Source organism: Sphingopyxis sp. Geo25, from assembly GCF_949769135.1.
Lineage (GTDB): Bacteria > Pseudomonadota > Alphaproteobacteria > Sphingomonadales > Sphingomonadaceae > Sphingopyxis.
Genome location: NZ_CATKOZ010000001.1, coordinates 1 through 57,157 on the forward strand (window position 1 = coordinate 1; position 57,157 = coordinate 57,157).

Consider the following 57,157-nt stretch of genomic DNA (forward strand, 5'->3'; position numbering starts at 1 on the left):
GCTCTCTTTGTTTGGTCCCCAAAAGCGGACGGTCTCCAACCCGGCCAAGCCCCGCCATTTTTAGCATGCGCCCTAGGACTACAGTTGGTCTAGATCGGCCAGACGAATGGCGCCACGACGGCCAGCAAGATCGACGCAATCACGTGACTTGCCGTCTTCGTGCGAACTGGGTCGGATAACCAGTTGCTCGCTTTGCTCCCAGCAATGACAATCGACAGGGGAATGAGCGCAAATCAAGGTCGTGATACGCAATGACAGCGACCGGCCGGGGTGGTTAGCTTGCGCAGGCCGATCCCTCCAACGCCACCGAAAGCACGCGAGCGGATTCGGGACGAAAGTTTTGCATGGCTGTCTCCCGAAAGTGGGCGACTGCCAGCATTGGGCCAGCCGATGTGTCGCCATTCCTCGCGACTGGATGCCGCTGCCAATTAATGAGCGAACATATGGGTCGACGCCCTACATTTGCTATGAAACCGGATGATCGTGAGACATGGTACTGACGCATCGACAAAAGCGGACGCCAGCGCGACGAACGGGCCAGGGGGCGAGCCGCTAGAATTTGTTCCCGAACGCGGGCTGGAGGAAGGTCGCGGATGTGCATGAATAATCTGCCCGGGGTTAGGCAGCTACTCCAGCGACTGCATCGAAATGCGTGAATCTACAATGCGCGTCGGGGTATGGAGTAGCACTTGGTCAAGCGCCGCCTCGGCCCATTCGATCTCGCGGATGAGCGCGGCGTTCGCCGCAGCCGACTTCGGCCTGAATCGCTTCTTTGGGTATTTCCGTCGACAGGAGGCGCGCGATTTGGTCAAACGCATCGCGCATTGCCCGCAGCCGTCGCGCGCGCTCGACGAACTAGCATTCACTGTGGAAAAATACCGCCTTCCCTTAGCCGGGGCAGCGGGATTTCGTGCCGTCCCCTTTCTCCGAGGCTCTTACTGCGCAACAGAAATTACGGGCTCGTAGGCGATCGGGAAATTGACCGAGCGTGCAATGAAACAGACGCTGTGAATGCGGCCGTGAAGTTCGGCGGCCATGTTGAGATCGCAATCAGCGCGCACGATAATATTAGGACGCAGTACAGCAGATATGAACCGACCTGCGCCACCGGGCATAACTTCGCCGATTCCGAGCGGCTCGTCTTCATAAGCCAGCACCATGATCCCGGCATCGGAGGCATAATGAAGATACCAAAGCATATGGCATGCTGAGAGCGATGAGAGCAAAAGATCTTCGGGATTCATCTTTCCCGCGTCTCCGCCCAAAAGCGGGTCATTCGAGCAATGGATTACGCGCTTTCCGGGCACCGAGATATCCCACGTACGGGCATAGCTTTCGTAGTCAGCGGTTCCCGCGCCGGTGTTCCCTGTCCACACGATATGGGAAGAGTAGGAAGATTGCATATGGTCTCCAAAATGCGGCGGTTAATCTGATGGCGTGATCGATCGCCGGATTGATTGACGATATTCTCTTCCGGGTGGATCATTTCCGCAAAGGTTGGATCGATGTGGTGGGAGAGGTCAAACCGGCCGAGCCCAAGTGGCGATCACGACCTCGCGCTCGAACTCGCCGTCATTCTCGAGTCGAAGTGTCCAACGTCCTTCCGCGATGGGACGATCGACCAGAAGCGAGCGGAATATTTGCGCTGCCTCGGGCGTTCGCGCTTCATTCTTGGCAGACACGACACCGGATTCGTCGATCAACATCGCCGAAATGTCGGGTGCAGCGGTGAAGGTCACCCCGAGATTGCGGGCCCGTTTGACCGGGATCGAAATCTCCATTGCGCTTTGGGGAGCAATCCTTACGATCTTAGTGAAGCTCTCCTCGGCAACGGCGGAATCGTCGAAAGTCAGTAACATCATCCTTGCGGGTGGCGCTGGGGGTCCGGCTGGTAAAGAGCTGCCGGAACCTGGATTCTTGCCAGGGCCGGTGGCAATGCGCGGCTTGACAAAATCCGAGAAGACCTTGGCGCTAATCATGTCGGTGTGAAGTACCGATGCCTGCTCATTGTCTTCGATCGTCCAGATCGCCGAAGGAACCGCAACTACGCCGTCGTTGGCGCTCAGCATATAGCACACCGGATACATTGGGTTGCCCGCGAGGACGGAGAATTCTACCCCCTTTCGTTCAGTGTTCACCGAATTGAATTTCTCGACGACGCTCGGTCGCAGTTCGCGGAGCGCTTCCATCGATCGGCCAGCCAGCTCAAGCGGTGCGCTAATGAGGTCCGCACAGCGGCTGCCCATATTGGGCGTGCCAAGCATCACGAGCCGGGACACCTGCGGCTTGCCGTCGGCGTAGCTCGGCATCAGCGCGTGAACATAGCGCCGGCTGATGAGGCCGCCCATCGAATGGGCGACGATGTCGACATGCCAGGCGTTGCGATCCTTTTGGGCATATTCGATGTAGCGCCCGAGTTCGTCGGCATTTTGCGCTATCGTGTTGGTTGGACCGGTGTTGCCGATCTCTTCGCCGGTCTTCATCCGCCCGTATTCAGGCTTCTCGCCGACGGGAAAGGCCTTCCAGTCGAAGCTATGGCTTGTGGTGAGGTAATTCTGCCAGCTCTGCCAGGCCGTCCAGTTCGACCAAAGACCGTGCGCAAGTATCATGGGCTTCGGCGCGATCTTCAGATTGCGCGTGAGATCGTCGACCTTCTTCCCATCATTCTCGACCTCCGCCTTGATCCGCTGAAGGAACCGCGGGCGGCCATCGTCAAACCAGGAAAAGCCGGAACTGTCCCATTGCAAAAGAACTTCCCGCTCCTCGCCGGGCGGGACGGTCACTGATACCTCGCCCAAGAGACCGTCGGGTCGCGATCCGTTCCACTTGTCGCCCTTATAAGTGTCGCGGAACTTGACGGTCGTAGCCTTCTCGTCCGGGCCATCGTTGGCGACGATCGCTTTGAGGCGCACGATGTTGCCGTCGATCGTGCCGACCTGTTCGGCAATTTCGTGCCAATCTTCCCATGTCGGAAATCGCATATGCTCGAACTTGAGGTCGGCAAGGCGCAAATCGCCCCCACAGCGCCGCAGGGTCCAGCTTAGTGCTTCGGTGACCCCGAAAGATGACACGCTATGGCTACCGGACAGCCGATTGGGATCGCCCGCCGGGACGCGGTCGTTGCCACTGCTGGAAAAGCGCACGCCGTCGATCGTCGACGGCATGTCCGGGGTCTTTAGACTCCTTCCTTCCTTGGGTTTGCATTGCCCGCTGTAGCTCGACGATTCAGACCCCGACATCATGCCTTGCACCTCCGGGAGCCCGACGCTGACCCGGTAGGTTCCATCCATGTCTAGGCCGATATGGACGTCGGCCTCGAGATTACTGCCACTGCCCCTTGTCTGCGTCTTCGAGACAAAGTGGCCCGACATTTGCCGCACCGTCCGCTCGTGCGGGCAAACCATTAGATCATTTGCACTTTTCGTCTCGGTCGAAACCGAGCTCATTTCGATATTCGCGCGCCCGAGACTGAAGTCGCTGCTAGGCGCTGGACGGACCGAGACCTGCGCCGCATAGTTATAGGCCATCGACCAGTCGGTCGTTTCGTGCCCCTTTCCGGAGATGCGCTGCTGCGTCTTAGTGTTGGCATTGGATTGCGTGCGCGTATAGCGAATGGTCCCCGCCCACCCGCGATCGCACTGATCGGCCGCGATCGCCGGACCCGCCGCGCTCGCTAGCATCGCGCCTATCATGAGCGCGGGTGTCGACCGTTTGATTGTCATTCCGTATCTCCGTGGGGACGAACCGCAGCTTGACGCGCGCACGCCCGATCTCGTTGGCTGAGTTATGCGAGCGGTCAGGCGAGAGATTTTGGCGCTGCTAAAGAATGCAAGTCTTCATCTGCCGGCGGCGATCCGCCGCCGGCAGATGAATGTCACGCTTCCGGCTTCGCTTCGGCCTTCGTGCGTGCTTCCGGCTTTGCCTCGGCTTTGGCGCGAGTCTCGGGCTTCGCTTCCGCTTTCGCGCGCGCCTCGGGCTTGGCTTCAGCCTTGGCGCGCGCCTCGGGCTTTGCCTCGGCCTTTGCGAAGCCCGGCGAGGGGAGGCCGAGTGCGATTACGGCGGCCAGAAAGGGCAGTTTGCTCATATACTCTCCATCATCTAAATCGCAGCGCCTGCGAGATGTCTCTGTCATCTCCCGTCATCGCCGCGTCCGGATTTTGAGAACATTTTTGACCGCTTGCCGCAATTTCGCTGCCGGGGCGGACTGCGGTGCGACCTAACCCGCTATTGTCGACAAAATGCGACGGCTGGTCGACAAAATATATCGCCGCGACGGTCAAAAAAGGGGGGCAGCCGATCGGTCAGGGCGGCCTTCTCCTGGAGCGCGGCCTTGCGAGGATGGGAAGCTTGCCACCCAGCCTGCCGCTCAGTTCGAACCCGATCATCAAAGCCAGATGGCCGCAGTCTCCGCTTTGCCGGTTTGAAAACGCTTCTCGTCGTGCCGGATCGTTCCCGACGACACAGAGTCGATGTTGGTCGCATCCTGCTGGAGTTCTCGATGGCGCCCGGGGAGGTTAGCCGGGGCAACCACAATAGGCGCTCGCATTTGAGTCGGGCCTGGGTGGCGCCAAGCCCCGTGCTGCGGTTGTGCGGCAGCGATTTAGAGCCGCGGTGGCAGCGGCATGCAGGACGTGAATTATGAGAAAGCGGTTCTTCCTGGGCCTTACGCTGGGTGTAAGCGCAGTTGCTGGCTCGGCCTTTGCACAGCAGGGGCAAAAGCCCCAGGATGAAGCTATTTATTGGATGTCGGCCGAAACCGTCTCCGGCATGGCGACGGGCCGCCCGTCCGGCGTAGAGAAGGCCCTTCTACTCCAGCTCGGCTCGACGCGGCGCGATCCCGCGCCAAGTGCGAGCCATCTGCCGCCCGAAGGTCTCCTTGCCGGTAAAAGGCTGCCGCTTGTCACGCCCGGAACCGGAGTGCCGACCGGCGAGGGTCGCCCCGAATACCCGACCAGGGCCAAAGAAAAGCCCAAGGGACGCATCGCGCTCTATTGGGGCTGCGGTGAGACGGTCGCATCCGGTCAGCCGGTCATTGTCGACCTCGCGGCGACAAGCGGCGCGGCGGCGGCTCAACTCGCATCGCCTGCGAATGTGAGAGCAATGTCACCCCCATCCGCGGCTACTCACGCCACCTATGGGGAATGGGCTGGCGACAGTGGTGGACGGCGATTGCCGCGCGCAGGATCGCTAGTCGGCGATCACAAGATAGAGGGTAGCTATACCCCGGACATCAGGTTTACGGTCGCGGCCGCGAGCGACTTTTTGCCCGCCCTTTCTCCACGAATCAAGGCGCAGCCGTCTGGTTCCTCGAAGGTCAGCTGGTCGCCGATTGTCGGCGCGCGCGGGTACATCCTGTCGGTCACCAGCGCCCGCGACGATGGAACACTCATCATGTGGACCTCAAGCGCCGTGCGGATGCCAGCTTTGGCCCTACCCGATTACATGGCTCAACCCGATATCGCGCAGCTTGTTCAGCAAGGGATTCTTCTCTCCCCATCGGCAGCCGATTGTTCAATCCCTGCCGCCGTTAGCAAGTCGTCCGGATCTGCGATGCTGATGATGACTGCCTACGGTTCCGAGAGCGATTATCGCGCTCCCCCGTCGGTGACCGCCGGATGGGCCGTGAAGCTGCGGACAAAGGCGACTCACATAAGTGTTCTCGGCATAGATATGCCGTCGATGGCGCCCGGTGGTGAACAAGATGCACCCGACATAACCAATGGCGAGGAGGGGAAGCCACGGAAGAGGCGCGGACTCCTTCGCGGTGTCGTCGGAGGAGCGCTGGGGCTTCCCGGCTGAGCTTGCTCCTTCTCGGCGAAGTCGGCGGGACGGCTGAAACGGCATTTATGGCCTACCCTATGGAACCAGGAGATTTCTATGAGGCATCTGCTTTTCGTTTCGCTCCTTGCGGTGACAGGCGTGGCGCTCAACCAGCCCGCCCAAGCCCAAGGGCTTTTCAAACGCCTTGCAGAGCGCGCGATACAGAAAGCCGAGCAGAAGGCCGATGAGGCTGTCGATGCGGTGCTGCAAGGCTCGCAAGGCGCGGAGCCGGAAACCGGGCAAGCGGAAATCGAGCAGGCGCCGCTTGCGCCAATGATCCCGCCTCGCGCCGGAAAGAGCGCCGAACCGCAGCGTAGCAAAGCCGCGCGCTTTGTCGACGACATTCCGGTTCCCGCGGATATCGAGAAGAGCAAGGCCGAGTATGACCGGTTTGGCCAAGCCGATTGCCATGACTGCGAAGGCGGGGTGCAGCTCGATGGCCGGCCGACCTTTTCTCACGATCAGTTTAGCGGACAGTATAACGAGCGGGCGGCGCGGGCGGGCAATTGGCCGGTGGGGTATGTTCATCGCTGGCAGGGCCAGGCGGCGAATGGCGCGCTCACAGTTAAGTCGGAGGAAAGAATGGAAGCTTTCCGCTGCCGGCGCCTCGAATATCGGCTGACGAAGGGCAGCACCTCAGTCAGCCGACCGGGACTTATCTGTTTTGGATTGGCAAACAGCTCGTCCGAAGTCGAGAAGTGGCATGAGGTTTATTGACAGCGGCCAACGGCCCCGGCTCGACAAACCTTATTTTGATCCGCGGCCTTATCGACGCCTTTCCGCCTCGAGTTCGTATATCCAGCGCTCAAGTGCCTCCAGATTTGTCATATCTCCGTCAAAGATATGTTCGGGCCGATAGGGGCCGAGGTCGCCGAGACCGATCGTAACTTTCTGTAGGGTCGAAAAGGTTCGTAGCCCTGAAGGCAGAATGATCTGGCGGACCTCCATGTAGCGGCTCGACATATCGGTCACTTCGCCGACATGAATGGCCGCAAATCGAAGAAAAAGATCGGCCGCGAGGAGACAGGAACTGAAGCAGCTGCGGTCGGCCAGCAGATAGATTTGCGGATTGCTCGAAGGGGCCGGCAGCGGGGATGCGGGCGAAGCGCTTTGCGCGCATGCGGGCAAGGCGGGCGCGAAGGTGCGGCCCTCTTCAAGGGCCAATCTCGCATCGCGGGCAGGGGCGGCGAGCTCGGCCTTCTTCGGCGGCGCTCCAAGGTTTGCGGCGGACTTCTCGATCTACGCGAGGTTTCCCGGCGAAGCGCGCGAATATGATCCTGAACATCGGCCAGAAGGGCGCCTTGTTCTGGCTAGGTTGCCAGCCCCCACCAAGGCGCGAGCGATCCGCTCGGTAAAGGCGGAGTCGCCCCCCCTCGTTTCCCCTAAGGTCGATGACCAGGAACGCTGACCGGCGCATTGCTTCGCGTGCTGCTTCTATTTTCTCTACCAAGGGCTCGATATCACTTCCCAGGCTGCCAAGCGCGATCCAGTATTCCTGCCCGACCTTTCTTATTTCTAACCCAGCCTTGGCTACCGAGTTTGCCCCCTCAAGGCGTGGTTGAAGATCATGATAATCTGCTTGGCGCCATTGCAGGATGACAGAGATATGGGGCGAGGCAAGCGCTGCGAAGTCGCAGCTTCGCAAGGAAAGGATTGCCTTCGTCGAGCAATAACCAAGACGCCCCGGCCGACAATTGCGCTTCGGTCCGATTATCCCCACGAAATAGGGTGATCCGGCTGGTCGCCCAAGCTTGAGCCTCTTCGCCGTCACCACTAAGCAGTTCGAGGCCGCGAAGGTCGGGCTCATCGCGGCTGCGATCATGCTCGGCGACAACCCAGCGGCCGCCGCGACGAACAAGAATGATGCCCGCCGAGCGGAGCCGCCTTGGCTCCGCTAAGGCTTTGGTCCAGATATGGCCGTCGCGAAGGTCAGCCGCAATTCCCTCGACCAGCGCATTATAAGCCTTGGAATGTATCGACCTTCTCCGCTCGCGCGTCCGCGCGTTCGCGCGCGATGGTGAGGCGTGCCAGGAAATCGGTGTCGCCAAGTTCTGCCGCCGCTCCGGGATGATTGTCGGCGATCGGCGATGAGAGTAAGCGCGGCGTCGGCATCGCGCTTGGCCAGCTCGCGCCATGGATGCGCGTCGCCGGGTTGCGCCGAGAGCGTGTCTGTCGCCGCAACGATGGCAAGTATCGCACAAATGAGCTCCCGCCCTCTGGTTTTCGGCATCTTTATCGACCTGGGCGACATCGATCGGTCATCTCGGCGTATTGGCCGTGGAAATGGGAGGCGAGATATGCAGACGAAGCGCAGGATGATCGATCAATATCCGCCGATCGGCGAAGAAATCGATTCCGAGGATGATCGCAGGCTCGCCCTTCTTGTAGCCGAGGACATCGAACACCGAGAGGTCGGCGATCCGCACTTCGCGGCCGGGCAGAATTTCGTCTCCGATAGCAATATCGCGTAGCTTCACCTTGTAGCTGGCCGTCCCATGGCTCGAAGCCCCTTTCACATCGCTACCTTTCAGAAGACCTGGATCTTCGGGGGTGATCCCGATCGAACGGGCGGCGGCCCAGTTCAGTATCGTGCCGCGCGCACCGGTATCGAGCACGGCTGGAACCTCAATGCCGTTGACCTTGATTGTCAGTCGCGGCGCGCGCTGTGCATCAAGGGTGAAGGGCAACTGCGCAGCATAGCCAGCAAGCATCGACGGGTCGGCCTGCTTTGCCATTCGCCATTTGCGCGCAGGAAGATTCATCTCGATCGCATAGTCCGCGATGAGATCCGCACCCAAAATGCCGTCCACTCCGAGATTGTCGACTGGTCCAGGCGGAAGAAGGAGCAGCTCCTTATTTTCGAAGAGCAAACCCGCGGTCTCGATCCGTCTGACCGGCGCCAACTCGACATCGACCGCGCCAGAGGCCCCATTGAGCGGCGTCGCCGCCTTTTTCGCGGCAAGATTGGGCATTTCGGCACGGAGGCGCGGTGCGATCGTTGTCATGCTGGCAGCCGTATCGATTACAAATCGCTTAGGGGCCAAACCATCGAGCCGAATTTCGGCAACGGGGTGCCCAGACGGCAGGATTTCGAGGGGCGCGTAAGCGGCGGATGCCGATTCAGACCCATCAGGGTTCGACGTGTGGCCGCGCGCGTCGGCGATCGCAAGAGCTGCCAGAACGCCGAATATTACCAGCCCATGCCGATACCGAGGGCGCGAAAATCGTATGCTGCTCATTCTCTAAACTCCCGATGAAACGTAACGAATGATCCGGATCTAGGGAGGGCAATGCTTTTGACGCTAATTGTTTTCGATGAGGCCGGACAGTCATCCGTTCTGCCGGATCTTTCGCGACGAGACCGGACCTCGCGTCGACAAAAAGGGCCGACGCGATGCGCTGCTTAGAGCGAGTACGTCTAACCCAAGCCTTCACTATAACGACCAACATCGACCAGGCTGCGACGAAGATGGACGCGTCCGCGAGGCTTTTTCGCTATGGAGCTCTCTAAGAGGTGAAAGATGACGGCACAGGGAATTTCTCAGATCCGGCCTGCAATGGCGCTAGCTATCGGAACCTGGTCGCTCATGTATCTTTTGAACTTGACCCTGTATTTTCTTGCTGCCGGCCCGCCGCCGTCGCAATTTGTGACGTCGACGGCTATGGTCTGCATCCTGGGAATGCTGTTCTCGACGCTCCTCTATTTTATTGCGCGACGGGTAAGCGAGTGTACGGCGCTGGGACGCGGCGTGGTCTTGACCCTCGCGGTCGTGATTCTTGCGGGGATTCTCGCCTTTATCGACGCAAGCGGTGCGATACAGATAGGTGACGCCATACAGGGTTCGAAACGGAGCCTGTCGGTTTCTGCGCAAGCGGTGAACAATTTCGCCATCATGGTCTGGCAATTCGGATTGCTGGCCGCCGCATATGCGATGCTTGAAGCCTATCGCGTTGCACAGGATCGCCTCCACCAGCTAGCCGACGCGCGTCAGCAAGCCATCGAAGCCGAAGGAGCGGCGACCGCCGCCCGTCTTGCCGCATTGCGTTATCAACTCAATCCGCATTTTCTCTTCAATACGATGAACTCCATCTCCTCGCTCGTCGTAACGCGGCGCAACCGGGAGGCCGAAGAAATGCTGGCACGGCTTTCGGAGTTTCTGCGCGCAACGCTCGCCGGCGATCCGAACGAGCTGGTCTCGATCGACGCCGAGTTGTCGACGCTGCAGACATATCTTGAAGTGGAAAGCCTGCGCTTTGGTGACAGGCTGGCCGTCGAGGTTAACTGCCCGCCCGAGTTGCGCGAAGCGCTTTTGCCCGGCTTTCTCCTTCAGCCGCTGGTGGAAAATGCCATCAAACATGGCGTCGCCCCTAGCCGCCACCCCGTCAATCTTCGCATCGCGGTTCGCGCGGAGACGCCGCACCGGTTGTCCATTGCAGTCAGCGACGACGCCAGCCGCGTCGGAGACAGCAAACGAGGCACGGGTACGGGCGTTGGCCACGCGAATGTGCGGGAGCGTCTGCGGGTCCTATATGGCTCCGAAGCCGCGCTCGATGCGGGTACACGCGATGATGGTTATACGGCCGCCATCTGCTTGCCGCTGACCATGTCGCGACAGGGCGAGCCTGTCTCGTGACAATTCGTCTTCTCATCGTCGACGATGAGCAGCTCGCAATCGACCGCCTCGTCGAATACTGCCGCGATATCGAAGGCGTCGAGGTCGTCGGAAGCGCGCGCGACAGCGCCGAGGCCGAGGCAGCGATCGCCGCGCTGGCGCCCGATCTTATCACCCTCGATATCCAGATGCCCGGGAGAAGCGGAATGGCGCTTGCTGCGGCGCTCCCGATCGAGGACCGTCCCGAAATCATTTTCATCACCGCGTTCGAACATTATGCGCCCGACGCTTTTGAAGTCGAAGCCGCAGATTATCTGCTCAAGCCAGTGCGCTTCGACCGCCTGCGCCAGGCGATCCGGCGCGCCGAGCGGCGGCGGGACGAGCGCAAGGCGGCAAGCCGGGCCGGTCTGGCAACCGAGCTGTCTCCCTATCAGGATGCGGTATGGGTTTCGGTGAAGGGCGCGACCTTGCGACTCCCGGTATCGGCCATCGACTGGATAGAAGCCGCCCGTGACTATGTCCTGCTGCACACCGCGACGCGCAGTTACATCTACCGCAGCTCCATGTCCGCCCTTGAGGCGGCGATCGATCCCGCAGAGCTTCTCCGCGTCCATCGATCCAATTTCGTCCGCCTCTCGCTCGTCGACAGCGTTGAACGCCTCGGCAAGGGCTTGATCGCGCTCCAGCTTCGAGACGGGGCGATCATCTCGGTGGGGCCGAATTATACGCAGGATGTCCTGCGGTATCTGGGGCTGCCGCACTAGCGGCTCCGGGCATTTTCATCGATGCGAAATCCCTGTTTGTCGCAGGGCCAGAGCTTTGACGACGGAGGAGCGGGCCAGGTCGCATCCAATTTCGGCCGTCAACTCGAGCTCGCTAGGAAAATCCGGACACCAGGGAAGTTGCCCCTTGATGGCCATTCGTCCGGAGATTCTTGATGTTTCGCAGCCCCGTCCAATTCTTCGCCGCCGCAACGCTGGCTGCGCTTCCGACCGGTGCGCTTGCACAGCGTGCGGACGACAATGCCACCACCAAGGCGGAGGACGCCTTCGGGACATCGATCGGCGGCGAGCAGATCGGCATCTACAATCCCAATTATGTGCGCGGCTTCTCGGCGGCCGAGGCAGGCAACATCCGCCTTGAGGATCTCTATTTCGATCAGCAAGCGAGCTTTACCGAGCGCCTGATCGGCGGGCTACAGATGCGGGTCGGATTGTCAGCGCAAAGCTACCCCTTTCCCGCGCCGACCGGCATTGCGGATTATGGATTGCGAAAACCGGGGCAGCGACCGCTCGTCAGCCTGTCCGGACGATTTGGCCCCTTCAAGACGACCGCGGTTGAAGTCGATGCCCAGATCCCGATCGGCGACGATTTTGCACTCGGCGTGGGGTTCGGCGCCATCGCAGACCGCACGCATACAGGTGGTCGGGCCCAATATCGTACCGGCGCCCTGATTGGCCGATGGCAACCCGCCGACGGAATCGAGATCGTGCCTTTCTGGAGCCGAATGCAGATTGACGCGGAGGATCAGCAGCCGATCCTGCTCGCGGGCGGCGATTATTTGCCGCCCAGGATCAAGCGGGCGAAGCCCCTCGGACAAAGCTGGGCGACCAATGCAGGGCGCGCCGACAATTTCGGTTTGGGGGCGAGCGCCGATCGAGGCGACTGGACGCTCAAGGCAGGTCTCTTCCGCTCTGAACTCGACCTTGATCGATCGCATACGCAGCTGTTCCTCAACGTGCAGCCGGACGGCGGAGCCGATGAAATCGTTGTCGTTGAGCCGGGACGCTTCGCGGGATCGACGAGCGGCGAGTTGAGACTTAGCCGGAGTTTCTCTGATGGACCGCGCTATCATGCAATACATGCTTCTTTCAAAGGACGCATGCGAGACCGGCGATACGGCGGCAGCGAGGCGGTCGCCATCGGGACGCACGACATCGAGAGTCCGGTCATATTCGCTGAACCGACGCTTCTGTTCGGGCCGCAAACGCGTGACGAAGTGCGCCAGTGGACCGCCGGGCTCGCCTACGAGGGGCGGTGGAAGGGCGTCGGAGAACTCAGTGTCGGGTTGCAGAAGACCTCATATCGCAAGCGGCTTCTCGAACCTGGCGAGATGCCGGTGACGACGACGGATAGTCCGCTCCTCTTCAACGCCACCACCGCCATTTACGTGACCGATGCGGTCGCCCTCTACGGAAGTTTCACGCAGGGCTTGGAGGAGAGTCCGGTTGCGCCGGGCGTGGCCGTCAATCGCGACGAGGCGCCGCCGGCGCTTCGCACCCGGCAGTTCGATGCCGGCGTTCGGTGGTCGGCGACACCATCGATTCGGCTGGTCGCAGGTGTATTCGAAGTCACCAAACCGTTCTTCTCGCTCGATTCCGCCCGGGTCTTCCAGCAATTGGGGACCGTACGGCATCGCGGCGCCGAATTCTCCCTCTCGGGCCAGATTGCGCCTGGTCTGACCGCCGTACTGGGAACCGCACTGATCGACGCTCGGCTCTCGGGAGACGCGGTCGACAAGGGCCTGGTCGGAAAAAAGCCTTTGGCGAGCTTTGGCCGGCTTTCGACTGCGGTCTTCGATTACCGCCCTCCTTTCGCAAAGGCCTTATCGGTCGACCTGATAGTCGAGAGCACCTCGGACCGTATCGCCAGTACCGATGGGAAGCTCGTCATTCCGGCGCGAGCGATCGCGTCGATTGGAGGACGATACCGGTTCCATATCGGTAAGGCGCCAACCACGCTTCGGGCACAAGTTGCAAATATCGGCAACAAGTTCGGCTGGGCCAACGGGCAGAGCGGTATCTATCTGTATAATTTCCCTCGTCGGTTCACCCTGACGCTCACGAGCGACATCGGATAATGGGCGCGCAAGACAAATTCAGCGTCCTGCCTTGCTGGGGCCTTCATGCAGTGATTGGCCTCGCCCTCGTGTTTCAACCGCTTTCGGCACGGGCACAGGAGATCCCGATCGTGCAAAGCGGCGCGGAGGGGCGATTCGAACGGCAGATAGACGGCAAGGTCAGCATTGCCGGGGTGGACCGCGCAATGTTAGCAAGGTTTCGCGGCGCGATTGACAGGCTTATTGCCCAACTGGCCGCCATGCCCTCGGTAAGCGCCCCGCCGGCACCTGTTTGCCACCGCCTCATGAGTTTCGTCGAAGTGACTCGCCCACATGGCGTTTTGAGTGGATCGGTCTCCGTTCTCAGTCCGATCTCCTTTGCTGCTGGCCGATGCCACCGGATGACGGGAGGCGGCGTCGAAGTGATCATGAACCGGATGGACGCCGCCTTCGAAACGTCGCGGGCTCATATGTCCGACGTGGAAAATGGCCGCGCAAACTGGTTCATCATGGGACCCGAGGTCTCGGGGAACATCGTACGGCTGCCCAACGGAACCATAGTTATTACCAATGGGAAGCCGATTCTGACCCCCGTCTCGGCGCGTCGCTACCGCGCTGAGCACGAGAAGAGATTCGGTCCGATGAAGGGTGTTCTGACTGAGCAGACAGCCGGGAAGCAAGCCTGCCTCGATGAATCGATCTGGTCGATTGATCCCGCCGCTGACTGCCCACCCGCCCGCCGGATATGGGAGGCGAACCCCGACTATTTTGACGCCGCTCGAGTCGGCGACGTTCAACTGTTGGTCCTGCGTACCCCGCAAGGTCCCTATCACGGCGAGAGCGAGGCAAGATATCAGGCCCGCAAAACAATCTGGGCGTCGATCGATCTTGACGGTCTGGCTGAGCAGGTTCGCTGAATGAAGGGAGGCGAGGCACCATGTTCAAGCTCTCAGGACGGTATGGACGCCAAGGATACGAAGTACGGGAACCGGCGCGTAACTTGATGGGCCGAGACTTACAGCTTCCTGCAGTCCCCCAGAGCAGGGAGCGCCGGCGGCACCCAGTGCCGCCGGCAACCGAATATGAGCGAGCCTCTGAATGGCCACGGCCGCATCAGCAGCTGCGCCGACTTTTCATCATCTGCTTCGCGATAATTGAGCTTGCGACTTGGGCGGGTGAGGCACAGGCCGTCGAACCTAGCAGCGTCGACCGCAGCGAGCGGGATGGAACGGCCGCGGCATTGTCCGCACCTATGGCGATCTATATTCTGAGCGACGATGGGCATAAAGTCCTCGCGAATGGAATGGCGGGTACGGAAGCCGGCCAATCTCTAGGTATCCACACGCCCGTTCGTATCGCTTCCAATACGAAAACATTTACAGCGGCGACCGTCCTCCGACTTTGGGAGACGGGGCGAGTTGATCTCGACGCGCCGATAGCCGCTCTCGTCGCACCGGAACTCGACCGCTTGCTGAGGTCGGATGGCTACGACCCCGATCGAATTACAGTACGTCAATTATTGAGTCACAGCGCTGGACTTTTCGATCACGCCAGTGACCCGCGATTTGCCGAAACCTTTATGGCCGATCCCGGACGCGTTTGGACTCCGTCTGACCTCTTAGGGCTAATGACCGAATATGGTGATCCGCGGAGCGTACCCGGAATAGAGTTCAGTTATTCGGACGATGGCTATATCCTGCTCGGCAATATCATCGAACGCATTACCGGCAAATCGCTGGCTTCGGCAGTTCGTGAGGAGCTTGGCTTTTCTCGCATCGGGGTGCTCGACACATGGTGGGAAATTCTGGAAGAGCCGCCCGCCGGCGTCGTTCCTAGGACCCGTCAGTGGATCGGGAATCGTGAGGTAACGAACGTTCACGCCTCCGTCGATCTCTTTGGAGGTGGGGGCTTGCTAATGTCGGCGCGCGACATGGCGATATTCTGGAAGGCGCTCTTCGAGGGCAAGATATTTGCTCAACCCGGTACCCTCGATGAGATGCTGCGGCAGGGATCACATAAAGGCTCTGATCGCTACCGGCTGGGAATGTTCGCCGAACAATTCAATGGCCGAACATTCTACTGGCACAGCGGGTTTTGGGGAACTTATGCACTTTACGATCCGGCCACTCGGACAGCAGTAGCCGGAGTAACGACGCAGCAGTTGGCCTTTCGAGATTTGGTGGCCATCGCGCGTAGGCAGGTGCAAGGGCTTGAGAGCCAAGGGACTGAACATTAGGCGCCACGGTTTAACGACCGCTAATTGAAACTCCTCTCCATTGGCTGCCTGACCGCTGTCGGCCAATAGTTCAGGTCGTCGCTACGGCATGTCGAAGGTCGGGCGCGGTCGCCGATATTACGTTCGTCCAAACGGTTGATGGCATGGCGCCAAAAAAAAGACGCCCGCGCGATCGAAACCGTGCGGGCGTCAGATGAAGATCTCTGTGTTCCTGAAAGGAAGAGCTCTCCTGAGTCGCACGACGCGGATAGCGTCGCGGGCCGACCGATAATTGTACGGCAGCGCCAAAAGATGCCCGCAAGCTCAAGCCGACGCCGGCTTGCGTGTTATTTCAGCCAGACACTGGGGGGCGCCCAATCGGCATATATTGCGTTATTCAATCTGTTCGCTCAGCGATGTTAGAGCCGCCGCCGAAGCTGAGCTTGACCGCGCTGGCGCGCGGTTCGGACGGTGACAGTGCTTCGATGGTCATGACGCTGTCAGGTGAGAAGAGCTTGCCCTCCGTCTCGGGCAGCAAGCTGCGTCCGACATGGCCTTCGCGCGCCCACACCAACTCACCGTCCGAATTACGTGTGATGCTGAAGCGCTCAGCGGGAAAGTCCCGGAGGCGGTAGGTGCCGACGAACCGCTCGATGATCGGGCCGGAAAGGGGCAGCGCTGCGCGGGCGGGAAGTTTGTTGGCGGCGGGCCAGCGATAGACGTCGCTGATCGCGCGCATGACCTCGTTGATGAGCCAGCCGCCGTCATAGCCGTTGGTCATGACGACCGCGCCTTGGCAGCTGTCCGGATAGATGATGAACATCGAGGTAAAGCCGACATTCTTCCCGGTATGACTGATCTGGCGCGCACCGTCGGTTGGGCCGAGGTCCACGCCCAAACCCCAATTGCCGGGTCCGCGCGTCATGAGCTGGGCCGCGGCATCCTTCCCAATGATCGCACCGGACTCGCCGCGCACCGAACGCGCGAGGCCGATCGCGAAGCGGCCGAGGTCGCTCGGTGTCGACCAAAGCCCGGCGGGCGCCATTTCAGGATAGACACGCCATTTGCCCGGCAGGGGCGAACCGTCAGCACTCGTACCTTGAGCCGATGGAGTCCCATTGGCATCTGAAGGCGGCTGCTCGAAGCTGCTGCTCGCCATCGCGAGCGGTTCCAGCACGAACTCGTGCATCAGCGGCGCGAATTCTTTCCCCGTCGCCTCGCCCATGAGTGCCTGGGTGACGATGTAGCCGCCGCCCGAATAATTCCAGCGGCTGCCGGGGTTGCTCTCGACGACGATGGCGGGCGTATTTGCCGGCGCTTCGCCGCGCAGGATCTGTGCCAGCGTCGGCCGAGGTTCGCCGGGCAGGTAGCCTTTCATTCCCTCGAGATTTGTGCCCGCCGTATGACTCAGCAACTGCCGAAGCGTGACGGGGCCGCGCGCCTTGTCGTAAGACCAGCCCTTCATCTGAAGCTGCACGTCTCCATCGAGCGAAAGCGTGCCGCGCTCGACCAGGCGTAACGCCCCAATCGCAGTGACGGATTTGCTGATTGAACCTGCCTGGAACCGTGTCTCGGGAGTAACCGAGGGCCCGTCCCACATCGTCGAGCCGAACCCTCGCGCATCGACGATGCGGCAATCCTCGATAACCGCAACGCTCAGCCCCGGGACGCGATAATGTGCCATGCGCGCGGCGAGCTCGAAGCGCCGGCTTTCGGCACCCTCGATCGTGACGGTGCGTCGAAGCGCGCGTTCGAAAGGCAGAGGCGTGCTTTCCTCCGCCGATACAGCGGCAGCAGATGCGGCGACCGCCAGCGCGGCCAGGAGGCTCGTGGTTCTGTGGGCAATCTTTGTCAGAGACCAAGGGAAGGCGGGAATCGGTACAGCTGTTTTGGACATGGAAGATCCTTTGCGGTCGTTGCCGACCGCATTCGTGCGGAATTGAAAAGCGGGGAGTGAGCGCGCTGCTAGGGCGCGGCAAGCTTGCCGCGGAAGGAGGTTATGAGCTCGAAATTGAGCCCGGCAGGGAACGCCGTCTGGTCGAAGGTCGCCATCACCAAGGGCGCTAACAATCTGCTTTTCACAATGATGAGCGTCCCTCCCTGCGCCTGGCGATCGATCCAGTTACGAGCACCCCCGGTTCCGGGCGGTGTGGCCTCAATATCGCCTCCTCCGGAACGGCGGAAGCTGCATCATTTGCATTTGCTTCGTGCGTCCGACGCCATGTTCCGCTTCTCCTAGATCCCCAGCGGTCCGCGAAAGGCGGTTTCACAGGCTTGCCGGACCAGCTGGCGCAGCCAGCGGTGCGCGGCGTCGCCTTCCATGCGCGGGTGCCAGAGCAGCGATATCGTGAACGGCTCGGTCTCTACGGGCAGCGTGAACGTTGTCATCCCGCCTCGAAGACCCGCGGTGTGCCGCTCGGGAACCGTGGCGATAAGGTCCGATCCCTTGGCCAGCGCTAGTGCGGCGGCAAAGCCGTCGACGGTTGTGACGATCGTCCGCGCGAGGCCGAGCATATCGAGCTTCCCGTCGATCCCGCCTAGATCGAGCCCTTGCCGTGTCACTAATACATGGCGACCTTCGGCATAGCGCTCGGCGGTCATGTTGCCCTTGGCCAGAGGATGCCCGGCGCGAACGACGCCGACATAGCGATCGACGAACAGCGACTGCGCGCGCACCTCGGGGCCGATCGCGCGTCCGACGACGCCCGTCTCGAGGTCGATGTCTCCCTCGCGAAGACCCGCGCTGTCCTTGTCCAGCTTGCGGATGAAGCGGATGCGAACATGCGGCGCTTCCTCGGCAACCTGCTGAATCAAGAGTGGGCCGATCGACTCGGCGAACCCGTCGCTCGTCCTGAGCACGAAGGTCCGGTCGAGGCGGTAGAGATCCACCGTGTCCGCGGGTCGCAGAACTGCGCGGGCATCCTCGACGAGCCGGTGGACTTCGTCGCGCATCGCTTCGGCGCGGGGCGTTGCGACCAGCCCGCGACCGGCGCGCACAAGAAGCGGGTCGCCGGTCACCGTCCTGACGCGGGCGAGGGCACGGCTCATCGCGGAGGGGCTGAGGCCGAGCTTGCGTCCAGCGCCGGCAACACTGCCCTGCTGAAGCAGCGCGTCCAAGGTGAACAGCAGATTGAGGTCGGGACCGCCCATAGGGTCGGCCTTACCATAGGCTGTCTCTCGGACATAGCGTCAAGCGCAAAGATTGATTGCAAATGCTGCGTCTTCCGCCATGCCCTTGGCGGTCTATTTTCGGTCTCGACATCAACGAGACAGGAATGTGAGATGACCCAAACAGCCCTCGATCTTTTCGCCGGACGCGTTCGCGACAACTGGGGGCCGCTAACCTCCGGGCTGATTGCCGATTGCAGCGCGCGCCTGACCGAGCTGCTTCAGACGCCGCGGACCGAGGCGTGGCTCGCAGACCTGTGCCACGAACGTCCCGAGAGCCGCGAGCTCTTTCGCGATCCGGTGCATGGCTTCGTCCTGCTCGCGCACACCGAGGCCGACGGGCGCTATCGCGTTCCGCACGATCATGGGCAGAGCTGGGTCATCTATGGTGTCCTGCACGGTGAAATGGAGATGGGAACCTACGCGCGCGTCGATGAGCCGGGCAAAGGCGCGCGTCTAGTGAAGCGAGGATCGACGATCGTTCGGCCCGGGAATGTGCAGGTCTATCTTCCCGGCGATATCCACGACACGCTCTGCGTCAACGGGCCAGCGATCCAGTTCCGCTTTACGGCCCGCGATCTCCGCCACGATACCACCATGGTCCGCTACGCCGATGTCGGCGGGACCTGGGTTCCTGCGGCCTGAGGCCGTCATTGTGCCGACGATCTCCGTCCCGCCGAGCGGTATGCGCCGACGGGCTGCCATCGCCAGCGTTCTTGCGGCGATGGCGGCAGCGGTGCTCGATGCGTCCAGCATCAACATCGCGCTCCCTTCGATCGCGCATGCGCTTGATGTCGAGCCATCGCTCGCGGCCTGGCTGGTGATCGCGTATCAGGGAGCGCTCGTCGCAGGCTTGTTGCCGCTAGCCGCGATCGGCGAGCGCTTCGGCTACCGTTCAACCTTTGTCGCCGGCTCCGCCTTGTTCGGCCTCAGCGCCGTGGCGTCCGCCATGGCTCCCAGCATCGTCTTGCTCGTCATCTTCCGAATCCTGCAGGGGATTGGTGCTGCGTCCATCATGGCGTTGGGCGTGGCGCTGCTTCGCCAGACCGTCGCTGAGGAAGAGTTTGGCAAGGCGATCGGCTGGAACGCGATGACGGTTGCACTCCTGTCTGCGGCGGGACCAACGATCGGCGCGTTATTGCTTGATCTGGGGAGCTGGCGTTTCGTGTTCGCTGGTAGCGCGCTTTTGGCGGGTGTGGCGCTGGTGGCCGCGCGCGGGCTGCCGTCCCATCGCCAAGAGCGCAAGCCGCTCGATGCCATCGGCATATTGGCTTACGCCGGGGTCGTTCCCGCTTTCGTGGTTGCGGCCGGACTTGCCCGCTTATCGGTTCCTCTCGGTGCTTTGGTTTTGATGGCGGGCGTGACCGGCCTCGGGGTTTTTGTCCGGCGCGACGTTCGGCGAGCGTCGCCATTTCTTCCGCTGACGCTCTTTCGGTCACCCAGCTTTACGCGATCGGTCCTCGCGTCGGTGGCCTGCTTTACGGCCCTGGGCCTGGCGCTGCTGATCCTGCCCTTCGCGTTGCACGACCGGCTCGGGCTAACGGCCCGTGCCACTGCCCTTATGATGACCCCGTGGCCGCTCGCGGTGCTTTTGACCACGCCGTTTACCGCTCGGCTTCTTGATCGCATTCATCCGGCGCGGCTGTGCGCCGTCGGAGCATTGGTGTTGGCGTGCGGGTTGGCGGCCCTGGCTGCGGCCCCGCTCGCCTTCAGCGTTCCGGTGTATATATCGGGCATTATCCTCTGCGGAATCGGGTTCGGGCTATTCCAGACCCCCAATAATCGCACGATGTTTCTTGCCGCGCCCGCTGACCGGGCCGCCTCGGCTGGAGGGGTTCAGGGGACTGCCAGGCTTGCGGGCCAAGTTACAGGGGCGCTGATTGCGTCGATTTTGCTTTCCGTCACTCCCGTCGGAGCAGCGGCTTCGATCGCTTTTGGTGTCGCTGCGCTTGCTGCCTTCGCGTCCGCGGGGATCATCCAATCGAACGATAGGGCGAAGGTCAGCGATTGACCCTACCGGCTCCAGAAGCAGACTGACCGTAGACGGCCACCAGTTCAGCTAATATCGAATGGCGCTACGCCGCAATTGAAAGCGGAGGCGCCGTCTCGACCTCGATCACCGCGAACATTTCACCTAGCTTTGCTCGGGCGCGAAGTCGCCGCCACCGCGCAGCAGGAAGGCCGTGTTTTCGGGATAAGTGTCGATGGGAAGGCCGCGAATCTTGAATCCATGTCCCTTCGGCACGCGATCGCCAACTGTGTGGGCGGTGGCGGCCGGAGTCAAAAGGGTACGAGTCGCGGCTTTCATGGCCCGGATTTAGCAGGCGGGTCGGGAGCCCCTTATCAGGACTGTTACGTATGCGTGGTGAGCCTGGGCCGGATACTCTTGCCGGCTATGCTGCGCTGCATGCCTCGCATAGCGCTGCGATGATCCGCTGCATCTTCGGGTCCGCCAATGTGTAGTATCGCGTTTGTGCCTCGCCGCGCAGCGATACGATTCCCTGTTTCCGGAAGCGCGCCAGGTGCTGCGAAACCGCCGACTGAGAAAGCCCTGAAATCTCGGTCAGTTCGCCGACCGATACCTCGCGCTCGTCCATCTGGCACAGCATCAGCAGACGCTCGGGGTTCGCGAGCAGCTTCAAATAACCCGCCATGTCATGCGCATCGCGCTTGAGGATCGAAAGGTCGGTCGGCTTTGTCATGGAGAGCGGCTTCCTTCGCGGCCATCGTCGCGCAGGACGATGTAGATCGCGGGAATAACCAGCACGGTCAGCAGTGTCGAGGAGGCAAGCCCGAACAGCAGCGAGATGGCAAGCCCTTGGAAGATCGGGTCGGTCAGGATCGTCGCGGCGCCGATCATCGCCGCCGCCGCGGTCAGCACAATCGGCTTGAAGCGGATCATCCCGGCTTCGAGCAAGGTATCGCGCAGCGGCTTGTCGGGATTTTTCGCATGATTGATGAAATCGACGAGCAGGATCGAGTTGCGCACGATGATCCCGGCGAGTGCGATAAAGCCGATCATCGAGGTCGCGGTGAACGGCGCACCGAACAGCATATGCCCGAGCACGATGCCAACGAGCGTCAGCGGAATCGGCGTCAGGATGACGAGTGGGATCTTGAAGTTGCGGAACTGCCCGACGACGAGCACATAGATCGCGAGCAGCGCGACCATGAAGGCGGCACCCATGTCGCGGAAGGTCACCCAGGTAATCTCCCACTCGCCGTCCCACAGCAAAGTGGGCACCGCTTCATTCTCGGGCTGCCCGTTGAAGCGGATGACGGGTTTTTCCATCCCGTGCGCCTTCCAGTCGAACGCCTCGATCGCATCGTCGACCGCGAAGATGCCATAGATCGGCGCCTCATAATCGCCCGCCAGCTCGGCGGTGACCATGTCGGCGGCGCGGCCGTTGCGGCGGAACAGCGCGGGCGAGCCGGCTTCCTTGCGCGCCTCGACGATCTCGCCCAGTTGCACGAGCCGGCCGCCCGGCCCCATGCTAGCGACCGGGGTCGCGGCGAGGCTGGCGCTCCACGTCCGCTGCGCCTGATCGAGCGCGACGCGGATCGGGAGCGGGTCGCGCCCCTGCCCCCGCGGCGCGTAGCCGACGGTCTGCCCGTCGAGCAGCACGCCGATGCTGTCGAACAGCTGGCGCTCCGAAATGCCATAGGCGTCCATCCGCGCGCGGTCGGGAACAAGGCGCAGCCGCGGGCGCGGCACCCCGAAGCTGTTGTCGACATCGACAACATAGGGGATGGTGCGGAACAATTTCTCGACCTGCTCGGCGGTTCTGCGGCGGGTCGCCTCATCGGGGCCGTAAATTTCTGCGAGCAGCGTCGCGAGCACCGGAGGCCCGGGTGGCGTTTCGACAACCTTGATCGATGCGCCCGGGGGCAGCAGCAGGGCCTTGTGAAGACGTTCGCGCAGGTCGAGCGCGATCGCGTGGCTCGACCGGTCGCGCTCGTCCTTGGGCGCCAGCGTTACCATCACATCGCCCATCTCGGGGCGGTTGCGCAGGAAATAATGGCGCACCAGCCCGTTGAAATTGAAGGGTGCCGAGGTGCCGGCATAGGCTTCCATCGATCGCGCTTCGGGCAATTGCCGCGCAATCGCCGCGGCGGCGTCGAGCGTTCGCTCGGTCGTTTCGAGCGACGTGCCTTCGGGCATGTCGAGGACGAGTTGCACCTCCGACTTGTTGTCGAAGGGCAGCAGCTTCACCGTCACCGCCTTGAAATAGAACATCGAGCAGGCAACGAGCGTCGCGACGCCGACCGCGATCAGGAAACGGCGCGCGCTCTTGCGGTCGCGGATCACATGCCGGGCGACGCGGCCGTAGAGCACTCCGAGCTTGCCGCCGGTCGCATGGTGGTCGTGGCCGTGCGCGAGCGTGTTCCGCGCAAACCGCACCATCAGCCACGGCGCGATGATCACCGCGACAAAAAAGGAAAAGAGCATCGCCGCCGAAGCATTGATCGGGATCGGGGCCATATAGGGGCCCATCAGCCCGGAGACGAAGAGCATTGGCAGTAACGCCGCAACGACGGTCAGCGTCGCGATGATCGTCGGATTTCCGACCTCGGCGACGGCATCGACCGTGGCATCGATGCGGCTGCGGGCGTCGGCCATCGCCCAGTGGCGCGAGATATTCTCGATCATCACGATCGCGTCGTCGACGAGGATGCCGATCGAAAAGATGAGCGCGAACAGGCTGACGCGGTTGATCGTGAAGCCCATCAGGTTCGAGGCGAACATGGTGAGCAGGATCGTCGTCGGGATCACCACCGCGGTCACCGCCGCCTCGCGCCAACCGATCGCAAAGCCGATCAGGATGACGATCGACACCGTCGCCAGGCCGAGGTGGAAGATCAGCTCGTTCGCTTTTTCGTTGGCGGTCTCGCCATAGTTGCGCGTCACCGCGACATCGACCCCGGCGGGAATCAGTGTACCGCGCAGCGCTTCGACCCGCGCGACGACAGCGTGCGAGACTTTCACGGCGTTGGCGCCCGAACGCTTGGCGACGGCGAGGCTGACCGCGGGCGCCATCGCCCAATGTCCGTCTTCGCCCTTCGCCCAGCGCCACGCGCGCGCCTGCTCCTCGGCCGGTCCCTGCGTCACCGTCGCGACGTCGCGCAGATAGACGGGGCTGCCGTTCGCCCCGCGCACGGTGATCGTCGCCAGCTCGGCGGCGCGGCGCACTTTCTGTCCCGCAACCACCGCCGTCGCCGCACCGCCTTCGCGCACCGTGCCGAGGGGAAAACTGCGGTTGGCCTGCGCTGCCGCGTCGATCAGCGCACCGAGCGAGACCCCATGCGCGGCGAGCTTCGCGGGGTCGGGCGTGACGCGAAGCTGTTCCTCCTGCCCGCCCGCGATGAAGGTCAGCCCGACATCGTCGACCTTCGCGACCTCGGTGCGCAGCCGGGTCGCGAGCGCGTGCAGCGCCTGTTCGGTCCATTCGCCGCGCGCGCCGAGTTTCGGCGACAGCGTGAGGACGACGATCGGCACGTCGCTGATCCCGCGCGCCGTCACCTGCGGCGGCTCGATGCCCGCCGGGATTCGGTGCATGTTCGCCGACAAGCGCTCGTTGATGCGCGTCGCGGCATCGTCGGGGTCCGAACCGACCAGAAAGCGCGCGGTGACCATCACCCCGTCATCCTCGGCCTGCGTATAGACATGCTCGACGCCGTCGACGCTTTTGACGATCGTCTCGAGCGGCTTGCCGACCAGTTCGACCGCATCGCTCGCCGACAGGCCGGGGGCGCCGACCATCAGGTCGACCATCGGCACGCTGATCTGCGGCTCTTCCTCGCGCGGGATCGTCAGAATCGCGAGCAGCCCGACAAGGATCGCCGCGAGCAGCATCAACGGCGTCAGCGGGCTCTGGATCGTCGCGCGCGTCAGCCGCCCGGAGATGCCGAGGCTCATGGGCGCGCACCGGCCGACGGTGCGATCAGCGTATCGCCCGTGGCGGCGCCCGAGAGGATTTCGACGCGTGCCGGGTCGTCCGAAGGCGCGATCTGGACCGGCACGCGCGACGCCGAATCCTTGCCGACGCGGATCGTCACATAATCGATGCCATAGCTGGTTTCGACGAAGCGTCTCGGGACGACGAGCGGCTGCCGCTCGCCGGTCGCGACCCGCGCGGTGATCCGGCGGCCGACCATATTGCTCGCAAGCCCCGGCATTTGGACGTCCGCGGCCATCTGCCCACCGGTCACCGAGGGATAGACGCGGCTGACGGTCGCGCGCGGGGCAACGCCCTTTGCACCCTCTGTCAGGCCCGTCGCCAGGACCGAACTTCCGACGCGCACCTTTCCCGCCAATGTTTCGGGAAGTTCGAGTCGCAACACCATCGGCCCCGAGGTGATCGTCGCGATCGATGTGCCGGCCGCGACTGCGGAGCCCGCAGGAACCTGCGCCGTCAGGACGCGCCCTGCCGAGGGAGCGACGACCGCGCCCTGTCCCGCGACCGCGCCGACAGCCGATTGCTGTGCCTTCGCCGCGGCGACCTGCGCGCGCGCGGCGCGCGCCGCGGCCTCGGCCTGATCGAGCCGCGCCTGGGCATAGACGCCGTTGGCGTGGAGATATTTGACGCGTGCCAGTTCGGCCTCTGCCCGCGCGACCTGCGCCTGCGCCGCGGCCGCCTGCGCGCCATAAGCAGCGCCTTCGTAGCCGAGCCTGCTGTCGACGACGCGGCCGATCACTTGTCCCTTGCGGACAAGATCGCCCTCGCGGATGGTCAGGCTTTCGAGGATGCCGGGGATGCGCGCGCGCGCATCGGCCATGTCTACGCTCGTCACCAGCGCGCCGACGTCCTTCCACTCGGTGACCGTCGAAGGCCGAAGGACCAGCGTTTCGCCCTTTGTCTCCACCGCTCGCTCGGCTGGCGGCGGCGCGTTGCCGCCGCACGCCGAAAGCATCAGTGCGAGAGCCGCGAGGCCGGGTGCGGATATTCCCCTATATCGCGGACGGCGGAATGGGCTCAGCATGGCGAAACTCCTCGATTGATCGGCATCCTAGGAGCGGCCGGTAGTTTCAGATATTGCTAATATTACGTATATTGCATATTAGGAAAATCTAATATGGACGTCAATCGAGACTGGCAGGCATAGTCCCGCCTGCCGCTTGGGTGTCGAACCCGAGGGAGTGCTGCCCTGCGGAGCAAGGAGAAAGCGAATGTCGCTTCCGAAGATCGTTGTCTTGGGCGCCGGGCTCGGCGGGACGATCGCGTCCTATGAGATACGCGATGCCGTGAAGGACAAGGCCGAAGTCATGGTCGTCTGCGACCAGGAAAATTACTGGTTTGTGCCGTCCAACCCATGGGTCGCGGTGCGCTGGCGCGAGCCCGAGGCGATTCGCGTCCACCTGCCTCCCGTCATGAAACGCAAGGGCATCGGTTTCACCGCGGTCGGCGCCAGGCGCGTCCACCCCGCCGAAAGCCGGATCGAACTCAATGACGGGTCGTTCGTCGATTATGACTATCTCGTCATTGCAACAGGGCCGAAGCTCGCCTTCGACGAGATCGAAGGCTTCGGTCCCGAGGCGAATACCGTCTCGATCTGTACGACCGATCATGCCGCTGCCGCTGCCAAGGCCTTCGACCGCTTCTGCGAGAACCCCAGCCCGATCGTCGTCGGCGCGGCGCAGGGCGCTTCCTGCTATGGCCCGGCCTATGAATTCGCGCTGATCCTCGACACCGAGCTCAGGCGCCGCAAGATCCGCGACCGGGTGCCGATGACCTTCGTCACCGCCGAGCCCTATATCGGCCACCTCGGGCTCGACGGCGTCGGCGATACCAAGGGCCTGCTCGAAAGCGAGCTGCGCGATCGCCACATCAAATGGATCACCAATGCGCGCGTCGCGAAATTCGAGCCCGGCATGGCGCATGTCGAGGAAGTCGCAGCGGACGGCAGCGTCAAGGCGAGCCATGATCTGGCCTTCGGCTATGCCATGCTGCTGCCCGCCTTTCGCGGCGTCGATGCGGTGTTCGGGATCGACGGGCTGACCAACCCGCGGGGTTTCATCCTCGCCGACAAGCATCAGCGCAATCCGACCTTCATCAACATCTATTCGCTCGGCGTCTGCGTCGCGATACCGCCGGTCGGCCCTACGCCGGTGCCCGTCGGAGTGCCGAAGACAGGCTTCATGATCGAATCGATGGTCGCCGCGATCGCGGAGAATCTGAAGCTCGAACTCGCGGGGCAGCCGCCGCTGCACGAGGCGACGTGGAACGCTGTCTGCCTCGCCGATTTCGGCGACGGCGGCGTCGCCTTCGTCGCGCAGCCGCAAATCCCGCCGCGTAACCTCAATTGGTCGGCGTCGGGCAAATGGGTCCATCTCGCGAAGATCGGCTTCGAGAAATATTTCCTGCGCAAGGTCCGCAAGGGCGAAAGCGAGCCCTTCTACGAAAAGCTGGCGATGCACGCGCTGGGAATCCGCAAGCTCCGCTTCTGACGAAAGGAAAATGGGATGAATCTCGATCGTGCCGTGCTGCGCTTCGCCGGTTTTGTCGTCCTGCTGGGGGTTTGCCTCGCGTGGTTCGTTCATCCATACTGGATCGCGCTCGCCGCCTTTGCCGGGCTCAATCTGATCCAGGCAAGCTTTACCGGCTTTTGCCCCGCCGCGATGCTCTTCAAGCGGCTCGGGCTGCGCGCGGGCGCCGCCTTTCGGTGAAGCGCGCAACTGTCCTGATCGCGGTGAATCTCGCAGCTTTCGCGCTGGCGCACGGGGCGAGGGCGCAGGATCTGGCGACGGCGATCGCCGACACGCGCGCGCATTCGCCCGAGCTCGTCGCGGCCGAAGCCGACGCCGGCGCCGCCGAGGCGAGGGTTGCGCAGGCGCGCGCGGCGGCGGGTCCGACCGCGCGGATCGAAGGCAGCATCGGTTATGGCCGGCTTGATCCCGGCGGCTATTTCGGCCTGTCGGCCGACGATGTGACGCCGAGTGCGGTCCAGTTCGTCGGTGAATATCCGCTCTATGCCGGCGGACGGATCGCCTCGGCCCTCGATCAGGCGGTCGCGGGCCATCGCGCGGCAAAGATCGGCGCGGACATGGCGCGGCAGAATCTGACGCTCGCGACGGTGTCGAGCTATGCCGAGGTAATCACGGCACGCGACCTGGTCGCGAGTTATGCCGCGCTGGTCGCCGCGCTCGACGAGATCGTGCGCCACGCCGCGCTGCGCTACGATGTCGGCGACGCAGCGAGCAGCGAGGTCGCGCAGGCGAGGGCGCGCCGCGCCGAAGGACAGGCGGGCCTCGTTCAGGCGCAGGGCCGGCTTGCGGTAGCCGAGGCACGGTTGGAACGGTTGACCGGCAAAACTGTCGGCGTGCTCGCTGCGCTGCCGCCGCGCCCCGAAGTTCCCGCATCGCTCGGCGAGGCCGTCGACGCGGCGATCGCTGCAAATGCGATGCTTGCCCAGGCCGGCGCGGCGGTCGATGGTGCCGACGCCGGCGTGCGTGCGGCCAAGGCCTCGAACCGCCCGACGATCGGCGTCTTTGCCGAGGGAGCGCGCGTGCGCGACCAATTCTTTCCCGATTACCGCGCTGACAGCATGACCGTCGGACTGCGCGGCCGCTGGACCTTTTTCGACAGCGGCGCGGGCGGCGCGCGTGTGCGCGAGGCCGAGGCGCAGCAGTCGGCAAGCGCGGCGCGGCTGCGGCAGGCGCGCGACGAGGTGACGCAGGCGGTGATCGAGGCGTGGAGCGGCCTCGAAAGCGCCGAGCGCGGACTGGAAGCTGCGCGCGAAGGCGATATAGCTGCGCGCGAGGCGCTGCGCGGCACGCGGCTCGAAGTGCGCTCGGGGGCCCGGCCGCCGCTCGCCGAGCTCGACGCCGAGCGCGAGGCGATCGCGGCGACTGCGCGCCTTGCCGAGGCGAGGGCGGCGGTGCAGGTCGCGGCATGGCGGCTGCGACTCCTGTGCGGGATCGAATGAAAAGCGAAGGACTGCCGATGACCGACCTCCACCGCGATACGGCGGCCGCGACGATCGAAACCGCGCGGCGCGCCCGCCACACTCCCATCGTCCGGACTTTCTTCGACGACGCGACCTTCACGGCGACGCACGTCGTCCACGACCCTGCGACGCGGAGGGCGGCGATCATCGACTCTGTGCTCGATTTCGACCAGGCGTCGGGCCGGACGAGCCATGGCTCGGCCGATGCGATCGTCGACTATGTCGGCGCCGAGGGGCTGAGCGTCGAATGGCAGATCGAAACCCACGCCCACGCCGATCACCTGTCGGCGGCGCCTTATTTGCAGGAAAAACTGGGCGGCCGGATTGCGATCGGACGGCATATCAGAACCGTGCAGACGATGTTCGGCGAGATCTTCAACGAAGGCGAGCGTTTTGCACGCGACGGATCGCAGTTCGACCGGCTGATGGCCGACGGAGACACCTTCAGGGTTGGTGAAATCGACGGCATCGTACTCCACACGCCGGGCCATACGCCCGCATGCATGGCGTGGATCATCGGAGATGCGCTGTTCACCGGCGACACCCTGTTCATGCCCGACTATGGCACCGCGCGCGCCGACTTTCCGGGCGGCGACGCGCGCACGCTCTATCGATCGATCCGCCGCTTGCTGTCGCTTCCGGGCGAGACACGCGTCTTCCTGTGCCATGATTACAAGGCGCCGGGACGCGACAATCATGCGTGGGAAACGACGATTGCCGCCGAGCGCAGCGCGAACGTCCACGTCCATGACGGTGTGAGCGAGGACGTCTTCGTCGCGATGCGCGAGGCGCGCGACAGGACGCTGGCGATGCCGAAGCTGATCCTGCCGTCGGTACAGGTCAACATGCGCGGCGGTCGCCTGCCCGAGCCCGAGAGTAACGGCACACGCTACCTCAAGCTGCCGCTCGACATTCTCTGAGCGCTGGCGCGATGCCCGATCCCGCGACGCTCGATCTCGCGCAGATGACCCTCGGCGCGCTGTCGGGTGTGCTCGTCGGCTTCACGCTTGGACTGGTCGGCGGCGGCGGGTCGATTCTTGCAGTGCCGCTGATGATCTATCTGGTCGGCGTGCCGCAACCGCATGTTGCGATCGGCACCGCGGCGCTGGCCGTGGCTGCCAACGCCGCGGCCGGTCTGGCCAACCATGCGCGCGCCGGCCATGTCCGCTGGCCGTGCGGGTTGACTTTTGCCGGCGCCGGTATCGTCGGCGCGCTTGCGGGATCGACACTCGGTAAAAGCTTCGACGGCGACAGGTTGCTCCTTCTCTTCGCGCTGCTGATGATTGTCATCGCGGTGGTGATGCTGCGCAGGCGCGGACGGACAGGCGATCCAATGGTGCGAATCAGCCGCGAAAACGCCCCGCGATTGCTCGGCTACGGCCTTGGCAGCGGAGCGTTCAGCGGCTTTTTCGGAATCGGCGGCGGCTTTCTGATCGTGCCCGGCATCGTTGCCGCAACGGGCATGCCGACGATCAATGCGGTCGGCACCTCGCTCGTCGCGGTCACCGCCTTCGGGCTGACGACGGCCGCCAACTATGCCTGGTCGGGGCTCGTCGACTGGCAGCTGGCCGGGCTGTTTATCGCCGGCGGCGCGCTTGGGAGCTGGCTCGGCCTGAAGGGTGCGCAGCGCCTGTCGGAGCACAGCGGGCGGCTCGACACGATCTTCGCGCTACTCGTGCTCGCAGTCGCCGCCTATATGCTCTACCGGGGTGCGGGCGCGATTCCGGGCTGATTTCGAGCATTCATTTACACGATATCGTGAAATATATATATCAGGTCGGCAAAGGATGTCCCGTGCCCGACAGCAACGCCTCTCGCCCCGAACCCCGACCGCTTCGCATCGGCGACATGGCGCCCGATTTTGTCGCTCGCAGCACAGCCGGAACGCTGCGGCTCAGCGACTATCGCGGCAGGTGGCTGCTCTTCTTCTCGCACCCCGGCGATTTCACGCCCGTGTGTACGAGCGAATTCGTCGCGATCGCGCGCGCGGCCGATCGGTTCGCCGCGCTCGGCTGCGAATTGCTCGCGCATTCGGTCGACAGCCTCTTTTCGCACCTCGGCTGGATCCGCGCGATCCACGACGATCTGGGCGTCGCGATTCCCTTCCCGGTGGTTGAGGACAGTTCGCTTGAGATCGCCCATGCATTCGGTATGGTCGATCCGGCGTCGAACAACGCCGCATCGGTCCGCGCCGCCTTTTTCATCGATCCCGACGGCGTGATCCGCGCACTCACCATCTACCCGCTGTCGGTCGGGCGATCGGTCGCCGAGTTGCTGCGCACTATCGCGGCGCTTCAGCGCACCCACGACGGCGCGGCGATGACGCCCGCCGACTGGATGCCCGGCGAGGATATCCTGCTGCCCCCCGCGCTGCTCGCCAGGGAGGCACTGGCGGTGAAAGGCACAACCGGCTGGTTCTATCAACTCGCGAAGGACCGGCCGACCAAGGCCGGGGCGCCATGACCGACGGTGCCGATACAGACGACGTCCTGGTCGAATTGCTTCGTGTCCTCGCGCATCCGGTACGCCTGAAGCTCGTCTTCGCGATCCGCGAGCAGGAGCTAGCGGTCGGCCAGATCGAAAGCGCTACCGGTATCGGCCAGCCGCTGCTCAGCCAGCAACTCGGCGTGCTGCGCAAGGCCGATATCGTCGACACGCGGCGCGAGGCTAAGCAGATCTTCTATCGGCTGCGGCCCGAGGCGCTGGTACCGATCCGCGTGCTTGCCGACCGCCTGGGCGACCGCGCGGCGCCGCTGCCCGCCGGTGGCGACGCAAGCGCGGCCCATTTCGCGCGTATCCTGCGCTAGGATCCTGCCCTAGAGCCGCAAGCGACGGCTCACGAGGCCGAGCATCGCCGGTCGGTGGCTGACCAGGATCAGGCCGGTACCAGTCCTTTCCAGCCATGTGCCAAGATTGCCGGCCAGCCGCGCTTCGGTGGGGGCATCGAGCCCCTCACTCGGCTCGTCCAGCAGGAGCCAGGGGCGTCCCGCGAGCAGCGCCCGTGCGAGCGACAGGCGCTTTCGCTGGCCACCCGACAGCCGCGCGCCATCGTCGCCGAGCCAGCAATCGAGCCCGCCGGGCAGCGCCGCGACGACATCGTCGACGCAAGCGAGCGACAGCGCCTCCGCCATCGCGGCGCGGCCGAGCCCGGGCCGCGCGAGCGAAAGGTTGTCGGCAACGCTCCCCGCGATCATCGCGGCGTCCTGCGCGGCGAGCGCGAACAGGATGCGGCGGGTGGCGAGTGGCAGCCGCGCGGCCGGGACGTCGCCGATCGCGACCGGCTCGGGCGCGTCGTCGCGCAGGCCGGCGAGCGTTTCGAGGATCCGCGTCTTGCCGCTGCCCGACGCGCCCGTCAGGGCGACGCGTGAGCCGGGCTCGATCAAGTGACGCGCGCCGTGGAGCGTGATCTCGATCTTGCGGTCGCTCGGCACGGGATACTCCCGCGGCGTTCCCGGTTCCGGAAACATCGCGTCGAGCCGCGCACGCGCACCGCGGCTCTTCCAGCGCTGGAGGTCGAGCCGGATAAAGGCGCCGGCGATTTCCATCGCGGCCGCGGCGGCCAGCGCCGCGAGCGCAACGAGCGGCGGACTTGCGGTCGACGCCGCGATCACGCCCGCGACCGCGCCGCCGGTCAGCGCCCAATGCACGACGCCGATGGCGGCGTCCGTCCGCGCCAGCGCGACGCGCGCGGTGTGGAGCGGCGTCCCGGCATCGGCGAGTGCGGCGCGGACGTCGGAACCGAGCCCATAGACGATAAGGTCGTCGCCGCCCGATGCCATGCCGACATAGCTCTGCTTGAGCCGTCCAAGCGCGGCACTTTCGGCCGCGAGCGCGGGGGCGATGCTGCGGGCGCCGATGGTGCGCGCGACGAGCGCGCTGCCGATCGCCGCAACGAATAATATGACAGCGGGAGCGATGCCGGCCAGCAGGACGAGCGCGCACGAGCCCGTCAGCGTCGCGACTCCCGACGGGACGAGCGTGGTGCGGAGCAGGGCCTCTTCCAGCGTCTGCACATCCTCGCCCAGCCGCGCTGCGACATCGCCGCGCGCGCGGATCAGCGCAGCGGACGGCGGTGCGGCGACAAGGCGCGCAAACAGGCGTGTGCGCACCTCGGCGAGTGCGAACAACATCGCCTGATGGCTGAAGAGCCGCTCGCCATAGCGCGACAGCGTGCGCAGGATCGCGAGCGCGCGGATCGCGGCGCTGGGGACCAGATAGTTGAACGCCTTGACCGCCGCGGCCCCGGCCAGCCCGGCGATCGCCGCGCCGGTCAGGAACCACCCCGACATCGCGAGCATGGCAACGGCAGCCAGCGCCGCGAGCGCGGCTGACGCCATGCCGAGCAAGATGGCGCGGCGCTGTCCGCGTCGCGCGGCGTGAACGAGGTCGTCGATCATGCCAGCTCCACGACGCTGTCGGCGATCGCGGCGAGCCGTGGGTCGTGCGTCGCGACGATCAGCAGCCGCGTTTCGGCGGCGCCTTCGAGCAGCGCGACGACGCCATCGGCGTTTTCGGCGTCCAGATCGGCTGTCGGCTCGTCGAGCAGCAGGATCGGGCGCGGCGCGAGCAGCGCGCGCGCGAGTCCGATGCGCCGCCGCTCGCCACCCGACAATCCGCTGCCGCGATCGTCGATCGCCCAGTCGAGCCCGCTGCCACGCGCCGCGATCAGCGCATCCAGCCCGAGCGTGTCGAGCAAAGCCAACGCCTCGTGCTCGCTCGTTCCCGATTGATCGAGCAACAGATTGCGACGCAGCGTATCGGGCAACAACAGCGCCCGCTGACCCGCCCAGCCGCAATGCGGCGCGATCGCGGCGGGATCGAGGGCGACCTCGTCCATTCGCATCTCCCCCGTCTCGATCGCCACCTGGCCGATCAGCGCGCGCAGCAGGCTGGTCTTCCCCGATCCGCTCGGCCCCATGATCAGATGCAGGCCGGGACCGTCCCATCCGGCGGTCACCGGACCGATCGCGGCGCCTTCCGGATGCCGAACGACGAGGCTGGAGAGCGCGAGCCGTGCGGCATGTTTCGGTGTATCGATAGACGTGGGGGCGGGCGGCAAGCTCTCCAGTCGCATGGCGATGGCCGCCATCGCCGCCACGCCCTGCTGCTTTTCGTGATAAGCGGCCGCGAGCCGGCGCATTCCGACATAGAATTCGGGCGCAAGTGCAAGGACGAAAAAGGCGCGCGCGAAATCGAGGCGTTCCGGCGCCGCGAACGGGAGCAGGCCGAGCAGCGAAAAGCCGCAATAGACCGCGACGAGCGCGACCGCGAGCGCGCTGAAGAATTCGAGAATCGCACTGGAAACGAAGGCGACGCGCAGTACGCCGAGTGTGCGGGTGGCAAGATCCTGTGCCGCCACGCCGATATGCCGCGTCACGCGATCCTCAGCGCCGCAGGAGAGGATCAGCGGCAGCGTGCGTACGCGATCGACGAACAGCCCGCCGAGCCGCGACAGCGCGCCAAGCTGGTCTTCGCTCGCACGGTGAGCAGCACCGCCCGCAAGAGCCATGCCGATGGCGAAGGGGATGAGCGTCGCGAGCAGGATCGCCGCCGCGACCCAGCTGGCAGGGAAGGCCGCCAGCGCCACCAGCAACGGCGAGAGCATGGCCGCCCGGCGAAGCGGGAGGAAGCGCCCGACATAAAGTTCGATCCGGTCCACACCCGCGACGATAAGTTCGGCATCCTCGCCGGCGAGCCGCCCGCGCCCGGCGGCGCTTGCGATCAGCGCCGGAGCGAGGCGCGCACGCGCCGCGTCGGCGATCGCCATGCCGTGCCGCAACCCGGTCGTCATCGCCCCCGCTTGCGCCAGTCCCCGCAGCGTTGCTGCTGCGACGAGCAGAAGAATCCAGATCGCTGCATCGTCTCGCCCTGTTTCCGTGACGATCGGCGCGAGCAACCGCGTCAGCGCCAGGGCGAAGATTATCGCGGCCGCCGTATCGCCAAGCCACGCGACAACCGCTCCGGAGCACGCCCGAACGCTTTCAGGTGAGACATTCTGACCGATTGACATTTTGCTTATATTCACACATTCTTATATTCATTAAATGACGCGCCGGCAAGAGCGGTGCGCCGTCCGAGTCGCCGTTCAGGAGTGACGCAATGGATCTGGCCGTAGTCGAGCTTTCCCGCCTGCAATTCGCCTTGACGGCACTTTATCATTTCCTCTTCGTCCCGCTCACCCTGGGGCTCGCCTTCATGCTTGTCATCATGGAGAGCATCTATGTCATCACCGGGCGCGAAATCTGGCGCACGATCACGCGTTTCTGGGGCAAGCTGTTCGGGATCAACTTTGTCCTCGGCGTCGCGACGGGGCTGACGATGGAATTCCAGTTCGGGATGAACTGGTCCTATTATTCGCACTATGTCGGCGATATCTTCGGCGCGCCGCTTGCGATCGAGGGGCTGATGGCCTTCTTCCTCGAGGCGACTTTTGTCGGGCTGATGTTCTTCGGGTGGGAAAAATTATCGCGGCAGGTCCACCTGCTCGTCACCTTCCTCGTCGCACTGGGATCGAACCTGTCGGCGCTGTGGATTCTGATCGCGAATGGCTGGATGCAGAATCCGGTCGGCGCGCGGTTCAATCCCGAGACGATGCGCATGGAGGTGGCCGACTTCTATTCGGTGCTGTTCAATCCGGTTGCGCAGGCCAAGTTCGTCCATACGGTAAGCGCTGGCTATGTCACGGCATCGGTCTTCGTGCTCGGTATTTCGGCCTGGTACCTGCTGCGCGGCCGCTTCACGCCGCTGGCAAAAAGATCGCTGACGGTGGCAGCGGCTTTCGGCCTCGCGTCTTCGCTGTCGGTCGTCGTGCTAGGCGACGAGTCGGGCTATGCGCTGACCGACAACCAGAAGATGAAGCTCGCTGCGATCGAAGCCATGTGGCACACCGAAAAGGCGCCCGCGGGCTTGACGCTGGTCGGCTTTCCGTCAGTCAAGGATCGCACGACCTATTATGAGATCAAATTGCCTTACGTGCTCGGGCTCATCTCGACGCGCAGCCTCACCGGCGAAGTGCAGGGGATCAACGAACTGGTCCTCCATGCGCAGGAGCGTATCGAAAGCGGCAAGATCGCCTATGGTGCGCTTGAGCGGCTGAAGGCCGATCGCACCGATGCCGCGGCCCGCGCGCTGTTCGAGGAACATCGCGGCGATCTTGGCTACGGGATGCTGCTCAAGCGTTACGTCGCCGACCCGCAGACAGCGAGCCGCGACCAGGTGATGCGGGCCGCTTGGGACACTGTTCCCAATGTTCCCGTCACCTTCTGGCTGTTCCGGCTGATGGCCGGGCTCGGATTCTTCTTCATCGGCTTCTTCGCGTTAGCCTTCTATTTCGCGACCGTGCGGCGTTTCGACGTCAAATGGTTCCTGCGCCTTGCCGTTCTGATCATACCGCTTCCGTGGATCGCGATCGAAATGGGCTGGGTGCTCGCCGAATATGGCCGTCAACCTTGGGCGATCGAGGGCGTGCTGCCGACATTCCTAGGCGCATCGAGCCTGACGGTGGCGCAACTCTGGACGACGATCATCGCCTTCACCCTGCTCTACGGCGGCCTCGCCGTTATCGAAATGCGGTTGATGCTGGCGAGTATCCGCAAGGGGCCCGAGCCGAACCGCCTCGCGGGCGGCGCACCAGAAACCGCAGCCAAACCCGGCGCGGGCTATGCCCCGCTTCCCGCCGAATAAGGAGGCACGATCATGGCGATACCCATCGACTACGAAACCCTACGCCTGATTTGGTGGCTCTTGCTCGGCGTCCTGCTGATCGGCTTCGCACTCACCGACGGTTACGATCTCGGCGTCGCGGCGCTGCTGCCCTTTGTCGCGAGAACCGACGAGGAACGCCGTCTTGCGATCAACAGCATCGCGCCGACCTGGGAAGGCCATCAAGTCTGGCTGATCCTCGGCGGCGGCGCGATCTTCGCTGCGTGGCCCTTCGTCTATGCGATCAGTTTTTCGGGCTTCTATCTCGCGATATTCCTCGTGCTGGCCGCGCTTATCCTACGGCCCGTCGCTTTCAAATATCGGTCGAAGCACGACGACGCCGCGTGGCGTAGCCGCTGGGACTGGGCATTGTTCATCGGCGGCATCGTCCCGGCGCTCGTGTTCGGGGTCGCGGTGGGCAACGTCCTCATCGGCGCACCCTTTCGTCTCGACAGCGATTTACGGGCTTTCTACGAGGGATCGCTGCTCGGGCTCTTCACTCCCTTCACCTTGCTCACCGGGCTGCTCTCGGTCGCGATGATCGTATTGCACGGCGCCGGCTGGCTTGCGCTCAAGGTCGAGGACGGCGCGGTGATGGAACGCGCCCGGCGCTTGGGCAAGTTCGCTGCGCTGCTTGTACTTGTCCTCTTCGCAATCGGCGGCATGATGGTCGCGACGACCTCGATCGGATACCGGCTCGAAGGCGCCATCGACGCGGCCGGACCGTCGAACCCGCGGTGGACGACCGCGGCATCCGCGCCGGGCGCCTGGCTCGACAATTATGAACGGCAGCCCTGGATGCTGCTCGCGCCGATCTTCGGCTTCGTCGGCCCCGCGCTCGCATACCTCGCGATTGCGCGACGGCGGCAGGCGATGTTGTTTGCCGGTTCGGCGACGGCGGTTTTCGGGATCATTTCGACCGTCGGCCTGTCGATGTTCCCATTCATTCTGCCCAGCTCGATCGACCCGCACTCAAGCCTGACCGTCTGGAACGCCTCATCGAGCCACCTCACCTTGTGGATCATGCTGGTCGTGACGCTGATCTTCCTGCCGATCGTGCTCGCCTATACGGCGTGGGTGCTGAAGATCCTGTTTGGCCGCATCACCCTCGAAGAGGTGCGCACCAACCCCGACTTTTACTGACCGGAGGATAAGCGATGTGGTATTTCACCTGGGTCCTCGGTCTCGGCCTCGCGGTCGGCGTGGGTATATTGAACGGGCTATGGCATGAATTTCACTCGCCTGCCGACGAGGACGGCACCCTCTAGCGGCTCTAGTACTCGTCCGGCCAGCCCACCTTCCCGACAGGAGGCCGATGGGCAATGCTCCGGGAGGAATCTGGCATGGCTGACCCTGAAATCCTCATCTGTCCGAACTGCGATGCCGGTAACCGTGTGCCGCACGCGCGGCTGGCCGACGGGCCGCGCTGCGGTAAGTGCGGGGCGGCGCTATTCCAGGGCGAGCCGCTTGCACTCGATGCGCCGCGCTTCGACCGGTTGATCCGCATCGGCACCTTGCCCGTACTCGTCGATTTCTGGGCCGAATGGTGCGGGCCCTGCAAGGCGATGGCCCCGACCTTCGCGGCGGCGGCCCGCGATCTCGAGCCGGAAATTCGTCTCGTGAAGATCGACACCGAGGCCCAACCGTCGCTCGCCCATCGTTATGCGATACGCTCGATCCCGACGCTTGTGCTCGTCGCCGGCGGGCGCGAGGTCGCGCGGCAATCCGGCGCGATGGACCGCGCCTCGCTGATCCGCTGGGCTCGAGCGGCGGCCGGGCACTGATCTTGCTACCGGAAAGACCGGTCATCGGGCGCCGCCGACGTTGATCCCGCGCTTGAGGATATGAACGCCGGAAAATTTATATATAATAACAGGTTGTTAGAGGCGATATGACTGTCCGTGAGACTAAAGTTATAATCGTCACGGGGCATCCAGTTTTTCCCGGAAACAGTCACAACAATTTCAAGCTGGCTGGTGCAGCGATCTGCGCTTTCATCAGCGCAGCGCGTTCGCGATCGTCAGGAAGATGGTTTCGAGATTGAGACCCAGCGACTGGAAGGCGACGATGCACGCTACCGAGATCAGCGCGGCGATCAGGCCATATTCGATAGCGGTTGCGCCCTTTTCGTCACGCAGCAGGCATCGCTTCGCCATCGGGTGGGTTCTCCTGTTCTGATAGGGGCTAAGGCTGAATTCAGGGGTCCGGGCTCAGGTCACGCTGCGCGGTGCTGCCGAAGGGATTCTTGCCGGGACGACCGAAGAAATAGCCCTGGGCCTGCGGGCAACCGGCGTCAAGCAGTATCCGCCGTTGCTCGTCGGTCTCGACCCCTTCGGCGACGATCGGCACGTTGAAGCTGCGCCCGAGCCCGACGATCGCGCGGACAATCGAGGATGCGGCCGCATCATGGCGCATCGCGGCCACGAAGCTGCGGTCGATCCTGATCTTGTCGAAGGGGAAGGCTTTCAGATTGCCGAGCGAAGAAGGGCCGGTGCCGAATTCGTCCATCGCGATGCGTACACCCGACGCGCGGATTTCGTGGAGCGTCTGCAGCGCGCGTTGACGGTTGCGCAGAAGCGCGGCCTCGGGAATCTCCAGTTCGAGCCGATGGCCGTCGAGTCCCGACCGGTCGAGGGCGTCGCGGACGACCGCGACGAAATTGGGTATGCGGAGCTGCACCGCCGATATCTTGACTGCGACCGCGAGCGTGTCCGGCCAGGTCGCGGCGGTCGTGCAGGCCTGGCGCAGCATCCATTCGCCGATCGGGACGATCGCCCCGGTTTCTTCGGCAACGGAAAGGAAGGCCTCGGGCGCGATCTCGCCGAGCCCGGGATGGCGCCAGCGAAGCAGCGCTTCGTAACCGACCACCAAGCCGACGGCGGCGGCGACAAGCGGCTGGAATTCGAGGTAAAGCTCGTTGCGCGCGACCGCAAGCCGCAGGTCGTGGTCGAGCGTGCGGCGTTCGCGGGCGACCCTGTCCATCTGCCGGTCGAAAAGCGCGGCGCCGCCACGCCCGTCGGCTTTCGCGCGGTAAAGCGCGATGTCGGCGTTGCGCCGGATCGTCCCGGCATCGGCGCCGTCGCGCGGGAACAGCGCGACGCCGATGCTCACACCCACCGCCATCGGGTCGCGCGTGCGGTCCATCTCGATCGACACCGTGTCCAGAATACGGTTCGCCAGCTTGCGTGCATCATCGGGGCCGGAGATGCCGGCCTGGATGATCAGGAATTCGTCGCCGCCGACCCGCGCGACGATATCGGTGCCGCGAACCGCGGCGCGAAGCATGTCGGCGACGCGGCACAATATCGCGTCGCCCGCGCCGTGCCCGAAGATGTCGTTCACCGCCTTGAAGCGGTCGAGGTCGAGCGCGAGCAGCGCGAACGGCTCGCCCGCGTCGATCGCGTCATCGAGCGCATCGGTAAAATGCGCGCGGTTCGACAGGTCGGTGAGCGTATCGTGCGAGGCGAGATGCTCGATCCGGCGCAGGGCGCGGTCGCTGCCGGGAAGGTCGCGGACTGCGAGCCGCCGGCCGACCGCCACGCCGGCGAGCGCGATATTGGCGGCGGCGATCGCGACGATCAGCCAGCCGGCCCCGCCCGACGCGGCGAGGCCGGCATTGCCGAGCAGGAAAATCGCCATCGTGACCGGGAACGGCCTCAGGCCGCGCCGGACGCGCCCGTGGCCGAGGGCATCGAACATCGTATTGCTCCCCTAGTCCCCGAAACCGTTGTGGAGGGGAGCGACGAAAATTGCCTCGGCTATTCGGTATTACCCCATGAAGCAGGAACCGCTTGCGGACGCGGTGACGCCCGGGGGCTGCCGCTGGTCAGCCGCCGCCCGCGGCGAGCCGGACCGGCACCGGACTGAACGCCCGCACGCGGTTGCGGCCCGCGCGTTTCGCTTCGTAAAGCGCCTGATCGGCCTGGCGCAGCAGCTCGGAAAGCCCTTCGTCGGCGCGGCCCGCGGTGATGCCGACGCTCGTCGACGGGACGAGGCTGGGCGGGATATGTTCGGCGCAGGAGGTCGGGAAGCCGATGCGGATGATCTCGGCGAGCCGACGCGCGCCCTCGATGCTCGCGACGGGAAGCAGGATCGCGAATTCCTCGCCGCCGATGCGCCCCGCGACCATGTCCGCCGGACCGAGCTGTCGCACATGCGCGCCGAACGCAGCGATGATCGTATCGCCCACCGCATGACCGTGGCGATCGTTGACCTCCTTGAAATGGTCGAGGTCGGCGATCAGCAGCGCGACGCCATGGCCCTCGTCGGCGGAACGGCGGAGCGCGGTGGTGGCATTGGCCTCGAACCCGCGGCGGTTGAGCAGGCCTGAAAGGTCGTCGGCATTCGCCTCGACCTTGAGCTCGCGCACCATGTCGATCGCGACCGCGACGGTCAGGCAGATCGCGGCGACGATCGATACCATCGCCTGGCTGAACTGCACCGTGGTCCAGTAGAGCGACTGCTGGAAACCGACATAGCTGTCAAAGCCGCCGCGCAGCGACAGAAGCACGACCGGACGGACGATCAGGTTGACCGCCGACAGCCCCGCGACCAAGAAGAGCAGCTTGTCGATGAGAAAGGGCTTCGCGACCGGCCACAGCGCCCGCACGACCATCGACGCGATCAGCCCGGCGCCGATGCTGATCGCATAGATGCGCGCGCTGATGCTGGGATGACCGAGCAGGAACCACAGGAAGGCACCCATCGAAATCGCGCCGGTGATGGCCATCGCGCGCCAGGGTACGGGCAGCGCATAGCGTTTGATGATCGCAGCAGCGAAAAAGACGCCGGTCAGAAGGAAGCCGAGATTGGCGGGAATCCGCTGTATCTCCATCGGCAGCGCGGGCGCTACATCCTGGATCAGGAAAGCGACCGCCGAACAGAAATAGGCGGCGGCGGCATAAGCGATATAATGTTCGTGCCGCTGACGCCACATCCAGAAAAAGGCAGCGGCGAACAGCAGGTCGATGCCCGGATTGAGCAGTGAAATGAAAAGCTGTCCCGTCAATGCGGCTTCCTGCGACCCCCGTCAGGCATCGTGCCCGCGCATGGATAACAAGTCGTTACAAGGACATGGGAAAATCGGAAGTGTGTAACGGTTAGGCGGTACCGCGGAGCGCAAGTTGGACGGGAATCCGCGTGCCGCTGCGCGTGAAATCATCGTCCTCCAGCGCCATCGCGACCATCGCCTCGCCGGCAGCGTCGAGATCGGGCTCGATCGTGGTCAGCGCGGGGTCGGCAAGGGTGCCCGCGCGGATGCCGTCGAAGCCGATCAGCGCGACATCGTCGGGTATGCGGCGACCGGCGTCCTTCAGGCCCTGCAGGACGCCGAGCGCGAGCATATCCGACGCGGCGAAGATCGCATCGACGTCGGGATGCGCGGCGAGCAGCTCTGCAGCGGCGGCCACGCCCTGCGCGTGGCGGTCGACCGCGGCGGGGGGCTCGACAATGACGGGGGCGATGCCGTGCGCCGCGAGCGTGGCGGCGAACCCGTCGCGGCGCTCGTCGAACTGGCGCTGCGGCGAACGCTGCGGTCCGACGAAGGCGATGCGCCTGCGACCGCTCGCGACCAGATGCTCGGCGGCGAGGCGGCCGCCGGTGTCGTTGTCGCTGCGCATCCAGTGGAAGGGGTCGCCGGGGCTGCCCCAGCAGACGAAGTCGAGCCCGGAGCGCTGCGCCTCGGCGAAATAGTCCCATGCTGCGCGATTGCTGGTCGTGCCGATGACGATCATCGCGTCGGCGAGGCCGCTGGCGACGAAATCGGCGCGGAAATTGTCGGAGCTTTCCTGGAAGGAGACGAGCAGGTTGAAGCCGCGCGCCGAGGTGGCGGCGGCGATGCTGCCGAGCAACGCGAAATAGAAGGGGTTGATCGCGCTGCGATCCTCGCCGGGGCGGCAGATGGTAACGAGCGCGAGCGTCTCGCTGCTTTTGAGGCGCAGCGACGAGGCGTGGCGGTCGACGACATAGCCGAGTTCGCGCGCGGCCGCCGAGACGCGGGCGCGGGTTTCGGCGTTGACGCCGGGCGAGTTGCGGAGCGCGCGCGAGACGGTCGATTGCGACACGCCGGCGCGCTCGGCGACGTCGAACGATGTCGGGCGCAGCGTTTTCATCGGCAGTCGGTCTCCCCTGTTGCGTCGTCTCTCGCCGTGTGGGGAAGGCTTGTCAATCGCACCCTCTTCCTTCGTCATGCCGGAATTGCTCCGGCATCCGTTGCCGCATCGTTGCCACGGACCCCGGATCAAGTCCGGGGTTACGAAAAAGGGGTATGTCGTCAGAGACCATCCAGCGCGAGCAGTGCGAAGCTCGCGAGCCAATGCTCGCCCATATAATCGCCGGTGACGTGCGGGAGCGCGGCGGCGAGGTGGCGCGCAGCGGCGGCTTCGGCGGCGGCGGCGACCGGATGCGCCGGGCCCAGTGCCGCCGCGATCCTGCGCCAGCACCACGCGCGACTGAGATTGAGGCCGTCGAGATGCGCGATCTTGCCGTCGCTGCGGTCGGAGACGGTGGCGGGGGTGAAGAGGGTGGCGGGCTGTTCCTGTGCTGCGCGGGGCAGGAAGGAGTCGAACCAGCCGGTGAAATCCTCGCCGAGGACGACCGCCATCAGATGCGCTTCGGTGAGCGCCGACGAGAGGAATTCGTCGCCGCCAGGCTCCCACGCCTGACAGTCGCGGTCGTCGGCGAACCACGCCTTTGCTGCCGCGTCGATCAGCGTCGCGAGCGCAGGGTCGCGCATCCTTGCCCAGTCGCGTGCAAGGAGGAGCGCGAAGGCGATGTTGAAATGGGTGCCGACGCGCAGCGGGTAGGTCATCTTCGGCAGGAAAGCGTGAAAGCGCTGCGCGAAGGCGAGCGCAAGCGGTTCGAGCGCGGCAGCCCAAGGGGCATCGTGAAGCTCGGCTTCCTTATGGAGCGCGAGGAGCCAGGCCCAGCCATAGGGGCGTTCGAACGTGGCCGAATAGGGGCGATCGAGGAAGGCCAGCTCGCCCGCGACCTTTTCCGGCACGAGCATCGCGTCGGCGCGGGCGCGAGTGTCGGCACTGACGGCAAGGTCGGGGAAGCGGCGCGCAAGGCGGAGGATCTGCCACCAGCCGTGGACGCAGCTGTGCCAGTCGAAGCTGCCGTGGAAAATCGGGTGATGGTCGCGCGGCGGCTTCGCATCCTCGGGTCCGTTGAGGACGAGGTCCATCTTGTACGGATATTCGCGGCCGAGGTGCGACAGGGTGGCGGTCGCGAAGCGGGTGGCGTGGTCGGGGTTCAATTCCATGCGGCCTCCATATCCGTTCGTGTCGAGCGAAGTCGAGACACCCAGACGGCATGGACGACCGACGGGCATCTCGACTTCGCTCGATGCGAACGGAAAAAGCGATCGGCGCTAGAAGGCGAAGATATAAATGAAGAGGATGTTCACTGCGAGCAAAGGCAGCGCGGTGCCAACCTGTGCCTTGATCACGCCATAGGGGTTCTTGAGTTCGAGCAGCGCGGCGGGGACGAGGTTGAAGTTCGCCGCCATTGGCGTCATCAGCGTGCCGCAGAAGCCCGCGAGCATGCCGATCGCCGCGACGACCGCGGGGTCGCCGTCATAATGTTTGATGAGCAAGGGCAGGCCGACCGCGGCCATCATCACCGGAAAGGCCGCGAAGGCGTTGCCCATCACCATCGTGAAGAGCGCCATGCCGAGCCCGAAGGCGAGGGCGGCGCCGAACAGGCTGCCGTCGGGGATCGCGGTGCCGATGAGGGTGCCGACGACTTCGCCGACGCCGGCGAGCGCGAAGACTGCGCCGAGGCTCGCGAGCATCTGCGGCAGGATCGCTGCCCAGCCGACGGCGTCGAGCAGGCGGCGGCCCTGCTGGAGCGGGAGGAGCGCGGGAGGTTTGAGGCGCGCCATGCCGACCGCCAGCGCAATCAGCACGCCGATCGCGAGCGAAATGAGCGTCGCCTGCTTGGGGTCGGCGAGGCCGGGAACCCATTTGAAGAGAAAGGTCCCCGCGAGCGCGACGACGGGGATGATCAGCGCGACGAGGAGGAGGAAATTGCCATGCCGCGCGGCGCGTTCCGCCTGCAGCTCGGCGGGAACCTCTCCGCCGGGCCCGCGGCCGATCTGGCCGGTGCCGGCGATCGCGACGAGCCCGAGGACGAGCAGGCCGTTGCCGAAGTCGCCGAGATAGTCGCCCAGGATCATCGAGGTCGCGAGCAGGCCCCAGAAGGTGGCGTTGCCGAAGCGTTTGCGATTGCTGCGGTCATAGAGCCCGAGCAGCGCAAAGAGCGCGAAGGTGATCCCGGCGAGGAGATAGACATGATCGAGCGTGATCATGCGCCTGCCCCCGTCTTCTCCATCGGCTTTTGGGCCATCCGCTTTTCGAGGCGGCGGAGGCGGAAGCCGTGGATCAGGAAGGCCGCGATCGCGGTCGGGATCGCCCAGAGCGAGAAGTGCAGCGGCTCGATCTCGTAGCCATAGCCGTCGAGGAGACCCTTCATCAGCAGGATCGAACCGATCGCGAGGAAGATGTCCTCGCCGAAAAAGAGGCCGACGTTATCGGTCGCGGCGGCGAAGGCCTTGACTTCCTCGCGCTGGTCGTCGGTCAGCGCGTCGTTCCTAGCCTCGGCGGCGGCTTCGGCCATCGGCGCGACGAGCGGGCGGACGGTCTGCGCATGGCCCGCGACCGAGGTCAGGCCGACCGCGGCCATTGCTTGGCGGAGTAACAGGTAGCCGGTGAGCAGGCGGCCGAGCGTCGCGCCCTTCATGCGGTCGATCAGGCTGCGCGCATGCTGCTGAAGGCCGAAAGCCTCGAGCAGGCCGATGACGGGGAGGACGATCCAGATGATCGAGACGTAACGCGTGTCGTTGAACGCCTTTCCGAAGGCCGCGACGATCGCGGCGATATCGAGCCCCGCCGCGAGCCCGGTCGCGAGCGCCGAGGCCATGATCACGAGCAGCGGATTGAAGCGGAGCAGGAAGCCCGCGATGATGATGAGGATGCCGATCAGGACGAGCATGGCTTAATTCCCTCCCCCTTGACGGGGGAGGCAGCGAGACTTGCCAGCTTGCTGGCTAGTCGCAGCGGTGGGGGTGAGCACTTGGCCTGAAGCGACGGTGCAAGGACGCGCCCTCACCCTCATCCAACTTCGCCTAATCGCTTCGCGATAAGGCTGCATATCCTTCTCCCATCGAGGGAGAAGGAGGATTTGCGCCGCTGCCGTCAATTGTCGTCCCCCGCTTTCCCGTAGCCGCCGCCGCCCGGCGTTTCGATCACGAAAGCATCCCCTGCAGCCAGATCCGCGCTGCCCGTGGCCACCAGCACTTCGACCGAACCATCGGCGCGCTCGACCCAGTTGCGGCCGGGCGCGGCGTCGCCGCCGCCCGCCAGGCCGGCCGGGGCGATGCGGCGGCGGTTGGCGAGGATGTTCGCCGCCATCGGTTCGCGGAAGCGGATGCGGCGAGTGGCGCCGTCACCGCCGTGCCAGCGGCCCACGCCGCCCGAGCCCTTGCGGATCGAGAATTCCTCGACGATGACGGGGAAGCGGGTTTCCATCACCTCGGGATCGGTCATGCGGCTGTTGGTCATATGCGTCTGGATGACGCTGGTGCCGTCGAAGCCCGGCCCGGCGCCCGAGCCGCCGGCGATCGTTTCATAATATTGGTGCGCTTCGTTGCCGAAGGTGAAATTGTTCATCGTGCCCTGCGCACCCGCCATCGCGCCAAAGGCGATGAACAGCGCGTCGGTGATGACCTGGCTCGTCTCGACATTGCCCGCAACGACCGCGGCGGGCCAGTGCGGGCTGAGCATCGAATCGTCTGGCACGATCAGCGTGACGGGGGCGAGGCAGCCCTCGTTCATCGGGATCGGGTCGTCGAGCATGGTGCGCAGGACGTAGAGGACGGCGGCGCGGACGACGGGCATCGGTGCGTTGAAATTGTCGGGGAGCGTCGGCGACGACCCGGTGAAGTCGATCGTGACGTGGCGGGCGGCGCGGTCGACCTTCACCGCGACCGCAACCTCGGCGCCATTGTCCATCGCGTAGGTGAAGGCGCCGTCTTCGAGGCGCGCGAGGAGCTGGCGCACCGCGGCTTCGGCCTGACGCTGGCCGTGCGCCATATAGGCGGCGACGGTGGCGGCGCCGTGCGCGGCGCTGAGGTCGACGAGCGCACTCGCGCCGCGCTGGCAGGCGGCGACCTGGGCCTTCAGGTCGGCGATGTTGAGCGCGGGGTTGCGCGCGGGCCAGTCGCCGGCAGTCAGGTGGGCGTGGACCTCGGCGTCGAGGAAGTTGCCGTCATCGACGATCAGGACATTGTCGAAGAGGATGCCTTCGTCGGCAATGCTCTTGCTGTCGGGAGGCATCGAGCCGGGGGCGATGCCGCCGAGGTCGGCGTGGTGGCCGCGCGCGGCAACGAAGAAGCTTGGCGTGCTGCTCTCCACAAACACCGGCATGATGACGGTGATATCGGGGAGGTGGGTGCCGCCGTCATAGGGGGCGTTGAGCGCATAGGCGTCGCCGCGGCGGATGCCGCGGCCGTCGCCGGGCTGGCCGTCCGCCCCGGACCGCTGGCGGAGGATCGTGCGGACGCTTTCGCCCATCGATCCGAGGTGGACCGGCATATGCGGGGCGTTGGCGACGAGGCGGCCTTCGCCGTCGAAGATCGCGCAGGAGAAGTCGAGCCGCTCGCGGATGTTGATCGACGAGGCGCTATGCTGGAGCGCGCCGCCCATTTCCTCGGCGATCGCCATGAACAGGCTGTTGAAGATTTCGAGGCGGATCGGGTCAGGGGATGCCTCTTGATCCTCCCCGTCGCGTAGCGATGGGGAGGGGGACCGTCCGAAGGACGGTGGAGGGGCTGCGGGCGAAGCGAGCGCTGCGCGCCCGGCCCCTCCGTCAGCCCCCTCGGGGCTGCCACCTCCCCATCGCTGCGCGACGGGGAGGATTGTCCTGGCGAGCCGCAGCGTCCCCTCCTGCTCGACCGTTGCGTTCCACCCCGGCTCAACCACCGTCGTCGAAAGTGCGTCGATGATGATCGCGGGGCCGGCGATGCTGCGCCCGGCGGGGAGCATGCTGCGCTGATGGAGCGGAACTTCGTGCGCCGCACCGGCGAGCCAGGCGCTGACGGTTTCGGGGGGCGTTTCAGGGCCGGGTGCGGGGGGCGGCAGCGCCGCCTGCGTGTCGCCCGCCTCGGTCAGTTCGACGCGGATGCGGTCGACCACCAGATTGTCGTGGGGGGCGTAGCCGAAGCGCTGGCGGAAAGCGGCGGCGAAGGCCTCAGCGACCTCGGCGGGCGGCGCGAGCGGGAGTTCGATCGCATTGTCGCTGTCGGCGAGGCGGACAAAGAGCAGCGTTTCGCGGGTGGTCGTGGCATCGGGGGCAAGATCTGCGCGGGCTTGATCCGACAGCTCGGTTTCGGTGGCGGCGAGAGCGGTGGCGCAATCGGCGTCGAGCTTCAGGCCCAGCGTCCGCTCGCGGATCGCCGACGGGCGCGCGAGGCCCATGCCATAGGCAGAGAGCACGCCGGCGAGCGGGTGGAGCAGGATTTCGTCGATGCCGAGCGCATCGGCGACGAGGCAGACATGCTGCCCCGCGGCGCCGCCGAAGCCGACGAGGCTGTAGCCTTGGGTGACGTCGTGGCCGCGCGCGATGGTGATGCGCTTGATCGCATTCGCCATTTGCTGGACCGCGATGGCGAGCAGGCCTTCGGCAAGCGCTTCGGGGGTGATGCCTCCGACCTCGGCGGCCATGGCGGCGAATTTTTCGGCCACGACCGTGCGGTCGAGCGGCTGGTCGCCTGCGGGTCCGAAGAGTTTGGGGAAATGGTCGGGCTGGATCTTGCCGAGCAGGACGTTGCAGTCAGTGACGGTCAGCGGCCCGCCGCGGCCATAGGCGGCGGGGCCGGGGTTGGCGCCGGCGCTTTCGGGACCGACGAGCAGGCGCGCACCGGCCCAGCGGCAGATCGAACCTCCGCCCGCCGCGACGGTATGGATGCGGAGCATCGGGGCGCGGATGCGCGTGCCCGCGACGATGGTTTCGTTGTCGCGCTCGAGGCGGCCGGCATAATGGCTGACGTCGGTCGAGGTGCCGCCCATGTCGAAGCCGATGAGGCGCGTCTTGCCGAGCGGCGCGGCGCTGCCGACCATCCCGACGATGCCGCCCGCGGGGCCGGAGAGGATCGCGTCGCGGCCATGGAAGGCGGCGGCAGAGGCGAGGCCGCCCGAGCTTTTCATGAATTGCGGGTCGATGCCCTCTCCGAGTTGGCCGACGAACTGGTCGACATAGTGGCGCAGCACAGGCGAGAGATAGGCGTCGGCGAGCGTCGTATCGCCGCGGCCGATCAGCTTGATGAGGGCGCTGACCTCGTGGCTGGTCGAGATTTGGGTGAAGCCGAGGTCGCGGGCGATGGCGGCGAGGCGCTGTTCGTGCGCGGGGTAGCGGTAGCCGTGCATGAGGACGATGGCGATGCTGGCGAGCCCGCGGTCGCGGGCGGCTTGCAATGCGGTGCGGGCCTGTTCTTCGTCGAGCGGGGTCAGGACAGCACCGTCGGGACCGACGCGTTCGGCGATTTCGGCAACCTCGGCGTGCGGCGGCGGGGTGCGTTGGAGTTTGCGCGCGAAGAGGTCGGGCCGGTCCTGATAGCCGATGGTCAGCGCGTCGCCGAAGCCGCGCGTGATCGCGAGCAGCGTCGGCTCGCCCTTGCGTTCGAGGAGGGCATTGGTCGCGACGGTCGAGCCCATGCGGATCGCGAGGCGCGGAAGCGGGCCGCTGCCCGCGCCAGTGAGGTCGCGGATCGCATTGACCGCGGCGTCGCCGGGTCGCGCGGGATCTTCGCTCAGATATTTGGTGGTGACGACGGTGCCGTCGGGGCTGCGCGCCACGACATCGGTGAAGGTGCCGCCGCGGTCGATCCAGATATGCCAGCGATCGTCAGGGTGCAGAGCCATCGTACGGCCAGCGGATGAGGATCGTCAGGCTGTTGTCAACGGCGGTGCGATCCCAGCTGCCCTTCAATTGCCGTTCGATCAGCGATCGGATGAACTGGGTGCCGAAGCTTTCGGTGTCGATCTGCGGCGGCGCGGCCAGGCCGGTTTCGGTCCAGCGAAATTCGACCTGGCCGGCCTCGATGCGCCAGCCGACGGCCAGATTGCCGCCGCGTCCGGACAGCGCGCCATATTTGATGCTGTTGGTGACGAGTTCGTGGACCGCAAGCGTAATCGCCTGCGCTCTTTCGTCATCGAGGCAAACGACGGGGCCGTCGAGCGCCGCCAGACGCTCGCCCGACCAGCCGGCGATTTCCAGCTCGCGGTGGACGATGCGGCCGAGTTCGACCGTATCGACCGCGCCAGTGACGAGCATCTGTTTGGCGTCGGAGAGCGCGCGCATGCGGCCGTCGAATTTCGTTTCGAAATCCTCCAGGCTGGCGGATTCGCGGAGGGTGATGCGCGCGAGCGCACCGATGCGGGCGAAGGCGTTCTTCATGCGGTGCGCCATCTCGCCGATCATCAACTCGCGGTCCTCGGCATGACGCGCCTGCTCGGCGGCGAGCGCCTGTGCCACCCCGACGCGGCGTTGCTGGACACGGTGGAGCAGGGTCGCGAGGATGGCGAGCAGGACGCCGAAGACGAAGATGGCGAAAGGGCGGCCGAGCCGTTCGAGAAAGCGGCCATAGGAAATGCGCATCGTCCATTCGCGATCGGCAACGCGCAGCTTTTGCTCGTGCGCGTCCCAGCCGACCTTGCCTTGGCTGTAGAGAAGCTGCGCCTTAGGCCCGTCGCCGGCATAGACCTCGATCCCGTCGATGCCGCGGATCTGGTCGCCAAGAACCGCCGTCATCATGTCTTTGCCGCGGAACGGCGCATAGATGAAGGCCTCGATCGGACGCGCGCCGGGGCGTGTCGCGATGTTGGTCAGCGGCGAGGCGGGCAGGCGCGCATAGACCGGGATATAGATCAGAAAGCCCTTCTCCTTCTTCCTGGCCAGGCGTTCCTGCGCGAGTACGACGACGCCGCTCGCGGCCGGCTGGCCGGTCTGCCAGGCGCGGCGCATCGCGGCGCGGCGGGTCGGATCGCTGTACATGTCGAAACCGAGCGCGACGTGGCGGCGCGGCGTATAGGGCTCGACCAGCGTCACGGCGAAGCCGATCTTCTGGTCGGTGGCGGCGGGCCAGACCCGAATCGCCTGGCCGTAATTCTGCGCCAGCTGCGCTTGGGGAAGCCGGGGGTCGTCGGCGGGGAAGGCGGCGGCGATGCCGATCCCCTCCATGCCCGGCGTGCGGATCTGCGGCTGGAGCGACGAGAGATAGGCGCGGATGCCGGGACCGCTGGAGCTGGGGTCCGACTGGTAAAGCGCGCGGACGCCTTCGAGCACCGAGACATGGTCGCGCAGCCGCATATTGACCTGCATCGCGACGCGCGCCGCCTGGTCGGCCTCTTCGGACTGGTTGTAGAAAAAGCTGGCGGCGGCGGCGACGAGCGTTGCGAGCAGGATGACCAGGCCAATAAAGCGGGCGAGCAGGCCCATCAGCCGATCTGCCCAGGTTGAGGGGCGCATTGCGAACATCCTGCTGATGGCTGCCGCGGCAGCGCCCCCCTCCAAACGCCGATGTTTCACGCCGGCGCGTCGATGGCAAGTTTATTTCTTTGCCGCCCGGATCCGTCGCACGGGTTGCGTCGCCCCGCCCTTAACCTATGCTATGACAGCAGAATAAAGGGAGATTGCAGGATGATCATCTATGGCTCGGTGGTGTCGCCGTTCGTGCGCAAATTGCTTGGTTATCTGGGCGAAAAGGGCATCGCTTTCGAGCTGAAGGGCGTCGGGATCGGCGACCCCGATCCGGGGTTTCGCGCCGCCTCGCCGCTCGGAAAAATGCCGGCGATGGACGATGACGGTTTCCTGCTCGCCGATTCGAGCGCAATCATCCATTATCTCGAGGCCAAGCACCCCGAACCCGTGCTGATCCCGGCCGACCCGCAGCAGCGCGGGCGCGTGATCTGGTGGGATGAATTCGGCGACACGGTGTTTGCGGCGTGCAGCGGCAAAATGTTCTTCAACCGCATCGTCTCGCCCAAATTTCTCGGTCGCGAGGGCGACCTCGCGGCGGCCGCGCAGGCCGAGGCCGAAGAATTGCCGAAGCTGCTCGATTATCTGGAGAGCGCGATCCCCGCGTCGGGCTATCTGGTCGGCGACCGCTTCACGCTCGCCGATCTTGCGGCCGCGTCCCCGCTGATGAATTTGCGCCATTGCGGTGCGTGCATCGACGCGGCGAAACACCCGAAGACCGCAGCATGGAGCGAAGCGATCCTGTCGCGCCCCAGCCTAGCGCCGTGGGTCGAGAAGGAGGAGCGGATGATGGCGAAAGTGCTGGCGGCCGCCTGATCTTTCTCCCGGCACCGTCAGATAATCTTAAGCAGCGCCGCCTAGCCAGGTGGCGAGGAACAGAACCGTGCAAGCCCGATACCCTTTGCCGCTCCACCATAGCTGGCCGCTCTATGAGCGCGCGCGCCACTTCGACCTCGGTTGGGCCCAGCGGACGAGCGTGCGGGTGCCCGGCAAGGCCGGCGCCGAAACGCCCGAGGATGGCGAGGCGATCGCGCGGCTGGGCGTGGGCGTGTGGCATTGCGACCTTGCGACCAACCGGCTGAGCTGGACCGATACGGTGTACGATCTTTTCGGCCTGCCGCGTGGCTCGGACGTCGCACGGGCGGCGGCGGTGGCGCAATATTGCGAGGGATCGCGCGCCGCGATGGAACGGCTGCGCGCGCACGCCATCGCGCATCGTCGCGGCTTCACGCTCGACGTCGAGATCGGCCCGGCGCGCGCGCAGACGCGCTGGATCCGGCTGATCGCAGCGCCGGTCTGCGAGGGCGACCATGTCGTCGCGCTCCACGGCCTCAAATTTCCGGTCCCCGAAGGCTGACCAAAGCGATCAGCACAGCGCAATTTCGCGGGTGATCCCGATCGCGTCCAGAAAGGCCGGATCGTGACTGACCACGAGCAGCGCCCCGTCATAGGCGGCAAGTCCCGTTTCGATCGCGGTCAGCGATTCGATGTCGAGGTGGTTGCCTGGCTCGTCAAGGATCAGCAGTTGCGGCAGCTGCGGAGCGCCGAGGACGCAGGCGAGGCCGGCGCGCAACATCTGTCCGCCGCTGAGCGTGCCGACGATCCGGTCCGCGGCGTCGGCGCGGAAGCGGAAGCGGGCGAGCGCGGCGCGGCACTGGTTGTTCGTCGCCCCTGGACTGCGCACAAGGAAATTGTCGGCGATCGAAAGCGACGGGTCGAGCAGCGATACACGCTGGTCGAACATCGCCAACGGCACCTGCGTGCGTACCGCGCCCGACCATGGGCCGATCGTCCCTGCCACTAGGGCGAGCAAAGTCGATTTCCCCGAACCATTGGGCCCGGTGACCGCGACGCGCTCGGGGCCGGTGATCGTCAGCGACAGGTCGCGGATGACGGGCTGCCCCGGGGCATAGCCGGCCGTCACAGCGTCGAGCGCGAGGACGGTTCGCGAGGCGGCCAGTCCGGTCGGCGGAAGCCCCGCCGACAGCGGATCGACGACTTCGACCCTCGAGCGCGCCGCCGATAGCTGGGCCTGTGCGGCGTCGCGCTGGCGCCCGGCAAGGCGGCTTGCCGCAGCGCGTGTCTCTTCGGCGCGGCGCTTCTGTCCGCCGATGATGATCCTGGGCATGTCGCCGCGCGCCGCCTTGCGCCGGCCGCCGGCGTCGCGCCGGTCCTGTCTTTCGCTCGCGGCCTGCGCCTCGCGCCGGGCGGTATCCAGTCGCTTTTCGGCGTCGGCGAGTTCGGCCTCGACCGCCGCGCGTTCAATCTCCTTGCGCGCGAGATAGGCGCTCCAGCCGCCGCCGTAGCGCGCGGCGCCGAGGCTGGTGATTTCGACGATCGCGTCCATCTCCTCGAGCAATTCGCGATCGTGGCTGACGACGATAGCGCCGTTGCGCCAGCCACGCAGCAAATCGCGCACCGCAGCGCGCCCGTCCCGGTCGAGATTGTTGGTCGGTTCGTCGAGGAGCAGGAAGTCGGGCGCGGCGAATATCGCAGCGGCGAGCGCGGCGCGCGTGCGCTGGCCGCCCGACAGGTGCGCCAGCGGGGTATCCGCCGGAAGCGCGAGGCCGACCTTCGCGAGCGCTTCGTCGATCCGCGCCTCGAGCGTCCAATCGGCGTCGCCGATGTCTTCGGCACTCGCATCGCCCGCTTCGGCCTTGCGGAGCAGCGCGAGCGAGGCGCGGGCGTCGAACAGGTCGGCGATCGTCTCGTCCGGGTCGACCTGCACCGTCTGGCGCAGCATTGCGACGCTGCCGTCGATCGCGATCGAGCCGGAGGCGGGCTGGCGCTCGCCGGTCAGCAGGTACAGCAGCGTCGATTTGCCGACGCCGTTGCGGCCGACGACTCCGACGCGCTCGCGCTGGAAACGAAGGTCGATGTCGGAGAGGACGGGGCGGCCGTCGGGCGCGGACCAACCGAGGTTGGCGAGGGTGATGGAGGGCATGGACAAGGCTTTCCTGAAGGCACGGCGTGGCGGCGATGCGTTCAGTTGCGATCCATGATCCTGCGGACTCCCTGTTGGTTGCTGTGAACCCTATACCGGAAGCGGGGCGGTTTCGGCAAGACCGGGCCGCCGTTTACAGCTCGACGATGATCCGGACCTTGTCGGGTGCGACGCCGACCGTGCGCGCGATCTGCTCGCGGCTGCGCGCGATCAGGTCGTGCAGTCCTTCGGGCGCGAAGCCGCCGAGCAGGTCGGAAACCTGCACGCCCAGGATCGCGGCCAGTGCGTCCATGCGGTCGTGCTTGGGGCGGGCGCGGCCCTTTTCCCAGCCCGAAACCGACGGCGCGCTGACGCCGATGCGTTCGGCGACGTCGGCCTGGTTGAGGCCGGCCATGATCCTGAAACGCTGCAGGCGTGCGCCGAAGGCTTCGTCGGCGGGGCTCGGCTGGCTTTCCTCGACCTCGGGTTCGGGGGGCACGACGCTCTTGAGTTCGACCGCGCTCAGTGTCGCGGGCGATACGGGCCCCTCGAACTGGCATCCGAAGAGCCGGCCGCTGGCCCAGATTACAACCGCCGAGATGTCGCCGGCATGCGGCAGTTCGATTTCGATCCGGTCGCCCGCCTCAAGCTCGATATCGCTTTCGAATAGCAGCCCGGTTCCCGAGATATTGTGGATCAGCACCTCGATCTCGGTGCCGTCATGATGGGCGCCGCGCGCGAGCAGGCTGAGTTTGCGGCGTGCAGCCGACCGACTGTCGGCGTCGGCGGCCGGGGGCAGGAAATATCCGGAAATGACCATATCCTAATTTTGGGGTGAGACGGTTAAAAGAGGGTTATCAAAGGCCGCAAAGATGGTGCGGCGAAACCCCCGTGCAACGCGGTGACGGGTTGCATCCGCCGCGGCGGCGCGGGTGCGGCGCTAGAGCCAGCCGATCCGCCTGAAGCGGCGGTACAGAAGGCCGCAGATTCCGCCCATGAGCGACAGCGCGAAGGGATAGCCGAAGGTCCAGCCGAGTTCGGGCATATGCTCGAAATTCATGCCATAGACTCCGGCGATCGCGGTCGGCACGGCCAGGATCGCGGCCCAGGCGGCGAGCTGGCGCGTGATCATGCCCTGGCGCTGCTGTTCGAGAAGCGAATTGGTGTCGACGACCGATGCGGCGACTTCACGCAGGCCCTGGAGCCGGAATTCGGCGCGCTGGACGTGGTCCCATATATCGCGAAAATAGGGGCGTACCGCGTCGTCGATCCACGGCAGGTCGTCGGCGCCGATCAGCCGGTTCGCGACGTCCTTCATCAGCCCGACGATGCGCTGGAAGCGGATGATTTCGTGCCGCTGGCCATAGAGATGGCGGATCTGTTCGGCATCGAGCGGCGTGTCCATCACGCTTTCCTCGACCAACAGCAGCCGGTCCTCGATTGCGTCGATGACCGGGAAATAGCCGTCGACGATGAAATCGAGAATCGCGTAGAGGACATAGTCGGGCCCGTGCATAAGCTTGTGCGGCAGGCTTTCGAGCTTCGCGCGCACCTCGGTATGCGCGCGCGCCGAGCCGTGGCGGACGGTCACCGCGAAATGGCGGCCGAGGAAGATCGCGGTCTCGCCCGACTGGATCGTATCGCCCTCCTGCCGCGCGGTCGCGGCGATGACGAACAGCTGGTCACCATAGATCTCGACCTTCGGAAGCTGTTTCGATTTCAGCGCGTCCTCGACCGCGAGCGGGTGGAGGCCGAACCTTTTGGCGATCCCTGCAAGTTCGTCGGGGGTGGGCTCGTAAAGGCCGAGCCAGAAGAAATCGCTGTCGTCGCAATCCTCGGGGATGATGTCGTCGGGGCCGAGCTCGCGAACGAGCTTTCCTTCATTATAGTGGCGGGCGGCCATGATCGGCATCGGGGACTCCTTGAGCGATGCGCCTACATAGGGGGTGCATTGCGTCAGGGGAATCCTGTTCGACGGCTTATGTGTATTAGTAGAGTAAAACCCTCTTGCCAAAGATGCGCTACAAATGTAGCACGCTACAAATGTAGCGCACGAGGTGATTCGAATGCTGTCCAGCCTGCCCCCCCGCGAACGCGAGATCGTCGATATTCTCTATGAGCGCGGTGCCTCGACGGTGACCGAGATTGGCGACGCGCTGTCCGACGCGCTGTCGGGTTCGGCAATCCGCGCGATGCTGAAGCGGCTCGAGGCGAAGGGCTTCGTGGCGCGCGAGGCGTCGGACCGCGGCTTTGTCTATGCGCCGAGCGTGTCGGACAAGGCGGCGCGCAAGTCGGCGCTGAGCCAGGTCGTGCGCGTCTTCTTCAACGGATCGGCGACGAGTGCCGCCGCGGCGCTGCTCGGTATGCAGGACGAAATGACGGGCGCCGATCTCGACGAACTTGAAAAGATGATCGCAAAAGCCCGCGACGGGAGGATGAAATGACTACGAGCGCCATGCTGCTGGGCCTTGCTTGGAAATCGCTGGTGATTGCGGGACTCACGCTCGTCGTGCTGCGGCTCGCGCGGTCGCGCTCGGCGGGTGAGCGCTCGATGGTCGCGCATGCGGGGCTCGCGGCGCTGCTCGCGCTTCCCGCCGCGATCCTTTTTCTGCCGAAATGGGCACCGCTGCCGCAGCATTGGTTTGCCGGCGACGCGCCCGTCGCGGCGATGGTTTCAGGAGTTCCGGCCGCCGATCCGGGCCCCGTCGCGATGCCGGTCCCGGCCGCGATCGAGGCCGCGGGCTCGGCGCCGGCGACCTTTCCCGCTCTCGCCGATATCGCGCCCTTTCTCTATCTCGTTCCGCTCGCGCTGCTGTGCGGAGTGATGCTGCTTGCGGTCGTGCGGCTGTTCGCGATGCGCCGCCGCGCAGAAATCCTCGTCGAGGGATCGTGGCTGTCGGCGCTTGCCGAGGCGCAGCGGCGCATGGGGTTCAAACATGGCACCGCGTTGCTGGTGAGCGAGGAACTGCGCTCGCCGATCAGCTGGGGTGTGCTGCGCCCGACGATCGTGCTCAATCCGCGCGCGGTCGATGCGGTCGACGAGGCGGAAGCGATCATCGCGCACGAACTGGCGCATGTCGCACGGCTCGACTGGGCGAAGCTGCTCGGCGCGCGAATCGCCTGCGCGGTCTTCTGGTTCAACCCGCTGGTGTGGATGCTCGCGCGTGAAAGCCACCAGCTGCGCGAGGAGGCGGCCGACGATGCCGTGCTGATGGCCGACATCGACGGGCCCGACTATGCGACCCTGCTCGTCGGCGCGGCGCGCCATGACAATCAGGGGGCGCTGCTGGCCGCGCATGGCGTCGCGCCGGGCAGGAACAGCCTGAAGCGCCGGATCACCCGCGTGCTCGATGCCAGCCTGAAGCGCGGACCGGCGAGTGCGGGCTGGATGCTGACGAGCC

General features: G+C 64.9%; 51 protein-coding genes (1 of these 51 cut by a window edge). 25 read left to right on the plus strand and 26 right to left on the minus strand.

Annotation, left to right across the window (positions count from 1 at the left end; all coding sequences use genetic code 11):
• Positions 1-935 precede the first annotated feature (935 nt).
• From QOL68_RS00005 to QOL68_RS00015, 3 genes are all read right to left on the minus strand, one after another.
• Entirely contained in the window at positions 936-1,403 is a 468-nt protein-coding gene (locus QOL68_RS00005; RefSeq protein WP_282945770.1) for an OsmC family protein, read from the minus strand.
• 117 nt (positions 1,404-1,520) lie between these two features.
• Positions 1,521-3,722, minus strand: coding sequence for an esterase/lipase family protein (locus tag QOL68_RS00010; protein WP_282945772.1), 2,202 nt, complete (start codon positions 3,720-3,722; stop codon positions 1,521-1,523).
• Between the two features lie 152 nt (positions 3,723-3,874).
• Complete coding sequence (locus tag QOL68_RS00015; protein WP_282945774.1) at positions 3,875-4,084, minus strand: hypothetical protein; 210 nt, start codon at positions 4,082-4,084, stop codon at positions 3,875-3,877.
• Positions 4,085-4,638: 554 nt separating this feature from the next.
• Between QOL68_RS00015 and QOL68_RS00020 the strand changes: the two genes are divergently transcribed.
• Together QOL68_RS00020 and QOL68_RS00025 are read left to right on the plus strand one after the other, a co-directional pair.
• Positions 4,639-5,799 (plus strand): hypothetical protein, encoded by a 1,161-nt coding sequence (locus QOL68_RS00020; protein WP_282945776.1) that lies wholly within the window; start codon positions 4,639-4,641, stop codon positions 5,797-5,799.
• A gap of 78 nt (positions 5,800-5,877) precedes the next feature.
• Complete coding sequence (locus QOL68_RS00025; protein ID WP_282945778.1) at positions 5,878-6,537, plus strand: hypothetical protein; 660 nt, start codon at positions 5,878-5,880, stop codon at positions 6,535-6,537.
• A gap of 48 nt (positions 6,538-6,585) precedes the next feature.
• On the opposite strand, the gene QOL68_RS00030 is transcribed toward QOL68_RS00025, so the two are convergent.
• Positions 6,586-6,984 carry a hypothetical protein gene (locus tag QOL68_RS00030; RefSeq protein WP_282945780.1) on the minus strand — a complete coding sequence of 133 codons (399 nt, stop codon included), beginning with the start codon at positions 6,982-6,984 and terminating at the stop codon, positions 6,586-6,588.
• Positions 6,985-7,571: 587 nt separating this feature from the next.
• On the opposite strand from QOL68_RS00030, the gene QOL68_RS00035 reads away from it, so the two are divergent.
• Positions 7,572-7,718 (plus strand): hypothetical protein, encoded by a 147-nt coding sequence (locus tag QOL68_RS00035; RefSeq protein ID WP_282945782.1) that lies wholly within the window; start codon positions 7,572-7,574, stop codon positions 7,716-7,718.
• A 58-nt stretch (positions 7,719-7,776) separates the two neighbouring features.
• On the opposite strand, the gene QOL68_RS00040 is transcribed toward QOL68_RS00035, so the two are convergent.
• Together QOL68_RS00040 and QOL68_RS00045 are read right to left on the minus strand one after the other, a co-directional pair.
• Positions 7,777-7,932 carry a hypothetical protein gene (locus QOL68_RS00040; RefSeq protein ID WP_282945784.1) on the minus strand — a complete coding sequence of 52 codons (156 nt, stop codon included), beginning with the start codon at positions 7,930-7,932 and terminating at the stop codon, positions 7,777-7,779.
• Between the two features lie 146 nt (positions 7,933-8,078).
• Positions 8,079-9,059, minus strand: coding sequence for an aspartyl protease family protein (locus QOL68_RS00045; protein ID WP_282945786.1), 981 nt, complete (start codon positions 9,057-9,059; stop codon positions 8,079-8,081).
• A 282-nt stretch (positions 9,060-9,341) separates the two neighbouring features.
• Here QOL68_RS00045 and QOL68_RS00050 point away from each other — a divergent pair, with 282 nt between their 5' ends.
• The 5 genes from QOL68_RS00050 to QOL68_RS00070 all read left to right on the plus strand — a co-directional run bounded on the left by QOL68_RS00050 (position 9,342) and on the right by QOL68_RS00070 (position 15,508).
• The gene (locus QOL68_RS00050; RefSeq protein ID WP_282945789.1) at positions 9,342-10,454 is read left to right on the plus strand and encodes a sensor histidine kinase; all 1,113 of its coding nucleotides are present in this window, start codon (positions 9,342-9,344) and stop codon (positions 10,452-10,454) included.
• Positions 10,451-11,197, plus strand: coding sequence for a LytR/AlgR family response regulator transcription factor (locus tag QOL68_RS00055; RefSeq protein WP_282945791.1), 747 nt, complete (start codon positions 10,451-10,453; stop codon positions 11,195-11,197). The genes QOL68_RS00050 and QOL68_RS00055 overlap by 4 nt, the downstream gene beginning before the upstream one ends.
• Before the next feature lie 173 nt (positions 11,198-11,370).
• Entirely contained in the window at positions 11,371-13,293 is a 1,923-nt protein-coding gene (locus tag QOL68_RS00060; protein WP_282945793.1) for a TonB-dependent receptor domain-containing protein, read from the plus strand.
• Entirely contained in the window at positions 13,293-14,189 is an 897-nt protein-coding gene (locus QOL68_RS00065) for a hypothetical protein (protein WP_282945795.1), read from the plus strand. The genes QOL68_RS00060 and QOL68_RS00065 overlap by 1 nt, the downstream gene beginning before the upstream one ends.
• A gap of 335 nt (positions 14,190-14,524) precedes the next feature.
• Positions 14,525-15,508: a serine hydrolase domain-containing protein gene (locus tag QOL68_RS00070; protein ID WP_282945797.1), complete on the plus strand. Its 984-nt coding sequence runs from the start codon at positions 14,525-14,527 to the stop codon at positions 15,506-15,508.
• Positions 15,509-15,884: 376 nt separating this feature from the next.
• Here the strand turns inward: QOL68_RS00070 and QOL68_RS00075 are convergent, their stop codons facing one another.
• Both QOL68_RS00075 and QOL68_RS00080 read right to left on the minus strand, forming a co-directional pair.
• Entirely contained in the window at positions 15,885-17,384 is a 1,500-nt protein-coding gene (locus tag QOL68_RS00075; RefSeq protein WP_282945800.1) for a serine hydrolase domain-containing protein, read from the minus strand.
• A gap of 338 nt (positions 17,385-17,722) precedes the next feature.
• A complete protein-coding gene (locus tag QOL68_RS00080; protein ID WP_282945802.1) occupies positions 17,723-18,637 on the minus strand; it encodes a LysR family transcriptional regulator in 915 nt (304 codons plus the stop codon).
• A 132-nt stretch (positions 18,638-18,769) separates the two neighbouring features.
• Between QOL68_RS00080 and QOL68_RS00085 the strand changes: the two genes are divergently transcribed.
• Positions 18,770-19,300 carry a cupin domain-containing protein gene (locus tag QOL68_RS00085; RefSeq protein ID WP_204992314.1) on the plus strand — a complete coding sequence of 177 codons (531 nt, stop codon included), beginning with the start codon at positions 18,770-18,772 and terminating at the stop codon, positions 19,298-19,300.
• 10 nt (positions 19,301-19,310) lie between these two features.
• Positions 19,311-20,666, plus strand: coding sequence for an MFS transporter (locus QOL68_RS00090; RefSeq protein WP_282945806.1), 1,356 nt, complete (start codon positions 19,311-19,313; stop codon positions 20,664-20,666).
• A 123-nt stretch (positions 20,667-20,789) separates the two neighbouring features.
• Here QOL68_RS00090 and QOL68_RS00095 read toward each other — a convergent pair whose 3' ends face one another.
• From QOL68_RS00095 to QOL68_RS00110, 4 genes are all read right to left on the minus strand, one after another.
• Entirely contained in the window at positions 20,790-20,963 is a 174-nt protein-coding gene (locus tag QOL68_RS00095) for a hypothetical protein (RefSeq protein WP_282945808.1), read from the minus strand.
• A gap of 85 nt (positions 20,964-21,048) precedes the next feature.
• Positions 21,049-21,357, minus strand: a complete 309-nt coding sequence (locus tag QOL68_RS00100; RefSeq protein ID WP_058456212.1) for an ArsR/SmtB family transcription factor — start codon at positions 21,355-21,357, stop codon at positions 21,049-21,051.
• A complete protein-coding gene (locus tag QOL68_RS00105; protein WP_282945814.1) occupies positions 21,354-24,572 on the minus strand; it encodes an efflux RND transporter permease subunit in 3,219 nt (1,072 codons plus the stop codon). The genes QOL68_RS00100 and QOL68_RS00105 overlap by 4 nt, the downstream gene beginning before the upstream one ends.
• Entirely contained in the window at positions 24,569-25,636 is a 1,068-nt protein-coding gene (locus tag QOL68_RS00110) for an efflux RND transporter periplasmic adaptor subunit (protein WP_282945816.1), read from the minus strand. The genes QOL68_RS00105 and QOL68_RS00110 overlap by 4 nt, the downstream gene beginning before the upstream one ends.
• A 187-nt stretch (positions 25,637-25,823) precedes the next feature.
• Between QOL68_RS00110 and QOL68_RS00115 the strand changes: the two genes are divergently transcribed.
• From QOL68_RS00115 to QOL68_RS00145, 7 genes are all read left to right on the plus strand, one after another.
• Positions 25,824-27,101, plus strand: a complete 1,278-nt coding sequence (locus QOL68_RS00115; RefSeq protein ID WP_282945818.1) for an NAD(P)/FAD-dependent oxidoreductase — start codon at positions 25,824-25,826, stop codon at positions 27,099-27,101.
• Positions 27,102-27,116: 15 nt separating this feature from the next.
• Positions 27,117-27,320, plus strand: a complete 204-nt coding sequence (locus tag QOL68_RS00120; RefSeq protein ID WP_137865763.1) for a YgaP family membrane protein — start codon at positions 27,117-27,119, stop codon at positions 27,318-27,320.
• A complete protein-coding gene (locus tag QOL68_RS00125) occupies positions 27,317-28,579 on the plus strand; it encodes a TolC family protein (protein WP_282945821.1) in 1,263 nt (420 codons plus the stop codon). The genes QOL68_RS00120 and QOL68_RS00125 overlap by 4 nt, the downstream gene beginning before the upstream one ends.
• Positions 28,580-28,596: 17 nt before the next feature.
• Complete coding sequence (locus tag QOL68_RS00130) at positions 28,597-29,520, plus strand: MBL fold metallo-hydrolase (RefSeq protein WP_282945823.1); 924 nt, start codon at positions 28,597-28,599, stop codon at positions 29,518-29,520.
• Between the two features lie 11 nt (positions 29,521-29,531).
• A complete protein-coding gene (locus tag QOL68_RS00135; protein ID WP_282945825.1) occupies positions 29,532-30,332 on the plus strand; it encodes a sulfite exporter TauE/SafE family protein in 801 nt (266 codons plus the stop codon).
• A 62-nt stretch (positions 30,333-30,394) separates the two neighbouring features.
• Positions 30,395-31,063, plus strand: coding sequence for a peroxiredoxin (locus QOL68_RS00140; RefSeq protein WP_282945827.1), 669 nt, complete (start codon positions 30,395-30,397; stop codon positions 31,061-31,063).
• Positions 31,060-31,407 carry a metalloregulator ArsR/SmtB family transcription factor gene (locus tag QOL68_RS00145; protein WP_282945829.1) on the plus strand — a complete coding sequence of 116 codons (348 nt, stop codon included), beginning with the start codon at positions 31,060-31,062 and terminating at the stop codon, positions 31,405-31,407. Before QOL68_RS00140 ends, QOL68_RS00145 begins: the two co-directional genes overlap by 4 nt.
• A gap of 9 nt (positions 31,408-31,416) precedes the next feature.
• Here QOL68_RS00145 and QOL68_RS00150 read toward each other — a convergent pair whose 3' ends face one another.
• Both QOL68_RS00150 and QOL68_RS00155 read right to left on the minus strand, forming a co-directional pair.
• Entirely contained in the window at positions 31,417-32,997 is a 1,581-nt protein-coding gene (locus tag QOL68_RS00150; RefSeq protein WP_282945831.1) for an amino acid ABC transporter ATP-binding/permease protein, read from the minus strand.
• Entirely contained in the window at positions 32,994-34,610 is a 1,617-nt protein-coding gene (locus QOL68_RS00155; protein WP_282945834.1) for an ABC transporter ATP-binding protein/permease, read from the minus strand. The genes QOL68_RS00150 and QOL68_RS00155 overlap by 4 nt, the downstream gene beginning before the upstream one ends.
• 89 nt (positions 34,611-34,699) lie before the next feature.
• Between QOL68_RS00155 and QOL68_RS00160 the strand changes: the two genes are divergently transcribed.
• From QOL68_RS00160 to trxC, 4 genes are all read left to right on the plus strand, one after another.
• Positions 34,700-36,283: a cytochrome ubiquinol oxidase subunit I gene (locus QOL68_RS00160; protein WP_282945836.1), complete on the plus strand. Its 1,584-nt coding sequence runs from the start codon at positions 34,700-34,702 to the stop codon at positions 36,281-36,283.
• 12 nt (positions 36,284-36,295) lie between these two features.
• Complete coding sequence (gene cydB, locus QOL68_RS00165) at positions 36,296-37,444, plus strand: cytochrome d ubiquinol oxidase subunit II (RefSeq protein WP_204992324.1); 1,149 nt, start codon at positions 36,296-36,298, stop codon at positions 37,442-37,444.
• 14 nt (positions 37,445-37,458) lie between these two features.
• Positions 37,459-37,569 (plus strand): cytochrome bd-I oxidase subunit CydX, encoded by a 111-nt coding sequence (cydX, locus tag QOL68_RS00170; RefSeq protein WP_282945839.1) that lies wholly within the window; start codon positions 37,459-37,461, stop codon positions 37,567-37,569.
• A 75-nt stretch (positions 37,570-37,644) separates the two neighbouring features.
• A complete protein-coding gene (gene trxC / locus QOL68_RS00175; protein ID WP_058456222.1) occupies positions 37,645-38,085 on the plus strand; it encodes a thioredoxin TrxC in 441 nt (146 codons plus the stop codon).
• A gap of 213 nt (positions 38,086-38,298) precedes the next feature.
• Here trxC and QOL68_RS00180 read toward each other — a convergent pair whose 3' ends face one another.
• The 9 genes from QOL68_RS00180 to QOL68_RS00220 form a co-directional block, all read right to left on the minus strand.
• A complete protein-coding gene (locus tag QOL68_RS00180; protein WP_082657512.1) occupies positions 38,299-38,457 on the minus strand; it encodes a Flp family type IVb pilin in 159 nt (52 codons plus the stop codon).
• Between the two features lie 40 nt (positions 38,458-38,497).
• Entirely contained in the window at positions 38,498-40,000 is a 1,503-nt protein-coding gene (locus QOL68_RS00185) for a putative bifunctional diguanylate cyclase/phosphodiesterase (RefSeq protein ID WP_282945845.1), read from the minus strand.
• A 127-nt stretch (positions 40,001-40,127) separates the two neighbouring features.
• Positions 40,128-41,309 (minus strand): GGDEF domain-containing protein, encoded by a 1,182-nt coding sequence (locus QOL68_RS00190; protein ID WP_282945847.1) that lies wholly within the window; start codon positions 41,307-41,309, stop codon positions 40,128-40,130.
• Positions 41,310-41,400: 91 nt separating this feature from the next.
• Positions 41,401-42,411 carry a LacI family DNA-binding transcriptional regulator gene (locus QOL68_RS00195; protein ID WP_282945849.1) on the minus strand — a complete coding sequence of 337 codons (1,011 nt, stop codon included), beginning with the start codon at positions 42,409-42,411 and terminating at the stop codon, positions 41,401-41,403.
• 161 nt (positions 42,412-42,572) lie between these two features.
• Positions 42,573-43,562 (minus strand): DUF2891 domain-containing protein, encoded by a 990-nt coding sequence (locus QOL68_RS00200; protein ID WP_282945851.1) that lies wholly within the window; start codon positions 43,560-43,562, stop codon positions 42,573-42,575.
• A gap of 108 nt (positions 43,563-43,670) precedes the next feature.
• A complete protein-coding gene (locus QOL68_RS00205) occupies positions 43,671-44,609 on the minus strand; it encodes a DUF979 domain-containing protein (RefSeq protein WP_282945853.1) in 939 nt (312 codons plus the stop codon).
• Positions 44,606-45,292 (minus strand): DUF969 domain-containing protein, encoded by a 687-nt coding sequence (locus QOL68_RS00210; RefSeq protein WP_282945855.1) that lies wholly within the window; start codon positions 45,290-45,292, stop codon positions 44,606-44,608. The genes QOL68_RS00205 and QOL68_RS00210 overlap by 4 nt, the downstream gene beginning before the upstream one ends.
• A gap of 203 nt (positions 45,293-45,495) precedes the next feature.
• Positions 45,496-49,218 (minus strand): hydantoinase B/oxoprolinase family protein, encoded by a 3,723-nt coding sequence (locus tag QOL68_RS00215; RefSeq protein WP_282945858.1) that lies wholly within the window; start codon positions 49,216-49,218, stop codon positions 45,496-45,498.
• Positions 49,202-50,824, minus strand: coding sequence for a CHASE domain-containing protein (locus tag QOL68_RS00220; RefSeq protein ID WP_282945860.1), 1,623 nt, complete (start codon positions 50,822-50,824; stop codon positions 49,202-49,204). The genes QOL68_RS00215 and QOL68_RS00220 overlap by 17 nt, the downstream gene beginning before the upstream one ends.
• Before the next feature lie 171 nt (positions 50,825-50,995).
• Between QOL68_RS00220 and QOL68_RS00225 the strand changes: the two genes are divergently transcribed.
• Positions 50,996-51,649, plus strand: a complete 654-nt coding sequence (locus QOL68_RS00225; protein WP_282945862.1) for a glutathione S-transferase family protein — start codon at positions 50,996-50,998, stop codon at positions 51,647-51,649.
• 67 nt (positions 51,650-51,716) lie between these two features.
• Positions 51,717-52,190: a hypothetical protein gene (locus QOL68_RS00230; RefSeq protein WP_282945864.1), complete on the plus strand. Its 474-nt coding sequence runs from the start codon at positions 51,717-51,719 to the stop codon at positions 52,188-52,190.
• A 9-nt stretch (positions 52,191-52,199) separates the two neighbouring features.
• Here QOL68_RS00230 and QOL68_RS00235 read toward each other — a convergent pair whose 3' ends face one another.
• From QOL68_RS00235 to corA, 3 genes are all read right to left on the minus strand, one after another.
• A complete protein-coding gene (locus QOL68_RS00235; protein ID WP_282945866.1) occupies positions 52,200-53,777 on the minus strand; it encodes an ABC-F family ATP-binding cassette domain-containing protein in 1,578 nt (525 codons plus the stop codon).
• A gap of 133 nt (positions 53,778-53,910) precedes the next feature.
• Positions 53,911-54,576: a helix-turn-helix domain-containing protein gene (locus QOL68_RS00240; protein ID WP_282945868.1), complete on the minus strand. Its 666-nt coding sequence runs from the start codon at positions 54,574-54,576 to the stop codon at positions 53,911-53,913.
• 120 nt (positions 54,577-54,696) lie between these two features.
• Positions 54,697-55,668 (minus strand): magnesium/cobalt transporter CorA, encoded by a 972-nt coding sequence (gene corA, locus QOL68_RS00245; RefSeq protein ID WP_058456235.1) that lies wholly within the window; start codon positions 55,666-55,668, stop codon positions 54,697-54,699.
• A gap of 154 nt (positions 55,669-55,822) precedes the next feature.
• Here corA and QOL68_RS00250 point away from each other — a divergent pair, with 154 nt between their 5' ends.
• The gene (locus QOL68_RS00250; protein ID WP_282945872.1) at positions 55,823-56,200 is read left to right on the plus strand and encodes a BlaI/MecI/CopY family transcriptional regulator; all 378 of its coding nucleotides are present in this window, start codon (positions 55,823-55,825) and stop codon (positions 56,198-56,200) included.
• Positions 56,197-57,157, plus strand: the 5' portion of a protein-coding gene (locus QOL68_RS00255; RefSeq protein ID WP_282945874.1) for a M56 family metallopeptidase. The gene runs 713 nt beyond the window's last position; only the first 961 of its 1,674 coding nucleotides appear in the window; its start codon is at positions 56,197-56,199; its stop codon lies beyond the right edge, outside the window. The genes QOL68_RS00250 and QOL68_RS00255 overlap by 4 nt, the downstream gene beginning before the upstream one ends.

Excerpts from the sequence above, each read along its gene's own strand:
- QOL68_RS00005 (WP_282945770.1), bottom strand. The coding sequence starts at position 1,403 with ATGCAATCTTCCTACTCTTCCCATATCGTGTGGACAGGGAACACCGGC.
- QOL68_RS00010 (WP_282945772.1), bottom strand. The coding sequence starts at position 3,722 with ATGACAATCAAACGGTCGACACCCGCGCTCATGATAGGCGCGATGCTA.
- QOL68_RS00015 (WP_282945774.1), bottom strand. The coding sequence starts at position 4,084 with ATGAGCAAACTGCCCTTTCTGGCCGCCGTAATCGCACTCGGCCTCCCC.
- QOL68_RS00020 (WP_282945776.1), top strand. The coding sequence starts at position 4,639 with ATGAGAAAGCGGTTCTTCCTGGGCCTTACGCTGGGTGTAAGCGCAGTT.
- QOL68_RS00025 (WP_282945778.1), top strand. The coding sequence starts at position 5,878 with ATGAGGCATCTGCTTTTCGTTTCGCTCCTTGCGGTGACAGGCGTGGCG.
- QOL68_RS00040 (WP_282945784.1), bottom strand. The coding sequence starts at position 7,932 with ATGCCGACGCCGCGCTTACTCTCATCGCCGATCGCCGACAATCATCCC.
- QOL68_RS00045 (WP_282945786.1), bottom strand. The coding sequence starts at position 9,059 with ATGAGCAGCATACGATTTTCGCGCCCTCGGTATCGGCATGGGCTGGTA.
- QOL68_RS00050 (WP_282945789.1), top strand. The coding sequence starts at position 9,342 with ATGACGGCACAGGGAATTTCTCAGATCCGGCCTGCAATGGCGCTAGCT.
- QOL68_RS00060 (WP_282945793.1), top strand. The coding sequence starts at position 11,371 with ATGTTTCGCAGCCCCGTCCAATTCTTCGCCGCCGCAACGCTGGCTGCG.
- QOL68_RS00065 (WP_282945795.1), top strand. The coding sequence starts at position 13,293 with ATGGGCGCGCAAGACAAATTCAGCGTCCTGCCTTGCTGGGGCCTTCAT.
- QOL68_RS00070 (WP_282945797.1), top strand. The coding sequence starts at position 14,525 with ATGGCGATCTATATTCTGAGCGACGATGGGCATAAAGTCCTCGCGAAT.
- QOL68_RS00075 (WP_282945800.1), bottom strand. The coding sequence starts at position 17,384 with ATGTCCAAAACAGCTGTACCGATTCCCGCCTTCCCTTGGTCTCTGACA.
- QOL68_RS00080 (WP_282945802.1), bottom strand. The coding sequence starts at position 18,637 with ATGGGCGGTCCCGACCTCAATCTGCTGTTCACCTTGGACGCGCTGCTT.
- QOL68_RS00085 (WP_204992314.1), top strand. The coding sequence starts at position 18,770 with ATGACCCAAACAGCCCTCGATCTTTTCGCCGGACGCGTTCGCGACAAC.
- QOL68_RS00095 (WP_282945808.1), bottom strand. The coding sequence starts at position 20,963 with ATGAAAGCCGCGACTCGTACCCTTTTGACTCCGGCCGCCACCGCCCAC.
- QOL68_RS00100 (WP_058456212.1), bottom strand. The coding sequence starts at position 21,357 with ATGACAAAGCCGACCGACCTTTCGATCCTCAAGCGCGATGCGCATGAC.
- QOL68_RS00105 (WP_282945814.1), bottom strand. The coding sequence starts at position 24,572 with ATGAGCCTCGGCATCTCCGGGCGGCTGACGCGCGCGACGATCCAGAGC.
- QOL68_RS00110 (WP_282945816.1), bottom strand. The coding sequence starts at position 25,636 with ATGCTGAGCCCATTCCGCCGTCCGCGATATAGGGGAATATCCGCACCC.
- QOL68_RS00115 (WP_282945818.1), top strand. The coding sequence starts at position 25,824 with ATGTCGCTTCCGAAGATCGTTGTCTTGGGCGCCGGGCTCGGCGGGACG.
- QOL68_RS00120 (WP_137865763.1), top strand. The coding sequence starts at position 27,117 with ATGAATCTCGATCGTGCCGTGCTGCGCTTCGCCGGTTTTGTCGTCCTG.
- QOL68_RS00130 (WP_282945823.1), top strand. The coding sequence starts at position 28,597 with ATGACCGACCTCCACCGCGATACGGCGGCCGCGACGATCGAAACCGCG.
- QOL68_RS00135 (WP_282945825.1), top strand. The coding sequence starts at position 29,532 with ATGCCCGATCCCGCGACGCTCGATCTCGCGCAGATGACCCTCGGCGCG.
- QOL68_RS00145 (WP_282945829.1), top strand. The coding sequence starts at position 31,060 with ATGACCGACGGTGCCGATACAGACGACGTCCTGGTCGAATTGCTTCGT.
- QOL68_RS00150 (WP_282945831.1), bottom strand. The coding sequence starts at position 32,997 with ATGATCGACGACCTCGTTCACGCCGCGCGACGCGGACAGCGCCGCGCC.
- QOL68_RS00155 (WP_282945834.1), bottom strand. The coding sequence starts at position 34,610 with ATGTCAATCGGTCAGAATGTCTCACCTGAAAGCGTTCGGGCGTGCTCC.
- QOL68_RS00160 (WP_282945836.1), top strand. The coding sequence starts at position 34,700 with ATGGATCTGGCCGTAGTCGAGCTTTCCCGCCTGCAATTCGCCTTGACG.
- cydB (WP_204992324.1), top strand. The coding sequence starts at position 36,296 with ATGGCGATACCCATCGACTACGAAACCCTACGCCTGATTTGGTGGCTC.
- cydX (WP_282945839.1), top strand. The coding sequence starts at position 37,459 with ATGTGGTATTTCACCTGGGTCCTCGGTCTCGGCCTCGCGGTCGGCGTG.
- trxC (WP_058456222.1), top strand. The coding sequence starts at position 37,645 with ATGGCTGACCCTGAAATCCTCATCTGTCCGAACTGCGATGCCGGTAAC.
- QOL68_RS00180 (WP_082657512.1), bottom strand. The coding sequence starts at position 38,457 with ATGGCGAAGCGATGCCTGCTGCGTGACGAAAAGGGCGCAACCGCTATC.
- QOL68_RS00185 (WP_282945845.1), bottom strand. The coding sequence starts at position 40,000 with ATGTTCGATGCCCTCGGCCACGGGCGCGTCCGGCGCGGCCTGAGGCCG.
- QOL68_RS00195 (WP_282945849.1), bottom strand. The coding sequence starts at position 42,411 with ATGAAAACGCTGCGCCCGACATCGTTCGACGTCGCCGAGCGCGCCGGC.
- QOL68_RS00200 (WP_282945851.1), bottom strand. The coding sequence starts at position 43,562 with ATGGAATTGAACCCCGACCACGCCACCCGCTTCGCGACCGCCACCCTG.
- QOL68_RS00205 (WP_282945853.1), bottom strand. The coding sequence starts at position 44,609 with ATGATCACGCTCGATCATGTCTATCTCCTCGCCGGGATCACCTTCGCG.
- QOL68_RS00210 (WP_282945855.1), bottom strand. The coding sequence starts at position 45,292 with ATGCTCGTCCTGATCGGCATCCTCATCATCATCGCGGGCTTCCTGCTC.
- QOL68_RS00215 (WP_282945858.1), bottom strand. The coding sequence starts at position 49,218 with ATGGCTCTGCACCCTGACGATCGCTGGCATATCTGGATCGACCGCGGC.
- QOL68_RS00220 (WP_282945860.1), bottom strand. The coding sequence starts at position 50,824 with ATGCGCCCCTCAACCTGGGCAGATCGGCTGATGGGCCTGCTCGCCCGC.
- QOL68_RS00225 (WP_282945862.1), top strand. The coding sequence starts at position 50,996 with ATGATCATCTATGGCTCGGTGGTGTCGCCGTTCGTGCGCAAATTGCTT.
- QOL68_RS00235 (WP_282945866.1), bottom strand. The coding sequence starts at position 53,777 with ATGCCCTCCATCACCCTCGCCAACCTCGGTTGGTCCGCGCCCGACGGC.
- QOL68_RS00240 (WP_282945868.1), bottom strand. The coding sequence starts at position 54,576 with ATGGTCATTTCCGGATATTTCCTGCCCCCGGCCGCCGACGCCGACAGT.
- corA (WP_058456235.1), bottom strand. The coding sequence starts at position 55,668 with ATGCCGATCATGGCCGCCCGCCACTATAATGAAGGAAAGCTCGTTCGC.
- QOL68_RS00250 (WP_282945872.1), top strand. The coding sequence starts at position 55,823 with ATGCTGTCCAGCCTGCCCCCCCGCGAACGCGAGATCGTCGATATTCTC.